At 55.1% G+C, this 57671-nt stretch carries 52 protein-coding genes and 1 tRNA gene (2 of these 53 only partly in view); 24 read left to right on the top strand and 29 right to left on the bottom strand.

All coding sequences use genetic code 11. From position 1 onward, the window contains the following. The 4 genes from OQH67_RS07785 to OQH67_RS07770 form a co-directional block, all read left to right on the top strand. On the top strand, window positions 1–128 hold the final stretch of the coding sequence (locus OQH67_RS07785; protein ID WP_215435248.1) for a hypothetical protein. 169 nt of this gene lie to the left of the window's left edge; the window shows 128 of its 297 coding nt (coding positions 170–297); the start codon falls outside the window, past its left edge; its stop codon occupies window positions 126–128. A 103-nt stretch (window positions 129–231) separates the two neighbouring features. Beyond that, complete coding sequence (locus tag OQH67_RS07780) at window positions 232–600, top strand: hypothetical protein (protein WP_215435247.1); 369 nt, start codon at window positions 232–234, stop codon at window positions 598–600. A 618-nt stretch (window positions 601–1218) separates the two neighbouring features. Continuing rightward, entirely contained in the window at window positions 1219–1533 is a 315-nt protein-coding gene (locus OQH67_RS07775) for a hypothetical protein (protein ID WP_215435246.1), read from the top strand. Between the two features lie 2 nt (window positions 1534–1535). Beyond that, on the top strand, window positions 1536–2405 hold the full coding sequence (locus OQH67_RS07770; RefSeq protein ID WP_215435245.1) for a RecB family exonuclease: 870 nt from the start codon (window positions 1536–1538) through the stop codon (window positions 2403–2405). 103 nt (window positions 2406–2508) lie between these two features. On the opposite strand, the gene OQH67_RS07765 is transcribed toward OQH67_RS07770, so the two are convergent. The 6 genes from OQH67_RS07765 to OQH67_RS07740 form a co-directional block, all read right to left on the bottom strand. After that, window positions 2509–2943, bottom strand: a complete 435-nt coding sequence (locus OQH67_RS07765) for a very short patch repair endonuclease (protein ID WP_215435244.1) — start codon at window positions 2941–2943, stop codon at window positions 2509–2511. Between the two features lie 22 nt (window positions 2944–2965). Continuing rightward, window positions 2966–3547 (bottom strand): hypothetical protein, encoded by a 582-nt coding sequence (locus OQH67_RS07760; RefSeq protein ID WP_215435243.1) that lies wholly within the window; start codon window positions 3545–3547, stop codon window positions 2966–2968. A 1-nt stretch (window position 3548) separates the two neighbouring features. After that, a complete protein-coding gene (locus OQH67_RS07755) occupies window positions 3549–5207 on the bottom strand; it encodes a DEAD/DEAH box helicase family protein (RefSeq protein ID WP_215435242.1) in 1659 nt (552 codons plus the stop codon). Then, complete coding sequence (locus OQH67_RS07750) at window positions 5204–7588, bottom strand: ATP-binding protein (protein ID WP_215435241.1); 2385 nt, start codon at window positions 7586–7588, stop codon at window positions 5204–5206. The genes OQH67_RS07755 and OQH67_RS07750 overlap by 4 nt, the downstream gene beginning before the upstream one ends. A gap of 1 nt (window position 7589) precedes the next feature. Continuing rightward, on the bottom strand, window positions 7590–8579 hold the full coding sequence (locus OQH67_RS07745) for a DNA cytosine methyltransferase (protein WP_215435240.1): 990 nt from the start codon (window positions 8577–8579) through the stop codon (window positions 7590–7592). Between the two features lie 96 nt (window positions 8580–8675). Further along, window positions 8676–9314: a type IV toxin-antitoxin system AbiEi family antitoxin domain-containing protein gene (locus OQH67_RS07740; RefSeq protein ID WP_215435239.1), complete on the bottom strand. Its 639-nt coding sequence runs from the start codon at window positions 9312–9314 to the stop codon at window positions 8676–8678. A gap of 220 nt (window positions 9315–9534) precedes the next feature. On the opposite strand from OQH67_RS07740, the gene OQH67_RS07735 reads away from it, so the two are divergent. From OQH67_RS07735 to OQH67_RS07715, 5 genes are read left to right on the top strand one after another with little or no spacing between them, the layout of a single operon-like run. Beyond that, on the top strand, window positions 9535–10386 hold the full coding sequence (locus tag OQH67_RS07735) for a DUF932 domain-containing protein (RefSeq protein ID WP_215435238.1): 852 nt from the start codon (window positions 9535–9537) through the stop codon (window positions 10384–10386). A 45-nt stretch (window positions 10387–10431) separates the two neighbouring features. Continuing rightward, a complete protein-coding gene (locus tag OQH67_RS07730) occupies window positions 10432–10731 on the top strand; it encodes a hypothetical protein (protein WP_215435237.1) in 300 nt (99 codons plus the stop codon). Between the two features lie 15 nt (window positions 10732–10746). Next, complete coding sequence (locus OQH67_RS07725; RefSeq protein WP_215458930.1) at window positions 10747–10899, top strand: hypothetical protein; 153 nt, start codon at window positions 10747–10749, stop codon at window positions 10897–10899. 28 nt (window positions 10900–10927) lie between these two features. After that, window positions 10928–11410 carry a hypothetical protein gene (locus OQH67_RS07720; RefSeq protein ID WP_215435235.1) on the top strand — a complete coding sequence of 161 codons (483 nt, stop codon included), beginning with the start codon at window positions 10928–10930 and terminating at the stop codon, window positions 11408–11410. After that, window positions 11397–11528 carry a hypothetical protein gene (locus tag OQH67_RS07715; protein ID WP_257226982.1) on the top strand — a complete coding sequence of 44 codons (132 nt, stop codon included), beginning with the start codon at window positions 11397–11399 and terminating at the stop codon, window positions 11526–11528. The genes OQH67_RS07720 and OQH67_RS07715 overlap by 14 nt, the downstream gene beginning before the upstream one ends. Before the next feature lie 191 nt (window positions 11529–11719). Here OQH67_RS07715 and OQH67_RS07710 read toward each other — a convergent pair whose 3' ends face one another. The 3 genes from OQH67_RS07710 to OQH67_RS07700 all read right to left on the bottom strand — a co-directional run bounded on the left by OQH67_RS07710 (window position 11720) and on the right by OQH67_RS07700 (window position 14083). Continuing rightward, window positions 11720–12397, bottom strand: a complete 678-nt coding sequence (locus OQH67_RS07710; protein ID WP_215435234.1) for an HNH endonuclease — start codon at window positions 12395–12397, stop codon at window positions 11720–11722. 134 nt (window positions 12398–12531) lie between these two features. Continuing rightward, on the bottom strand, window positions 12532–13800 hold the full coding sequence (locus OQH67_RS07705) for a type II toxin-antitoxin system HipA family toxin (RefSeq protein ID WP_215435233.1): 1269 nt from the start codon (window positions 13798–13800) through the stop codon (window positions 12532–12534). Continuing rightward, window positions 13793–14083, bottom strand: coding sequence for a helix-turn-helix domain-containing protein (locus tag OQH67_RS07700; protein WP_265145409.1), 291 nt, complete (start codon window positions 14081–14083; stop codon window positions 13793–13795). The genes OQH67_RS07705 and OQH67_RS07700 overlap by 8 nt, the downstream gene beginning before the upstream one ends. A gap of 254 nt (window positions 14084–14337) precedes the next feature. On the opposite strand from OQH67_RS07700, the gene OQH67_RS07695 reads away from it, so the two are divergent. After that, window positions 14338–14817, top strand: coding sequence for a hypothetical protein (locus OQH67_RS07695; RefSeq protein WP_215458931.1), 480 nt, complete (start codon window positions 14338–14340; stop codon window positions 14815–14817). A gap of 252 nt (window positions 14818–15069) precedes the next feature. Here OQH67_RS07695 and OQH67_RS07690 read toward each other — a convergent pair. Continuing rightward, window positions 15070–15156: transfer RNA gene (locus OQH67_RS07690), tRNA-Leu, on the bottom strand. A gap of 202 nt (window positions 15157–15358) precedes the next feature. Between OQH67_RS07690 and OQH67_RS07685 the strand changes: the two genes are divergently transcribed. Both OQH67_RS07685 and OQH67_RS07680 read left to right on the top strand, forming a co-directional pair. Further along, complete coding sequence (locus tag OQH67_RS07685) at window positions 15359–17158, top strand: TrkH family potassium uptake protein (RefSeq protein WP_215435230.1); 1800 nt, start codon at window positions 15359–15361, stop codon at window positions 17156–17158. A gap of 140 nt (window positions 17159–17298) precedes the next feature. Further along, a complete protein-coding gene (locus tag OQH67_RS07680) occupies window positions 17299–18636 on the top strand; it encodes an MATE family efflux transporter (protein ID WP_215435229.1) in 1338 nt (445 codons plus the stop codon). A 1149-nt stretch (window positions 18637–19785) separates the two neighbouring features. Here OQH67_RS07680 and OQH67_RS07675 read toward each other — a convergent pair. From OQH67_RS07675 to rsmA, 4 genes are read right to left on the bottom strand one after another with little or no spacing between them, the layout of a single operon-like run. Continuing rightward, window positions 19786–20622 (bottom strand): hypothetical protein, encoded by an 837-nt coding sequence (locus OQH67_RS07675; RefSeq protein ID WP_215435228.1) that lies wholly within the window; start codon window positions 20620–20622, stop codon window positions 19786–19788. Window positions 20623–20678: 56 nt separating this feature from the next. Next, the gene (locus tag OQH67_RS07670) at window positions 20679–20924 is read right to left on the bottom strand and encodes a hypothetical protein (RefSeq protein ID WP_215711679.1); all 246 of its coding nucleotides are present in this window, start codon (window positions 20922–20924) and stop codon (window positions 20679–20681) included. 40 nt (window positions 20925–20964) lie between these two features. Then, entirely contained in the window at window positions 20965–21420 is a 456-nt protein-coding gene (locus tag OQH67_RS07665) for a hypothetical protein (RefSeq protein WP_067982321.1), read from the bottom strand. A 14-nt stretch (window positions 21421–21434) separates the two neighbouring features. Beyond that, window positions 21435–22787, bottom strand: a complete 1353-nt coding sequence (gene rsmA, locus OQH67_RS07660) for a 16S rRNA (adenine(1518)-N(6)/adenine(1519)-N(6))-dimethyltransferase RsmA (RefSeq protein WP_215435226.1) — start codon at window positions 22785–22787, stop codon at window positions 21435–21437. 124 nt (window positions 22788–22911) lie between these two features. On the opposite strand from rsmA, the gene OQH67_RS07655 reads away from it, so the two are divergent. From OQH67_RS07655 to OQH67_RS07615, 9 genes are all read left to right on the top strand, one after another. Then, window positions 22912–24093, top strand: a complete 1182-nt coding sequence (locus tag OQH67_RS07655; RefSeq protein WP_215458932.1) for a UDP-galactopyranose/dTDP-fucopyranose mutase family protein — start codon at window positions 22912–22914, stop codon at window positions 24091–24093. Between the two features lie 16 nt (window positions 24094–24109). Further along, window positions 24110–25099, top strand: coding sequence for a UDP-glucose 4-epimerase GalE (gene galE, locus OQH67_RS07650; RefSeq protein WP_265145408.1), 990 nt, complete (start codon window positions 24110–24112; stop codon window positions 25097–25099). 138 nt (window positions 25100–25237) lie between these two features. Next, on the top strand, window positions 25238–25393 hold the full coding sequence (locus OQH67_RS07645; RefSeq protein WP_215435224.1) for a hypothetical protein: 156 nt from the start codon (window positions 25238–25240) through the stop codon (window positions 25391–25393). Window positions 25394–25663: 270 nt separating this feature from the next. Next, on the top strand, window positions 25664–27187 hold the full coding sequence (locus OQH67_RS07640) for a prenyltransferase/squalene oxidase repeat-containing protein (RefSeq protein WP_215435223.1): 1524 nt from the start codon (window positions 25664–25666) through the stop codon (window positions 27185–27187). Between the two features lie 148 nt (window positions 27188–27335). Further along, window positions 27336–28289: a prenyltransferase/squalene oxidase repeat-containing protein gene (locus OQH67_RS07635; RefSeq protein ID WP_265145407.1), complete on the top strand. Its 954-nt coding sequence runs from the start codon at window positions 27336–27338 to the stop codon at window positions 28287–28289. Beyond that, the gene (locus tag OQH67_RS07630; RefSeq protein WP_265145406.1) at window positions 28217–28834 is read left to right on the top strand and encodes a hypothetical protein; all 618 of its coding nucleotides are present in this window, start codon (window positions 28217–28219) and stop codon (window positions 28832–28834) included. The genes OQH67_RS07635 and OQH67_RS07630 overlap by 73 nt, the downstream gene beginning before the upstream one ends. A 230-nt stretch (window positions 28835–29064) precedes the next feature. Then, complete coding sequence (locus OQH67_RS07625) at window positions 29065–30603, top strand: prenyltransferase/squalene oxidase repeat-containing protein (RefSeq protein WP_215435222.1); 1539 nt, start codon at window positions 29065–29067, stop codon at window positions 30601–30603. A gap of 121 nt (window positions 30604–30724) precedes the next feature. Next, window positions 30725–31252 carry an STAS domain-containing protein gene (locus OQH67_RS07620; RefSeq protein ID WP_067573801.1) on the top strand — a complete coding sequence of 176 codons (528 nt, stop codon included), beginning with the start codon at window positions 30725–30727 and terminating at the stop codon, window positions 31250–31252. A 22-nt stretch (window positions 31253–31274) separates the two neighbouring features. Continuing rightward, window positions 31275–32630, top strand: coding sequence for a DUF2851 family protein (locus OQH67_RS07615; protein ID WP_215458933.1), 1356 nt, complete (start codon window positions 31275–31277; stop codon window positions 32628–32630). A 288-nt stretch (window positions 32631–32918) separates the two neighbouring features. On the opposite strand, the gene gad is transcribed toward OQH67_RS07615, so the two are convergent. Then, on the bottom strand, window positions 32919–34319 hold the full coding sequence (gene gad, locus OQH67_RS07610) for a glutamate decarboxylase (RefSeq protein WP_215435220.1): 1401 nt from the start codon (window positions 34317–34319) through the stop codon (window positions 32919–32921). 468 nt (window positions 34320–34787) lie between these two features. On the opposite strand from gad, the gene OQH67_RS07605 reads away from it, so the two are divergent. Then, a complete protein-coding gene (locus tag OQH67_RS07605; RefSeq protein ID WP_215435219.1) occupies window positions 34788–38441 on the top strand; it encodes an autotransporter domain-containing protein in 3654 nt (1217 codons plus the stop codon). 314 nt (window positions 38442–38755) lie between these two features. Beyond that, window positions 38756–39184: a GNAT family N-acetyltransferase gene (locus OQH67_RS07600; RefSeq protein ID WP_215435218.1), complete on the top strand. Its 429-nt coding sequence runs from the start codon at window positions 38756–38758 to the stop codon at window positions 39182–39184. Between the two features lie 231 nt (window positions 39185–39415). Here the strand turns inward: OQH67_RS07600 and OQH67_RS07595 are convergent, their stop codons facing one another. Genes OQH67_RS07595 through OQH67_RS07585 form a run of 3 tightly spaced genes read right to left on the bottom strand, consistent with a single transcriptional unit; the run spans window position 39416 to window position 44580 of the window. After that, window positions 39416–39967 carry a GNAT family N-acetyltransferase gene (locus OQH67_RS07595; protein WP_215435217.1) on the bottom strand — a complete coding sequence of 184 codons (552 nt, stop codon included), beginning with the start codon at window positions 39965–39967 and terminating at the stop codon, window positions 39416–39418. A 13-nt stretch (window positions 39968–39980) separates the two neighbouring features. Then, entirely contained in the window at window positions 39981–43505 is a 3525-nt protein-coding gene (dnaE, locus tag OQH67_RS07590; protein ID WP_215435216.1) for a DNA polymerase III subunit alpha, read from the bottom strand. A 28-nt stretch (window positions 43506–43533) separates the two neighbouring features. Beyond that, on the bottom strand, window positions 43534–44580 hold the full coding sequence (locus OQH67_RS07585; RefSeq protein WP_215435215.1) for a quinone-dependent dihydroorotate dehydrogenase: 1047 nt from the start codon (window positions 44578–44580) through the stop codon (window positions 43534–43536). An 87-nt stretch (window positions 44581–44667) separates the two neighbouring features. On the opposite strand from OQH67_RS07585, the gene thiE reads away from it, so the two are divergent. After that, window positions 44668–45312 carry a thiamine phosphate synthase gene (gene thiE / locus OQH67_RS07580; RefSeq protein ID WP_251828210.1) on the top strand — a complete coding sequence of 215 codons (645 nt, stop codon included), beginning with the start codon at window positions 44668–44670 and terminating at the stop codon, window positions 45310–45312. Between the two features lie 8 nt (window positions 45313–45320). Here thiE and OQH67_RS07575 read toward each other — a convergent pair whose 3' ends face one another. The 11 genes from OQH67_RS07575 to OQH67_RS07525 form a co-directional block, all read right to left on the bottom strand. Beyond that, window positions 45321–45992: a TetR/AcrR family transcriptional regulator gene (locus OQH67_RS07575; protein ID WP_215435214.1), complete on the bottom strand. Its 672-nt coding sequence runs from the start codon at window positions 45990–45992 to the stop codon at window positions 45321–45323. Between the two features lie 30 nt (window positions 45993–46022). Then, a complete protein-coding gene (locus tag OQH67_RS07570; protein WP_215435213.1) occupies window positions 46023–46763 on the bottom strand; it encodes a TlpA family protein disulfide reductase in 741 nt (246 codons plus the stop codon). A gap of 19 nt (window positions 46764–46782) precedes the next feature. Further along, window positions 46783–49062 carry a tetratricopeptide repeat protein gene (locus OQH67_RS07565; RefSeq protein ID WP_215435212.1) on the bottom strand — a complete coding sequence of 760 codons (2280 nt, stop codon included), beginning with the start codon at window positions 49060–49062 and terminating at the stop codon, window positions 46783–46785. Between the two features lie 90 nt (window positions 49063–49152). Continuing rightward, window positions 49153–50478 carry a hemolysin family protein gene (locus OQH67_RS07560; protein ID WP_215435211.1) on the bottom strand — a complete coding sequence of 442 codons (1326 nt, stop codon included), beginning with the start codon at window positions 50476–50478 and terminating at the stop codon, window positions 49153–49155. Continuing rightward, window positions 50475–51812: a hemolysin family protein gene (locus tag OQH67_RS07555; protein WP_215435210.1), complete on the bottom strand. Its 1338-nt coding sequence runs from the start codon at window positions 51810–51812 to the stop codon at window positions 50475–50477. Before OQH67_RS07555 ends, OQH67_RS07560 begins: the two co-directional genes overlap by 4 nt. A 189-nt stretch (window positions 51813–52001) precedes the next feature. Next, window positions 52002–52460 (bottom strand): cyclophilin-like fold protein, encoded by a 459-nt coding sequence (locus OQH67_RS07550; protein ID WP_215458934.1) that lies wholly within the window; start codon window positions 52458–52460, stop codon window positions 52002–52004. Between the two features lie 87 nt (window positions 52461–52547). Beyond that, window positions 52548–53780, bottom strand: a complete 1233-nt coding sequence (locus tag OQH67_RS07545; protein ID WP_215435208.1) for a DUF418 domain-containing protein — start codon at window positions 53778–53780, stop codon at window positions 52548–52550. Beyond that, a complete protein-coding gene (locus OQH67_RS07540) occupies window positions 53752–54984 on the bottom strand; it encodes an MFS transporter (RefSeq protein WP_215435207.1) in 1233 nt (410 codons plus the stop codon). Before OQH67_RS07540 ends, OQH67_RS07545 begins: the two co-directional genes overlap by 29 nt. A gap of 32 nt (window positions 54985–55016) precedes the next feature. After that, window positions 55017–55940 (bottom strand): DUF3737 family protein, encoded by a 924-nt coding sequence (locus OQH67_RS07535; RefSeq protein WP_215435206.1) that lies wholly within the window; start codon window positions 55938–55940, stop codon window positions 55017–55019. 285 nt (window positions 55941–56225) lie between these two features. Then, window positions 56226–57182 carry an EamA family transporter gene (locus OQH67_RS07530; RefSeq protein WP_215435205.1) on the bottom strand — a complete coding sequence of 319 codons (957 nt, stop codon included), beginning with the start codon at window positions 57180–57182 and terminating at the stop codon, window positions 56226–56228. Window positions 57183–57332: 150 nt separating this feature from the next. Beyond that, a protein-coding gene (locus tag OQH67_RS07525) for an alpha/beta hydrolase (protein ID WP_343195905.1) crosses the window boundary here: on the bottom strand, window positions 57333–57671 show its 3' portion. The gene runs 657 nt beyond the window's last position; the window shows 339 of its 996 coding nt (coding positions 658–996); its start codon lies off the right edge, out of view; the stop codon is at window positions 57333–57335.

The raw sequence follows: 57671 nt of genomic DNA, 5'->3' as shown, positions 1-57671 counted from the left end.
ATATTGAAGACATTCCCATGGAGACTCCCGCCTTAGTGCCAACGGAGGAGGATGTTCCTATCATTATGCCTGATCTTGAAGATATTGAAAAAAATGATCCTATTTATCAGGAGTTTGAGATCTCTTGATGGGAAGCATCAAGATCACATGGTATAGATACACAACACACTGCTGTATAGTAGGCTACAATAATTGAGTGTTTTCTGAACAACTCAACGAAAGGAAAACATCATGAAAGACAAATCAACCAAACAACCTTGGCCCCGGAGTGCGAAAATCACTGTGTGGGTATTGGGAGTAGTGCTTGCACTTTCCTTCGTATGGCATATGTCATTCCGAATAGTAGCTTATGACTATCTCTGCAACCTTGAGCGAGAACTATCAGGTTATAAAGTAATAGAGGATTATTCCAAGTTTGATGCAGAAAATGACGTGAAGCTTGGTATCAACAGAAAGGAAGGTTATATGCTAGGGGCTAATGGAGAGAAACTGGACATACCGTTCGAGTTCCTGGAAATAAGCCCGGATGTATTCACTGCAGCCCAATGGGAGAGTGAGAGGAAAGCATTTAAGTTTTGCTTCCCTCTTCTATCCGAATAACCTAAAGCAATACCTTGCCGTTCCTGGCACGGAACGGCAAGGTATTGCTTTTTTAGCTGTCAGACACGATAATGTGCGTATCAATGTATTACGAACGTTTACAGCTATCAGCACAGAGGGAAAAAAGCGCCTCCACGATTTATGGAGCCGGGTACGACAAGTTCATGTCCACTTTCCCGGGGCAACGGGATGTGAAGATTCTTCTTTTCTGAAATAACACCTCCCTCACCGTCATATATACCAGACACAGGAACTTACCTGCCTGTCATTATTCACAAAAGCCGCCATGTTCCCATACCGGGCATGGCGGCTTTACCGTATCCACCCATCAACAACGAAAGAACAACCATCATGGCTATCAAGCTCATCGCCAACTACAGCAAACGCCTCGGACTGCCAGGGTATTCTTCCCACCAGTTCGAAGTCTCCATCGAAACCGAAATCCCCCACACATCCGAACTGGCTTCAGAAACCGAACGCCTCTACGGCTCCCTTCAGGCTGCCGTCGATGCTCAAATCCAGCAAGTCGGATTCGTCCCAGACGAACATTACGGCACACAGGCTACACAAAGGCCAGTTCCCGGGGCTTCCTGCTCGCAGACGACACCTGCATCATCTGTGAGACAAACGCCACCTGCAGGAGCTCCCGAGACCTCTGTTGCAACCGTTCCCGCATGGAAGTGCTCGGAAAAGCAACAGTCGCTCATCCTGGAACTGGCCGGGAAAGTCGGGCTGGATGGCACTGCCCTGAACGAACTGGCTACCCGTAGATTCAACAAGGTCGTTGCCATGCTCAACCGCATGGAAGCTTCCGGGCTGATCGACGAGCTGATGAACCGCTCCGGTGCGACATCCAAACGCTCGGCATCAGGCAGGAACAACTACACCCGCCGTCCCGCTACGACCTATGCCGGCAACTCCAACCCGTACTGACCATGATCGCTCCCGTAACCTGTCCCATACGTTCATCCTCCCTGCCCCCAGCTATCGCATTGGTGAAGAAGTTTCCTTCGGAAGCTTCTCCTACTTCTGCCATACGCCCGGACTACCTGTCTCCCTCCTCGGCCAAATCGTACCTGTCGTGTTCCCTTCGTTTCTTCTTCGAGAAAGTGGCACAAATACGGAAGCCGACGACGGTCGCTCTACATGTCGGCAAGGCCATCCACGCCACACTCCAGTCCTTCAACATCGCCCGGTGGCGGGGAGAGGACAGCAGTGAGACGGCCATGGAAGAAGCCTTCTCCGCCCACTTTCTGGAGCTGGAGAAGGCGGAAGGCCCTGTGGACTACGCCGACGAAGAAACGAGACAAAAAGTCCGTTCCTGCGCTTGGAACACGGTCAAGGCCTACATGGCCTCCAACGAGGTTGTTTCACAGATGCCCCTGGGAGTGGAAGTAGGACTGTCGGCTATCATCCCCGGCCTGCCGGTTCCCGTGCGAGGCGTCATCGACCTCGTCCAGCACGACCTGACGGCAGTAGATTACAAATCCGCTGCCGCCAAACCGGACGCCGGGCATGCCGCCTTCGATCACGAACTTCAGCTGGTCACCTACCAGATGATGATCGAAGAAGCCACGGGAGACACGCCTCCGTCACTGGATCTGATCTACCTGGTCAAGACAAAGACTCCCCAGGTGATCCGCGTCAAGACCCCACCAGCCAACGAACAGCGCAAGCAGCGCATCACCGACCTGTACAGGATTGCCTACGAAGGCATCACTACCGAACGTTTCCATCCACAGCCCGGGATGCAATGCTCGTGGTGTCAGTACATGAAGGAATGCTCCGGATGGTACAGGCAGTAAAGGAATGAGATCCATTCAGAAGCCAACCATACGGTAGGCTTCTTTTTAGCCTTCTCGAATGGAGGCAGTACTTGGGAACAGTTTCTTTCTCATTGAGAATTTCTTACTTTGATATGGCCTTTTGATACGCCTCTTCAATAATATCCGCACACTTTGCGACGTCTTTTTTTATATCGCTCTCCCAAATTCTTATCACGTTCCACCCCTCATTTTCCAAATGAACGGTCTGCTCCTTATCTCGTTGGATATTACCGAGAATTTTATCCCGCCAAAACTGCGTATATTTATCCAGTTCTTCCTCTAACGACGATAAGCCTCGGATTGCCCAGTTATGTCCGTGCCAGAAGTCACCGTCACAAAAAACCACAATTTTCGCCCTCGTAAAAACCACATCCGGTTTGCCTTTGAGAGATTTTACGTTTACTCGATAACGCAAACCGCGTGCCCAAAGAGCGTGGCGAAGCGCGAGTTCTGGTCTCGTATTTTTGGACTTCACCGCAGACATAATCTTATGGGTCATTTCTAAAGTCCTAGACATATGCATCTCCTAAGCCACAAAGTCAATCGTTACAGAATACCGCCGCTACTCCAACGGCTCCGAGCGCGGTTTTAATATGTTTCTTATCTGCCACAGTGAGACTGTTATTCGTGGCAACAAGATGAAGGCATATTTCAGGCGTTTTCCCATCTACTGATAGTCCTGCTTCTCTCGCTATTAGTTCTAGAGCTTTCCTCAGCGCAGTTTCCCATTTTAGAACGGTTCCACCACTGATGACAAAAATACGACCGTCATCAGAGCGAGAAACCGATACCCGTGAGTCTTTTCCTGTGCATTGTTGAATAACAAACGATGGTACTCCGTATATTCGCTGAATGGTGTCAGTCGGAGACACCCCATTGAGAGCGCATTTCGTAAACCGTTTCATGTAGGCATTGAGAATTCCATCTTTGATGTATGTGCGAACTTTTTCCTTTGGGTAGTATTCCCGCAACACGCCACCAACAGCGGAATCCTCAACAAGAGAGTCCAAAAATAGAGAACTCTCAGGACGGCTTAAAGTCCTGTAGTTCATCTCATCTGCTCTAGCGTATATGAGTGTCTCGATTTGGTTTCTCTTCTTGTTTGGCAGTTTTTGTGTCATATCAAAATCCCTCTGGAAATTTCAGATTAGTCTCGTCGTCAGAGCCACCCAAATCCGCTATATCTTCAAGCCACATGTTTACGAAACTCTCCATTCTCGCGTCAGAGAAAGATACAAATCCTTCCTGAAGGTAAATGACCTCATTTTCGGCTCCTTTGACTTTTCCCTCTCTGTTCATTTCAATGATATCGGCCATACGACGAATATCCGATACAAAGTCCAATACGATGACTTTCTCTTTGCCGTCCGACAAGCGTAACCCTCGCCCAAGCTGCTGAACGAATATCCGACGTGAGTGCGTAGCCCGCAAGAATAAGAGGATATTGACGTCGGGTATGTCGATCCCCTCGTTCATGACATCTACCGCGCTAACCGCTTGATAAGTTCCCGCTGCGAACGCCAAAAGCCTCCGCCTCCGTTCCGCTTTATCAATCCTCGACAGAGCGGCACAGGGAATTCCCGCCGCTGAAAGCATATCAGCGAAACGATTACTATGTTCAATGGAAGGCGAGAATATAGCTATCTTTGGATTAGGAATATCCTTGACAACTTTCCTAATCTCCGAAATGACGGCCTCGTCACGTTGAGGCAGAAATAGACGTTTATTCAGATCGCGGATTGAGAGATTCTGTTTACTTATCCGCTCCATATTATCCCAGTCTACGTTGTCGCACAAAATTCGGTAATCCACTTTGGAGAGATAACCCATCGCCATACCATCAACAAGCGATACCTTTTCCAAAGCCTCTCCGAAAACAGTTGTAAGGCTTTGCCCGTCACCGCGCCAAGGAGTAGCTGTCATGCCGATCAAGAACTTTGGTTTTAGATGTTCCAGGCAAGTTCTGAAACCGTGCGCGAGTGCGTGATGCGCTTCGTCAACTATCACGACATCAAACTGGTCTGGCTCAATTCCCGGAAGATAACCATACAGGCTTTGATAAAGCCCAAAGGAGATACCTTCCGTGTCGCGTGGCGGCAAACCATCGAAGAATACCGAAGTTGGCACCTCCTTTTTTATTTGTGACCAAAAGCCCTGTTCCAACTGAAGAGCCAAGTCAGTGGCATGGCACAGTACGAGAATGCGCCGACATCCCTTTTCCCAAAGTTCACGGGCAATAGTCGCGGCGATAACCGTTTTGCCAAGTCCCGTGGCGACAATGTAAAACGCTCGCTTGTCTCCTCTTTCAAATGCCGCAAGTACCTTTTGGACAATCTTGTCTTGGTACCGCCTCAATCCTCGCCGACTAGCATGGTCGACGGGCATCTGGTTTATAAGGGCTTGGATAAACGCGCCATTCCAAAGTTTTAGGGTGTATCCGTTCTTCTCAAGCTGCTTCTGACGTTGACGAGCGGTTTTGGTAAACTCCCCGTTAGTGGCAACAGCGGCAATGTTAGCGTCATAGAATGACAAAGCGTCAATAGCCTCTTTCAAAGCTTGAGGTCCTATATAGCGGTCGCCAGAAACAGCCTTAGCCTGAACAACCCAAGACCTAATCTGGTGACCTTCTGGTCGTGTGGCGAGGATGTCACACCCTTTGTCGCCTGCTCCACCGATAACAGTGGTGTCATTCCAACCCAAATGTTCCATTAATCGGGCAATTACCCGTTCAAGGCCTTTCCAGTTATACCCGTTAGATATGTCATCCGTGTAAAAATTCATGCGTTCAGCTCCTTAAGCAAGAAGTCCACGCTCAACGACGCGCGTGCGAGTTCGTTCTTTTGAACACGCTGGCTATAGCCGGAAATTACCCTAAGAGCGTCCTTGATAAATGATAGGGCACGGTCTTTGGACTCATCTCGAGCACGGAGGGTCGCTTTTTCATCTTGCAAATTGATTGTTATATAGGGAGTTTGAAGCACTTTTCCATCAAACACATCCTCTGGGAATCGTTCAATCAGTCTATACAACGTCTTAGGCGGTACATAATCAATAGCATCATATCCTTCTTCTATTCCAGACTGGAAAGCTGTGAGCAAGGCAGTGTTTGACTGAATTAGGTTCGTAACAGTTTCCTCGACCTCTCCCGCCGATTCATGGACACAATTAACCACGTCAGCAGCGCGGTCTCTGAGAGCAACCGCTAGCTTTTCTCTCAGAAGGTCAAACGCGCTACTTGCTCTATCTTGAAGCGATTGACGATCTATTTTGGCTTCTTGCATCGTCGTTTCCACTAGTTCGGCGTATACCGATACCAAATCAGGCAGACTATCACGAGCTTTCAGTTTCTCCGACAGATATTGCAATAGGAGCATCTTCGCGGTTATTGGGTACTGAGCGAGCAACGGATGCGACGGGTCATAGACAAAGTCACAGTCTATGCCGTCAGACTGAAAGAAGCATGGCTTTTTCTCACCGCGATAAAATATTGAGCCACGGCTTAACTCATACACCCTCACATTTAACGAGCCGGTGTTACCAAACTTATAGTTACGCCCACTCAACTGGCTTACGGAAATAGCCCTTTGAATTAACTCATCCAACTTAGACGTTTCCGGCGAGGGAACGGGTTGGGGAGTAGTCACCGGCAGCGAGCTCGGTTGCGAGTCGTCTGTTGGGTTACCACGAACGATTACCTGTGGCGGCGATATTACCGTCCCACTAATGTATGCGCTAATATCGTCAGACGGAGTTTCTCCCGTATTGACTGAGGTAGTCGCCCTCGCACCCCCGGTGCTCTGCTTTTGGTCTTCCTCTTGAGCGGCTTTCCACCACAAAATGTCGTCTAGGTAGTCGCGTATCCCTTTTCTAAACTCGGCGGCATATCTTTTCGCCACATCGTTAGGAGCAAAGAGACACTTTGTGCCTTTGTCAACCCTACGGAAGGCGTTGACTAAAACACAGAGAGGAGAGGGATTCTGTTCGGAAAATCCCAAAGCCTTTCTTGATTTAGGTAAGAAAGGACCCACACCACAAATCGCCTCTACTGTCTGAGCCCAAGAGTTATCAGAACGGTCAAAGTCGTTTTTTTGGTATGTCGGCAACAGGTAGTCAACGTGCAACTCGCCAACAATACGACCACCTACCGAAGTACCCAATTCCAAGGGATACTGAAGTTCTTTTTGACCGGTGATGGGGTTTTCGTATTGGAACAGTGACTTATCGGATATGAGAATTTTTCGCCCATTCCGTATGAAATCGATGCCGAAATCGTTTGGGTCGGCGTACCGTTGAATTCCAAGCCAGCCAGTTAACCTCTTACCTCGCTCTATGATATGGGCCGGTAAGTCACGTCCCTCTTGCTGGTCAACATAGTATTGTTCCGCTTCATCGGCAGTCAAATAGCAGTTCCGGCTCAAGTCGAAGAGAGCGTCGCCAAGATTTCGATCTATCATCATGCGGGCTGATACATTCTGGTCGCTGTAGCGCACATAGCGAGACTCAGACCAAACGCAATGGTTTCGCGGGCGCAACTGTCTGCCTTTGACGTATATAGCGATTTCCTGATTATTTAGAAGTGATGCATAAATCGCCTCTAGTCGTTGTCGAATTTCATTCTCTTTATTCGGCAACTCAGTAAGTATGCCATGACGAAGTCGCGAGATGGTTATCTTTGTACCATGTTCAGCGGGGTTACTTTTCGCCATGTGGATGATAGGAGCATCAAAACGCCTGGTATCGATTAACTTTTGGAAGTCAATCTTGATACCGACCCAATCGGAGTCCCCTCTCCTTGTAGTCATAATGGTTGTGACTTCACCCAAGCGCGCGGTCGAGATGTTGAATCCCATACCGAAAAGCCCCAAATTACCAACGGGATCGTTGCTTGAATATCCCGCGCGAACAGCATTTTGTAGCTGTTCTATCGACATACCGCAAGCGTTGTCTGTGACCTCGATAGCGCGGTCATCCGTAGCGACTGAGTCGGAAGCCCACGTCACGACAATCTTCCGCTCGTCTTCTTCCGGTATTGCGGTTTTATCAGAAAGGAACGCATCGATAGAGTTGTCAATCAGTTCAGCGACACATTGCCACGTCTGAAACGGTATTTCACCCAATGTCCGCAAGATTCTCGGAGTCGGTGTTATATCGAGTGTGTTCATATTACACATTTCTTTCTTCTTTCACAGTTTTCAGATAATTCACTATGGTCTTTGCCACTATATACGCAAGCATTGGTGGTACCGCATTCCCTATTTGAGAGATGCTTGTTGTCTTGGCATGAATAAACTTAAAATTATCGGGGAACGTTTGAATCCTCGCACACTCACGAACGGTCAGCCTTCGGTCCAACGAGTAGTGGAACTGAACTCTCGACTTTGGATTTGCCCGAATTGTATAGGCAGGCAAATCTTTTTTGTTGCTCTCGTCGCCTTGCCCATTGCCCTTTTTCGCGCGGGAAGCACCGAAATATTGGCTCTGGTTTGGTACACTTTCATCTGTTACGTTGACCAAATCACCTATAGCCCACTCAATGCTCCTGTGCTTCCCTTCAAATCTAGGCTTTGGAATTTCAGGAAATCCATTTACTTCGTGAATGTCATTCCTTACACAGATAAAGAATAATCTCGCCCTACGCTGTGGAACTCCATAGTCAGGAGCGAACATCTTCCAAACCTCGACTTTATACCCAGCGTTAGTGAGATCGGTCTTAATGGTCTTCAATACCTCTCCATTTTCCATACGCTCAAGGTTAATGACGTTTTCACCCACAACAACCATGGGCTTATGCTTATTCATATATGTAATAAGCGTCTGATACAGTCTCCCTCGCTCAGACTGTAGACCTCCCAAAGGGCCACAAGAAGAAAACTCCTGACAAGGAAAACCACCAATAAGTACCTCCGCTTTCGGAACAGAATTCACATCAACCGTGGAAAGATCTTTGACGAAAGCATGTCCTTCTCCGAAATAACCGTTATAAGTCTCGACACAAAGCGGCTCATAATCGTATGCCGCTCGGATTACGAATGGTAATCGCTTGTAGTCTTCATCATGGTATCTGAAGTCACCGCGAAAGCCCAAATCGAGACCACCACATCCGCAAAAGTACGAAACCACGGAATATGCCAGCTCCTGTTTATTCTCAGACATTACTGATGACTCCTGGTCCTATTTTGATTTGCTTCCTTGTTGTAAAGGACACGAAACGCAATCTGTTGCATTACCTTATAGGAGGTTAAAATTTCATCAACCACGTTCATAACAAATAGCCTTTTCCAATAGCTTCAGTTCATTTTTTTTCTTGTTTGTTGTTTCAGCACATGCACGGATAATACTGGTGTCCATATTTGAGATGATATTCCAATCTGTCTTTAGATAATTTTCTAAATAGAAGCGCATAGCTTTTACTGATTGGATACGGAGGTTTGGAAAAGAAATAATCAGATCGCACAACGCTTTTTCCGTTGAAGCTGATGTATAACAATATCCCTCATTAGTCGTTTGCTTGATTAGGCCAATGGGGAAATAGGCATCAGACACATGAAGGTATTCGTAGCGTCCAGTAGCATTCTCAAATACCTTGTTTCTCTTCATACATGCGGACTTGGTGGTATGTACCCGTTCAGGAATGACTCCTTTCGCCGACAAGACAGTTTCATATGAAACATAAGAGGGGTGAAGTAGATGGTTGGCGATCAACTCCCGAGAGGGAGAACCTTCTTCAGGAAGGCATATATACAAATCTCTACGTAGATTAAGAAGCTGTCCCTTTTTTTGTAGTCTTGCAATCCTGGCCATAGGAGCCTTGTAGTCCTCGAGAACTGACTTGAGGATATGTGTATGAATGGGAACAGTTCCAAATTGTTTGATAAGCGGAGCAGACATGCGTAATGCGTATGATAGATTTAGCGAAAATTGATCAGTAAATCAACATGAAATAAAATAAAGGATCAATTTCTGCTGAACCGATCACTTTGAAAAATCTCTATCCCTCCACGTCATATATTCATGAGGAAGCAGCTTCTCTGCCTCCTGCCTGTGCCCGCCTCCCGGCCTTGTTCCGGGAGGCGGGCTTGTTGTTGCAACAAACCAACCATCAATGAACATGAATACTCACACATCCACACGCGAACTCTATCGCAACCGAGATAACAGCCCGCTGGATAGAAACCAGGTCCGGCGTGTCGCACCCTCCGTCTTCGCCGACCGCGAAGATGACAGCCGTTCGAAGAAATACCGCTTCGTTTCCTCCGACTCCCTGCTCGACCAGATGGAAGAAGCCGGGTTCCTCGTCGTCGGAGCTCAGGAACAATGTACCCGGAAACCGGACGGTACTCCTACCCGTAAGCACCTGATTCGCTTCGCTCACCGGGATGTGCTGGAACACAACCGTGACCAGCGCATCGAAGTGGTCATGATCAACAGCCACAACGGCAGCTGCTCCTACCAGCTCATGGCCGGGATCTTCCGGCTGGTGTGTACCAACGGTCTGATTGTCGGGGCGCGCATTGCCGCCATCAACATCCGTCACATGGGCCATACCGGAGAAGAGGTGATTGCCGCAAGTCTCCGGCTAGCCGAAGAAACGCCCCGGATCATGGACGACATTCGTCTCATGCAGGGAGTTGAACTCCCTTATAAGCGACAAGTGGACTTCGTTCATGAAGCGGCCCGGCTGCGCCTGGGAAACGACTATGAAGACAGGATACGTCCCGAAGCTCTTCTGTCGCCCCGGCGCTGGAACGACATTGGATTTACGGCGGGAGGTCAGGCTACTGTCTGGCAGTGCTTCAACCGGGTTCAGGAAAACCTGATCCGGGGAGGAGTTCCCTTGAAGCCACAGAAGGACGTCGTCTACCGCCGTCGTTCCCTGCGGGCGCTCAACGGTATTGATGGCAACACACGCTTGAACCGGGAACTCTGGGATCTGGCCGAAAGCTACACCCTGAACAATTGACCTGAGAGGACTATGAGAAGAAAACATCATCCGAGGGTGAAGCCTATGGGGCGGACTCCATCCCTGACGGGTCTGGAACTGTCCATTCTTCTGTACCTTCACGGCGACTTTGAACGCAGTGACGAGGAGATCATGGCGGAATGCCATGGCATCGAGCAGGAGAGCGTCAGGCATGCCGTCCGTGGTCTGGCAGGGCGAGAATTCATCATCCGTACGAAGGAAGAGGAATTCCTGCTCCGTCCCGACTGCTGGCTGATTACCTATGCCGGACGGCAGGCGCTCAGGCAATGGGTGTCCTCTGCCGCTCCGGCTCGTCGATCATCCCGGACAAGGGTTACCGCATGAGGTACGGTCATGAACATGAAAGACCTCCTCATCGCCCTGGTAGTGCTCGTACTGCTGTGTCTGTTGGGGCCTGTCGTAGTCGGAATCCTGTCGGCTCTGGTAGCCGTAGCTCCGTACCTGCTCGCCGTGCTGTTGATCCTGGGCACCATCGCCTTCTTCCGCAAGTAACTCCGACAGGAAAGGAAGAGAACGAGACATGAAGACGATGCCCATCATCGCGCAACTGCGTTCCACGAGCGGATACGATACGGACGCTCCGTACGTGTATCTGGAATTGGATGCGGAGCTACTGGCCCGGATCGAGAAGGCGGTGTCGCTTTACAGCAGTCATCAGAACGATCCTTCGCTGGGGTTGAGCAAGCTGACGATTCACGGGCCGTCCATGACGGCTCTGGCGAATCTCCCGGAACTGACGGAAGAACAGCAGAAGTCTCTGAACGAGGACGAAAGCATCCTGCTGGATTCGCCGATTCCGAAGACGGAACTGGATACACTGGAAAGCTGCATCCGGCTCTGTGGTGAAGGCATCGACATCCTTGATGCCCGGTACCTGTATGTCATAGCCTGCAACAGGCACACACGGGACATGTATGAAGTCAATATCGGAGCCGTACTGAGACATCTGCTCAAGTCCCGCCATCATCCCGGAAAGGAGGTGTTGCCTGATGCTGACGATTGAGAAGTACAAGGGCACCCGCTTCTGGGCTGTCTTCCGCGACGGAGAGCTGTTGGCCGTAACCGTGTACAAGCGTGGAGCAGAGGAGATCGTCAGGACGCTGGAAGCCAGGGACGGATAAGGCCGACATTCAGCAGCTCTTCTTCATCATGAAGTCGAGCTGTTTTTTAGCTGTCGCAGGGAGGTTCCGGTAAAGGGAAAGTCCCTTTGGTGCCTCTCCTCGTAAACTACTTCCGTAGCGCCCCGGAAGCAATCTTACAGATCGGAAAGGCATTCGTGAAAAGGATCCGCATGGGTAAATCGTTCATGAGATTATTCCCGAATTAATCGAGGCACTTTGCTATAAAGTTTTGAAATCAACCTATCTCTATCTATGCCGTAGTGCATTTCTCGATGGCAGTTTGGACATAACGCAACTGCATTCGTTATCGTGTCGGAACCACCATCAGCAAGCTGTCTAATATGATGAACTTCTAGGTATGGGATACCATCCGTGCCATAAAAAGGGGCGACGTTTCCACATCCTTCACAAATTCCGTTAGCTACTTTCAATACCCATGCTTTTACCTTCGCGTCACGTTGGTAAGCCGAGATCTTAGTTTGTATGATTTTTGGAGTTACATTCCCTATTGGTTCATGAAGTAATGGTTTGTCCAATTCTTCACGCACAGCAGTTTCAAAATTCGCAACGGGAATAAAGGATACTCCTTCCGCTTCAGCAAGCATCTTTTCAATTTTCGCCGCATTCTTGGCTCCAATATTTTTAGCTGGCTTTAATCCTGGCAACCAGTTTCGACCCATTAATGACAGGACATAGGATATATTCTGCATCCTATACTCAAAAGATTTCTCCGTGCGTCCATATTTACGATGAAGCTCTTCATAATAATGCTTTTTTGTAAAAGGCTTATTGGAGTGGTGTTTTTGAAGCATCTCAACATAAACGTCTACTGCTGCCCTTAACTCTTCATCCGTCCAGTCGTTATTCATGATTACTATTGTTTACAATATATATCCTAGTCAATCGGCCTTGGCCATCTCCGGGGACTCCTGGATTCTAAATGATCATCACAGGGTTGAACGTTCCGAGGATTGGGCAAACAAGCTTGAGTTCAATCCCTCTCTTATGTCAAGACTGCTGCCATATACCCATCTTTGTGCTCAAAGGCAGATGCCATGCGCTCCTGTTCCTGTTTGCTGATGCCGAATGATTCTGCCGCCTGCCGCCACTGACTGACAGCCCGGGCGATCGGCTTCAACAGATCATTCGTTTCAGAGGTCTTGATCCCGCATTCGGGAGCGATGCTGAGAAGGACATCCAGAGATGCGGATGTATCTTCCCAGTCGATAGCCGTATTGAGGTAACGAGGGCGTATATCTTCAGGAGTCGGGTTTACGTCAAACAGTGGCGATAGAGACCACCCTGTTCCCCCGGTCTGAAGGAATCCGTGATTCCGAAGATGGTCATCCGTGTTGGAAATCATGATGCTGAAGGCGATCCGCTGCCATAATTGGCGCAAGTCTTGCCTGGGCGCAGCGCCGTACTGGCGTATGGCATCCACGATTTCAAGATAACTGTGTTGCTCGTTATCCCTGGCTCCCAACATGCTCATGGCCGACAGGTAGGAGATTCGTCGCTGTTCCCGGGTGCGATCAAAACGCCAGACGATCAGAACATCCTTGTCGGTTATTTTTTCCAGTTCGAAGCGCGGGACTTGGAGCCCGGCTTTGGAGGCGAGAGTCAGGGCGACGGCTTCCCATGCAACGACGTTGTATTCATCATCGTGCCGGGGAAACTTGGCAATGCAGAGGTTCCCCTTCTTATCTTTTACCGATGCCTTCGGACGAGCTCCACCGAGGGAAGAACCGGGAGCGAGGAGCAACCGCAGGTCTTCGGCATTTTCATCGTCCCGGCAGAAATGATCAGCGGCATGCAGCAGACGGGACAGGTTGACCAGAGGCGGAATTGGCGTCGCACCCGGAGGGGCGCAGAACGATTGTCCCCCATCCTGTGAAAAGCGCAGCGCTCCCTGCCTTGCCTCGTCATTCACCCTGAGCAGGTAGTCCAGTTCGGAGAGTGTACGGGGGCTTTCATTGGCTGCTCGTGCCCGAGCCAATTCAGCCCGCCGCATCAGAATGCGCCCCCACCTGTCAGGCGTGGAGTCGCCAATCGCTCCGAATACGCTTTGACCGGGAGTGGTATGAAAGGTACCGTCTGCCAGAGGAAGGAGTGGTTCCAGCGCAAATCTGTACGGATTTGCGAGCCATTCCCTGTTGTACTCGAAAGAGGCTGATTCCCGGCCCTTGCGAAAGTGCGACCACAACCTGCCTGCTTGTACTGGCTCCGGAGAGGGAGGCAGGTCAATGAAGACGTCGATGGGAATATCATTCATGGGATTTGGGACGGTGGATGCGTTTGGGCAGGCGCTCTTCTTCAAGAGCTCGGCCTACGGGATCATTGTTGGCATCGACAAGATTTTTGAGCTGATCGGTCAGCCCCAGGACGAACAGGACGGCGGCATAGTTGCCCAGGGATACGCCGGGGTCGCCCTTTTCGACACGCCCCAGTGTTGAACGAGAAATGAATGCCCGTTCAGCCATCAGTGTCGTAGGGATACGCCGCCTCTTACGGGCATCGCTGATGTCCGCCCCCAATTTCTTGAGTGCCGCTTTCACCGGGCCCGGCAATGGGGATGTGGTTTTCACGAGAGAAATATGTATCATATAGTAAGCAAAATCAAGAAGTATGTATTATATATGAGTCATTATGAGAAATATAGGGTTCATTCCAATCCAAAATAATTTTTCTCCCCTTACCGAGTAGTGCGCTGTATCATACGCGTAGCGTTATGATACAGCGCACTACTCGGGTCACTTCTATAGATAAGGCCAACTCAACCGTAGTCTCCAACTCCAGAAATCTCAACATCTTGCTTGGCCTGCTGGGAGCCGGCGCCCTCGCAACGGGAGCCGTTGCCACCGCCAAATACCTCACCCGCAAAGATCCGAAGTCCGAGATGGGCAAAATCAAGCTCAAGCTGCCCGGCTCCAGGAAAGACCCGAACACGGCCGCAGAGGTCGAACTGCCCATCGACATGCCCGGAATGAGCCCCACCCTCATCGAAGGCCTCAACCGGGGCGTACGCCTCCAGGCCCGGAAGAACGTACGAGCCAATTCGTTCAAGCGCGATCCGCAGACAGGCAAGCTTGTTCCGTACGAGGAATGGAAGGCACAGCAGGTTCAGAAGGAGCAACAACCAGACAATGTTATCGAGTTCTCGAAGGCGGCATCCTCATCGCCCGGTTTTGCGGGTTATTCCTGCATTAAAGCACGGATTGATTTCGTCTTTTGTTCCGGAAATACATGGAACCATGCTTCGCCTTCGGCAGCACGAATGCCTTCCCGGTAGTGCTTTTCCGTCATGTTGGTTCCCGAGTGTCCAAGCCACATGGATACCCGGGGTATGTCATATGTTCGAGAGGGCTACATTAGTGTAGACTTCCATCTAGAAGAAAGAGCATTTTCTTCTTATTTTACAATGCTTTTCGATAACAAGGATGTCCCCTGAATGTCCCCCAGTTCGTCAAAAAATAAGATTTTTGGCTTCTCTCTCCTAAAAACAAGTAACCCCTTCCAAGCTGTTAACTTAAAAGGGGTTATATGGTGCGCCCGAAAGGACTCGAACCTTCACAGAGTTGCCTCCACTAGAACCTGAATCTAGCGCGTCTACCAATTCCGCCACGAGCGCACATGGTTTGGTAAGAACGGGAGTTATTATGCACAGGAGGGGCTCCTTTGCAACCATTTTCGCGTGTATTCGGAAAAATATTTTTACGGACGTCTTTTTCCGTTCCTTTCCATGCCGCCCGGAAAACGATATAAGGGCTTCTCAAATCCTTCCGTATGCAGTAGGCTTCCGACGGCATTCAGAGGACACCATTTTCAGATTTGTGAATGAGAACAGGGAAAAACCGGTTTTAAACCGTTTCGAGATCATGGAACTGGCGTTCGGCATGTGCACGCTGGGCGCCCTGATGTGGCTTCTGTGGCTGAACGGGTTTGACGCGATTCACGAAGACCAGGTTTCCCTGCGCTATTTCCGGGAGATTCTTTCCCTGCTGGTCCTCGGACAGCTGGCGGGAGCGATCGGGATTCTCCGTGAAAAATGGCTCGCCAAGGCCATCCGGAACCCGCGCTGGGTGGAACTTGGCATGGGGCTTCTCATTCTCGTCATGCTGATCGGGAATTATTCGAATTCCGCCTTTTTTTCCAGGATAGAGCTTCAGAATATTTTCCGTGCGCTGTGCCTTTGCTACGGAGCGGCTCCGCTGCTGAACCTGAAGGAGTATTTTTTCCGCATTGCCCGCAGAAAGAGGGGATTCCGCATGCCGCGCATCCGCCCTGCCCTGCTTTTTCTGATTACGCTGATCGCTTTCATTACGCTGGGGGGGACCCTGCTGATGTCTCCGGGCGCCACGAAGGAGGGCATTTCCCTGTCCCCTACGGACGCCTATTTCATCAGCACCAGCGCCGTGTGCGTGACCGGCCTGGTTCCTCTGAACGTTCACGAGCATTTTACCAATTACGGCCAGACTATTCTTCTGGCCTTGTTCCAGATCGGCGCGTTCGGGATCATGACATTCACCTATTTCGTCTCCCTGATGGTGGGCCAGGGGTTGACCCTCCGTTCCAAGGTGACCATCAGCAATCTTCTGGACGAGGAGGGCATCACCCAGGTGGACCGGTTTATCAAGAATATTATTGCCGTCACATTCGGTGTGGAAGCACTGGGGGCCGTGGCTCTTTATTTTTCCTGGCGCGGCATTCCCGGGCTGGAAGGAGATACGCTGTGGTGGTATGCCGTGTTCCATTCCGTTTCCGGCTTTTGCAACGCAGGGTTCAGCCTGTTTGCCGACAATCTGGCTACGCCGAACGTGGCCTACAACATGGGCGGCCAGATCACCATCATGGTGATGGTGCTGTGCGGCAGCCTGGGCTTTGCCATGTATCTGGAGATTGTCCGCAGGGCCAGGGTGGCCCTGGGCTGGGACCGCCGGGATACGGTCAGCCGCCACTGGTCCACGTACAGCTGGCTGGTGGTGCGCATGACGACGGCGCTGGTGCTGGGCGGCGGCCTCGTCCTGTTTCTGATCAAGATGATCGACGGGAGCCTGTTTAATTCGTCCGACCCCTGGTACTGGATTCTCTGGGAAAGCCTGTTCAACGCCACGGCGCGCACCGCCGGGTTCAACATTTCCGACATGGCGCTCAACAGCGTGCCTTATGCCCTGTTTCTTTCCGCCCTTATGTTCATCGGCGGAAATCCCGGTTCCACAACGGGAGGTGTGCACACGACCGCCTTTGCCGTTTCCTGCGGAGAGGTGGCGCGCATCCTGCAAGGGAAACAGGACGTCGTGATGCACAGGCGGCGCATTGCCCGCAGCGTGGTGGAACGCGCCGTCATCACCGTTATCCTGGCCGGGGCGTGGGTGGGCATGATGACGATGGTCATGTGCTTCGCGGAGCCGGGCCTGTCCCTGGAACGCCTGTTTTTCGAGGTGGTCAGCTCCTTCGCCACGGTCGGCTTTTCCTGGAATGTCACTCCGGAACTCAGTGATTTGGGCAAGTGGATTATCGTGTTCAACATGATCGTGGGACGCGTAGGCATGGTCGCCTTCGTGCTGGCTTTCATGAAGCAGCCCTCCAAGTCGCCCATCCGCTATCCGGAAACCAGGCTTCCCCTGAGTTGACGCGCCGTCAAACATCCGTTTACCGTGTCATACACGGATGACAAACGCAGTTCCCTCTTGAAAACACCCAGTTTGCATCAACAATGCCGGACTCTCTGCGCCTGGCCCGGCAAACAGCAATAACGGCAGGCCTTCTTGTTATGAATAATCCTTCCACCGTCTCCTACCGCAAAATCTGGCTCATGTCCTATCCTCTCATGATCAGCCTGATTATTGAACACATGATCGGATTGACGGACGCCGTCTTCCTGGGACGCGTGGGGGACGTGGCCCTGGGGGCCTGCGCCCTCGGCGGGGTTTATTACATGGCCATGTTCATGCTGGCGTTCGGATTCGGATTCGGGGCTCAAATCATCATTGCGCGTCGCAACGGGGAGCGCAGGTACAACCGCATCGCACCCACAATGATCCAGGGCTGTTATTTCATGCTTGCCCTGGCGCTCCTGCTTTTCTTCACCTCCCGGTACCTTTCCCCGTCCATCCTGCGCCATGCCATTGAATCCCCGCAGGTGTTCGGAGCTACCATGGAGTACCTGCACTGGCGTACTTACGGCGTTTTCTTCTCCTTCCTGTGCGTGATGTTCCGCTCCTACTACGTGGGGATTACCCAGACGAAGATCCTGACGGTCAATTCCATCGTGATGCTGTTAAGCAACGTCGTGCTGAATTACTGCCTCATTTTCGGCAAGGGCGGCTTTCCGGCGATGGGCGTGGCGGGAGCGGCCATAGCCTCCAGCGTGGCGGAAGCCGTTTCCCTGGCCTTTTTCATCATTTACACGGGTATCACGGCGGACAAGAGGAAGTACGGCTTCCGCAAGGCGTTCACGTTCCGCCCCCAGTTGCTGAAGGGCATGCTGTCCATTTCCGGGTGGACGATGGTGCAGTCCTTCATTTCCGTTTCCGTCTGGTTCATTTTTTTCCTGGCTATTGAGCACCTGGGGGAACGCCCCCTGGCTGTCACCAATATCGTGCGCAACATGGCAGCCATGCTTATCATGGTCATGAGTGCATTCGCCACCACGGCGGGGGCTTTGATCAGCAACCAGATCGGCGCCGGAGAACAGCGCTTCCTGTTCAAGACCTGCGGGATGACGCTGAATCTTACCTATGCACTGCTGATTCCGCTTCTGATTATCCTGTGCCTGTTCCCGGAACCCATTCTCAGGATTTTCACCGACAATCCCTCCCTCATTGCGGCCAGCATTCCTTCCGTTTACGTCATGGCTACTTCCACCTTGATTTCGGCACCCGCCTTCATCCTGTTCAATGCCGTTTCCGGCACGGGAAACACCAGGGCGGGATTCGTGATGGAGATGATCACGCTCGCCGTTTATACGGTCGCCGTTTACTACGGCGTCATCGTGCTCAAGCCGGACGTGGCTCTCTGCTGGTTTTCCGAACATATTTACGGGCTCGTCCTCATTTCCCTGACATGGTGGTACCTCAAGAGCGGCAGATGGCGCGGCAAGAAGGTTTGATGGCAACGGCATCCCTCCGCTTCCCGGAAAACGATGAAAGGGATACCCCATGTTCAAACGGCTGCAACAAGGCGTCGGGCCCCTGTTTGCTGTCCTTGTGCTTTTGAGCAGCATTTACTTGCCGTACCGGCAGGCTCATGACCCGGATTACGATGGTCCCGGAGCGGCATGCACCGAGTCACATCCGGATTTAACGTAGCACGAACCGCCGGACGGCCATGGGAATTCCTGGGCCTCCCTGTGTTCCGGAAACCAGGAGTCATACGCATTTCGGGCAACAGATAATTCTACCTGTTTATGACGCATCAATGTGTTCATTGATGATTTGGCGGCCGAATGCAAGGAGTGGAGTTTGCCGACGGAGGCGGTCATTCGGCTGTCCTATGATGGTTTTCTGGCCCCTTTAAGGAAGGAGGCGCTACGTGAATGTTTACACGTTTGGGAAAATTGTATTGCAGGCATTTCTGGCATGCACAGGAGTACTGTTTGTCGGACTCGTGTACATGAGCCTGGCAAGAAAGCCGAGCTGGAAGGGTGCATTTTCCCAGGTTTTGTTCTATCTAGCGTACATTCCTTGTGGCATTTAGGTGAAGGCGTATGCTGCCGCCGATCTTATCCGGAACCATTACGAATATTCCTGGGAGCCGCCGTTCCCGGTGGGGAGGACGTTTTTCCGGCAGAGGAAGAACTGCGGACTTACGGATTCAAATACAAAAGCTCTTGTGAGGGAGTCCGTTATTATGTGCGGCACGAACAGCTGCGTTGATGCGGATATGTGCTCGGAACGAAAAACATCGTGGCCTCCGTCAATGAGGATGGAGGAAAATATTTGTTTCTGCTCCAAATGCGTTTTTATGACCAGCATCATGATGAATCATCCCGCTTTATCCCTGTTGCGCCCAGGAGATTTTGGCAGATCTTCCCGCCATTTTTCCCGCCTGAATGATCGTGAATCCCTCAACGGACTTTTCCCTTCTACGTAAAACAGAGGCCTTCTTTTTATGAATGGCCTTACGGCAGGAGCTTCCGGAAAAGACGCAGCCGAGAATAGCCCTATCCGGCCATTGCAAAATCCCGCCCTATTGCGGATTTTCGCACAAAAAAGCCCCGCGGCCGCAGCCGCAGGGCGAAAACATAAGCAGGAGATTTTTATTCCTCCCCGGTTGCCTCTTCGGCGTCCCGGTCTTCTTCCTGGGAAGCGTTTCTTCCCTGCTGGGAAACGGCTTTCAGGCTCTGCTTGCGGCGGGATTCCTCCATCATGAAGAATTCGGCGCAGCGGAAGGCGCGGCGGGCGGCTTCGCGGGCAGTCTGGTCGTCCATCAGGGCAAGGCCTTCTTCGGAGACTTCAGCCAGGAACATTTTCCACGCACGGGCGGCGACTTTCTTGCCGTCCAGGTTTTTCAGGGACGCCGTATCCTGCATGGCGGGCTGGCGGTCGTCGGCACCGCCATTGCCTTTTTTGTTGCGGCGGCGGCGCTTGCGCTTGTTGAAAGGAGTATCGGAGCCTCCTCCCACGGTTTCCGGCTGGGCGAAGGGTTCGTTTCCGTGCTGTTCATGGCGTTCCTGCTGGTCCTGATTGCGGTTCGGGCGGTAGGATTCGCGCTTGACCTTGACCGGAGAACCGGATTCGGGCTGTTTTACCGGTTCGGAAACTGCATTTTTCTCAATCTGGGGAGAAGAGGGGGAGGCGGATTCCTGGGTTTTGGCGGGAGCGGGGGCCGCTTCAGCAGCCGGGGACTCCTTGACAGCCGTCTTTTTGGCGGCTTTCACGGTTTTCGTCCTGGCTGCGGTTTTCGCAGCGGATTTGACCGTTTTGATTTTGGTTTTGGGTGCTTCTACGGAAGCGGCGTCAGCTGGCTTTTCTTCAGCCTTGGCGGCAGTCTTTTTAGCCGGAGCCGCCGCCTTTCTGGCGGCAGTTTTCCGGGTAGCCGGCTTTTGGGCGGCGGACGCTTCCGGAGCACTTGTTTCTGATGGTTTTTTAGCCATAAAATTTCAAGTGAAAGGACGGATTATGAATTAATCCCGGAGATTGTCGAGATTTATCACGGAGACTCATCCGGAAGAAGCGGCAAATCTTTCAGAAGGCTCCTGTATTTCTCCGAGTCAAAAGGACGGCCGCCCACCACCATCTCATTGATGACGACTGCCAGTGCCTGCGCTATCAGTTCCAGCGCTTCCTGTTCCTCCAGCTTTTCCTTTCCCGTAAGCCGTTCCAGGCAGCCTTTAACATACGCCGTTTCCGGTGCAGAGAGCTGCTCCTGTACGGCGGGCAGCAGGTCTTCAATCATTTCATCCGGTATTTCCATCGTTCCCGCTTCCGGTGCGTTGTTACATGGCGCCCATGCGGCTGCGGATGACGGACTGGAGTTCCGTTTCAAATTCGCGCAGGTCATCCGCCGTGGGTTCTCCCAGCGTGGCGTCCCAGTTGATGCGGCCCGTCCGGTCAATGTCCCATACGCCCTGGGCGCCGCTCTTGAACAGTACCTTGCCCGCTATCAGGGCATGGGGCGGCGTCACCTCATCCACGCTCACCTGGGTTTTGCCCAGCAGGGGAGAAGGAGCCGGGGCGGCTTCCATTCCGGATTGTTCCGGCTGGGGGGCGGGTTCCGGCTGCCTGAGGTGGATGTCCAGGTCCTGAAGCAGGAAACGGGTATCCATGAATGTAAGCTTCAGCCCCAGTTTTTCATGCAGATTTTTCTGAATGGCGTTCAGGTCAAGGCCTTCTTCCGCCCAGTCCCTGATGGACTGGACCTGTTCCGGAGATAATTGATCAGGGTTAATCATGATATGTGTTTGAGTCAGGATAATGCTTTTTTGTTCGCGGCCAGCCATGCATTCCAGCATGGAATGAATGCGGGTGAAAAGTCCTGCGGGCGGCGTTCCACCCATGCTTGGATTTGCTCCGGGGTGAACCATTGCACGCTGTCCACTTCCGCGGCGGGGAAGCGCACCCTGCCCGTATAGCGGCCTTCATAGAGGGCGACGAATTCCCAGCCGTTGTTTTCTCCGGCGTCAAAGTCCGCAATTCGCCGTAATTCGCAGCCAGTCACGCCCAGTTCCTCTTCCAGTTCCCGGACGGCCGCTTGATCATAATCTTCTCCGGCGTCCAGATGACCGGCGGCGGAAGAGTCCCACCTGCCCGGCTGCCTGTCCTTCCGCATGGACCTTTTCTGGAGCAGCACGGCTCCATGCTTGTTTACCAGGAACATGTGCACGGCACGGTGGCGCAGGTCCATTTCATGAATTTCCCGGCGCGTTCCCGTTCCGGTCATCTGGTTGAGTTCGTCCACCACGTCGAACAGTTCGTCTCCGCTCTGCGCCACGTCCTTGAGAGGGTTGGAGTCATAAGCCCGCGCCAGGTCCACCCATTGCGCCAGATTCAGTTCCTCCGGCCTGGCGGACGGAGAGATTCCCAGAGAAGCGGCTACTTCGTCCCACGGAGGGGAAGGCGGAAGCTGCTTTTTCAATTGTTTGCGCCTCTGGGAAAAGGCTTTTCTCATCAGCTCGTCCATCAGGCGGTCGTCATACGGCGGCAATTCGCGCACCGGACGGGGCGTCAGGAGCATGACGGTGGAGTCAATCCGGGGGCGGGGATGGAACGCTTCCGGCGGAATGGTCTTGAGAGCGCGGGGAATCCAGTTTTTCTGGATGCGCAGGGAAAGGAGACCGAAGGCGTCGTCCTCCGGAGTTGCCAGAATGCGGTCGATGAATTCCTTCTGGAGCATCACGACGGCCCGTTCCACGGGACTGGGCCGGGAGAGAAAGTTTTGCAGAATGGCCCCTCCGGCGGAATACGGCAGGTTGCCCAGGAATTTGACAGGAGCTTCCGCAAAGAGTCCGCGGGGGTCCCAGGAAGCGCCGTCCGCATGGTACACCTCCACATGGGGATCTCCGGCCCAGCGGTTTTTCTGGTATTCCGCCAGGCGGGCGTCAAATTCCACCAGGACCATCCTGCGGCAGAGCGGTGCAGCATGTTCGGTCAAGGCCCCGGTTCCCGGCCCCACTTCCACCACACAGTCTTCCGGCTGGATTTCCAGCTGGTCCACAATCCAGCGGGCCACGTTTTCGTCCGTCAGGAAGTTCTGCCCGAGCGATTTGCTGGGCCGCACGTCGTGTTCTTCCAGAACATTCCTGATCTCAACCGGCTTCATGCGGCAATGTTCTCAAAAACATACATCCGGGACCAGTAAAAAGCGGGGCAGTTTCCGGCATGAAAAGGGGCCTTCCGGAAAACAGCGGAATATCAGGGAAAAAGACTGGTCCGCATTTTGGCATATGGGTTATACTGCCTCCATGCATGCATCCTTTCTAGTCGTGGGAGCCGGGCTGGCCGGATTGACCGCCGCAGAGCAGATCGCCGCCCGGCTGGGGAAGGACTGCCTGGTCATCGACCGCCGGGACCACATCGGCGGCAACTGCCACGATATGCAGGACGAACACGGAGTGCTGGTTCACCCCTACGGCCCCCATTATTTCAGGACGGACAGCGAACGTGTTGTCAACTACCTGAGCCGTTTCACGGACTGGCATCCCGTCCGCTACAGAGTGCAAAGCTGCACGAAGGGCCGTTACTGGTCCTTCCCCGTCAATTTGCGCACTTTTGAACAACTGATGGGCCGCGAATGCACGGAGGAGGAGTTCCGCGCATGGCTGGACCGGGAGCGGGCGCCGGAAGACGGACCGCCCGCCAATTCGGAGGAACTCATGCTCCGTACCGCGGGAAAGACCCTGTACCGCCTGTTTTTTGCTCCCTATACGCTCAAGCAGTGGGGCGTTCCCGCCACGGAGCTGGCCCCTTCCGTCTGCGGACGCATTCCAATCCGCACCAACAGGGATGATTCCTACCTGAAAGAGTCTTTCCAGGCCCTGCCCCAGGACGGGTATGCCGCCATGTTCCGGCGCATGTCCTCTTCCCCCCTGATCAGGATTCTCACTTCCACCTCCTTTGAAGAAGTGAAGAAGCGCATCACCTGGGACCATCTCATCTATACCGGCCCGCTGGACGCCTATTTCAATTATTCCCTGGGCCGCCTTCCCTACCGCAGCCTCCGGTTCGAGAGGGAGCATTTCTCCGCAGACCAGTTGGAGGAACGTCTTCCCGTCTCCGGCAAGGAAGGGTTCTGGCAGCCGGAAATGCAGGTGAATTACCCGGACCCGGCCGTTCCTTGGACCAGAATCGTGGAACTCAAGCACGCCACGGGCCAGCAGGTGGAAGGGAGTACCGTCATCCGGGAATATCCGGATGCCTGGACAACTGAAAAAGAACCTTATTATCCGATCCCTTCCGGGGTTTCGGAACAATTGGCGGAGGCATATCGCAAATTGACAAAACGGGAGAAACATGTCACTTTTATCGGGCGTCTGGCACAATACCGTTACCTGAATATGGACCAGGTGGTCCTTCAGGCCCTGGAATGTGCGGACGCCCTGGCCGGAGGCAGGGACAACCCGGCTTAACAGCATTGATAAGATCATGAAAGTACTTGTAACCGGCGGCGCCGGATATATTGGCTCCCACACGGTACGCCAGCTCGTGAAGACGGGCGCTGACGTAACCGTCCTAGACAACATGGTATATGGACATATCGGAGCCATCGTGGATCCGGAAGTGAAGCTGGTCAAAGGGGACCTGGGCGATGCTTCCGTGGTGTATCCGCTCCTGATGACAGGCAATTTTGATGCCGTGATCCACTTCGCCGCCTACATCAACGTGGGAGAATCCGTCCAGAATCCGCTCAAGTACTATATGAACAATATCGCGCGCCCGCTCGTCCTTCTGGGCGCCATGCAGGCGGCTGGCGTCAAGCGCTTCGTCTTTTCCTCCACCTGCGCCACGTACGGGGTTCCCACCCAGATTCCGATTCCGGAAACGGAAAAGCAGGATCCCATCAATCCCTACGGAAGCTCCAAGTACATGCTGGAAAAGGTATGCAAGGACTGCGACCGCGCCTGGGGCCTCAAGAGTGTTTTCCTGCGCTATTTCAACGCCTCCGGATGCAGTGTGGACGGTCTCATCGGGGAAGACCATGAACCGGAAACCCACCTCATTCCCAACATTCTGCTGACGCTGACCGGGGAGAAGGAATACATTGAAGTTTTCGGGACGGATTATGATACTCCGGACGGCACCTGCATCCGGGACTACATCCACGTGGACGACTTGGCGGACGCCCACCTGAAAGCCGTGGACTACCTGATGAAGGGGGGCTCTACGGAGTGTTTCAACCTGGGCACCGGCCTGGGGCTTTCCGTCCGGGAAATTCTGGAAACCGCTGAAAAAGTCACCGGGAAGAAGATTCCCGTCCGCTACGGCCCCCGCCGGGAAGGAGATCCACCCCGCCTGATCGCCAATCCTGCAAAAGCCAAGGAAATCCTCGGCTGGGAAGCCCAGTGCAAGGACGCGAACAAAATCGTGGAAACGGCCTGGAAGTGGATGACCGGTCCGCACGGCGGCCATTATTGATTTAATTCTCCGTGGATATCATTCTTTTCCCTCCCCGCCCTGGACTTCATGGCGGGGATTTTTTGTTTGCCGCCACCGGGAAAAAACCATTATCCTTACGGAAAATGCCCAAAGAAGGGATTTCATATGAGCCTGCACATGGGAAGCACTGAAAACGCGCTGAAGGAACTGGAAAGACAACGCAGCAGGGAGATGTGGAAGGCAGCGCTGGGCGCTTTCCTCATCATGGCGTTCATCTATGTCGTCATTCCCGTGATACTCATCATTTATTTCGGCGACCTCAAAAACCCGTGAATAACGGCGCCTGCAGATATTCCGGATGAAAAACGCCCGATGATTCATACGCAGGCCCGTTCTGCGAAACGCAGCCATTCGGAACAACCGCAGCACCGGAAAGGCGGAAAAGCTTTCTCCGGGAAGAAGCCGGGAAGCGCAATGCATTTATTACAAGGACGCTTTTCATGCACATCTGGTCATCATGCGAACCATGACAAAACCAGGCTTTTTAAGCTCGGCCCCGGCGGGGGATATTCGTTATACTTCGGGCGAATAGTTTTCCACTGAATGAGCCTCCACATTGAAAGTACCGACGAAGCCCTTGAGGAACTGAAAAAGCAGCGCACCAAGACCCTGGCCGCCGCCATTTCCGTTTCCTTCCTCGGCGTCGCCCTGATGTGCCTTCTGCTCTACCTGGTGCACATCATCGCCGCCATTCCGGAAGATCCTCCCATGGTCGCCTACGCCACCCAGGAAGGCGACAATCCGGACATCGACACTCCGGAGGTTACCCAGACCACCCAGCGGCCCAGCAGTTCCTCCGCCGCGGCCCAGGTGAAGGTTATTGCCGCCGTGGCTTCCGCGGACGTAGCCGTGGTGAATCCGGACATTGACGTAGAAATCCCCACCGAGGAACTTTCCACGGGCATCGACATCGGCGACGGTTTCGGCATCGGGACCGGAGACGGGGACGGCGGAGGCATTCCCGGCATCGTGTCCAAGCGCTGCGACCTGAACGACCGCATGAAGCGCATCACGGAGAACGGGGGCACCCCGCAGTGCGAGGAAGCCGTCGTCAAATCCCTCCGCTGGCTCCAGAAGCAGCAGAACAAGGACGGTTCCTGGGGCGGCACTCCCCATAATTACAAGTGTTCCATGACGGGGCTCGCCCTGCTGGCCTATCTGGCCCACTGTGAAACACCGCTTTCCGAGGAGTTCGGAGAAAGCGTGCTCAAGGGCATTTCCTTCCTTGTGGACCAAGGCATGAAGGCTCCCGTTCTTTCTCTCGTCCCGCAGAGAAACGAGGTCAGCTACGACCATGCCGTGGCCACCTACGCGCTCTGTGAAGCGTACACCTTCTGCAAGCAGATGGACATTCCCTCCATCTCCAATCTGGAAAAGGTCGTCGTGAAGGCCGTGGACAAGATTCTGGATAACCAGAATGTGGACGGCGGCTGGGCCTACAATTACAATACCAGGGCCGGAGCCCACACGGACCTTTCCGTCACCGGATGGAACGTACAGGCTCTGAAAGCCGCAGAACACGGCGGCATCAAGCCCACCAAGGGCGAAATCCGCACCGCCCTGCGCAAGGCCGCCATGTACTGCCGCAAGTGCAGCAAGCCGGACGGCCTGTTCACCTACATGCAGGAAGGCAGGGAAGACGCGACTGCCCGTCCGTCCCTGGTGGGTGTAGGGGTGCTGTCCCTCCAAATGTGCGGCAGCGGCTCCGACAGCGCCGCACGCAAGGGACTGGACTGGATGCTCAAGAATACCAACAAGCCTTTCAACTGGAGGGCGAACAACACCTCTTCCAATCTCTACCAGCATTACTACGGCGTGCAGGCGGCCATGAACCGCGGCGGGGACGTGTGGACGGCTTACAACAGGGCTTTCCGCGACGCCACCCTGGGAGCGCAGGCTTCCGACGGCAGCTTTGCCCCCAACGGGTTCCCCGGTCCCGGCGGCCTGGTGAACAGCAACGGGGGCACCATCAACGACAAGATTTACCGCCAGTGCCTGGCCACGCTGATGCTGGAGGTTTATTACAGGTTCCTGCCGGGTACGGGAGAAGGGACCAGAAATTCCTAATCTGATTGACAGACCGCCGTGTCTGGTTTTAGTATGTTGCCAGCCTTGTGAACAGCAAGGCTTGCAGCACACTTTTGCATGTCGGCAACTCTCCGTTTTTCAAGGATGAAAAGGAGTTTGCCGTAGCATCAACCAGACACGTCTCTCCATGAGCCTTCATATTGAAAGTACCGACGAAGCCCTTGAGGAACTGAAAAAGCAGCGCACCAAAACCCTGGCCGCCGCTATTTCCGTTTCCTTCCTCGGCGTCGCCCTGATGGGCCTTCTGCTCTACCTGGTGCACATCATCGCCGCCATTCCGGAAGATCCCCCCATGGTCGCCTACGCCACCCAGGAGGGCGACAATCCGGACATCGACACTCCGGAGGTTACCCAGACCACCCAGCGGCCCAGCAGTTCCTCCGCCGCGGCCCAGGTGAAGGTCATTGCCGCCGTAGCTTCCGCGGACGTGGCCGTGGTCAACCCGGATATTGAAGTGGAAGTCCCCTCTGAAGAACTTTCCACGGGCATCGACATCGGCGACGGTTTCGGCATCGGGACCGGAGACGGGGACGGCGGAGGCATTCCCGGCATCCTTTCCAAGCGCTGCGACCTGAACGACCGCATGAAGCGCATCACGGAGAACGGGGGCACCCCGCAGTGCGAGGAAGCCGTCGTCAAGTCCCTCCGCTGGCTCAAAAAGCAGCAGAACGGCAACGGTTCCTGGGGCGACGGACAGTTCAAGGCGTCCATGACCGGAATTACCCTGCTGGCCTATCTGGCGCACTGTGAAACCCCGCTTTCCGAGGAGTTCGGAGAGAACGTGCTCAAGGGCATTTCCTTCCTTGTCGATCTGGGGATGAAAAACCCGGTTATTTCCGAACAGCCCGGCCTGAAGGAAGTCTGCTATGACCATGCCGTGGCCACTTACGCGCTCTGTGAAGCGTACACCTTCTGCAAGCAGATGGACATTCCCTCCATTTCCAATCTGGAACGAGTCGTCGTGAAGGCCGTGGACAGGATTCTGGACGCCCAGTGCCCCAACGGAGGATGGGCCTACAGCTATACAGAATCAATCCGAACATCGACCTTTCCGTCACCGGATGGAACGTGCAGGCCTTGAAGGCCGCGGAACACGGCGGCATCAAGCCCACCAAGGGCGAGATCCGCACCGCCCTGCGCAAGGCCGCCATGTACTGCCGCAAGAACGTCATGCCCGACGGGAAATTCTCCTACAAGGAAAACGGAGAAAATCCCCGTTCCTCCCTGGTGGGCGTGGGCGTGCTCTCCCTGCAAATGACCGGCAACGGTTCCGACAGCGCTGCGCGCAAGGGACTGGACTGGATTAAGAACAACGTCAAGACCCTGGAATGGGGCAAGGGTTCCGGTACGGAGAACGTCAAGAGCAACCTTTACATGCACTATTACTGCGTGCAGGCGGCCATGAACCGCGGCGGGGATGTATGGGCCTCCTACAACAAGGCTTTCCGCGATGCCGTTCTCGGCGGCCAGAAGCCGGACGGCAGCTTCAGCAACAACGATACGGGCTATGCCGAATGCCTGAGCGGAAAGTCCAAGAATATCTACCGCCAGTGCCTGGCCACATTGATGCTGGAAACCTACTACCGCTTCCTTCCCGGGACGGGTGAAGGAACCAAGAATTCCTGACGGGATTCATCAGTTTTCCCACAGCCGCCTTTCCTCCGGGAAAGGCGGCTTTTTCTTTGCCTCCGGCCTCTTCCGGAAGCCGTCCCCGGAGCCATGCAGGCGTGGAACATATCCTCCGCATAAGTAACAATTTAGTAACAACACTCTTATTACAAGCTAATTATAAATTTTAATCTTGCTCATGAAATATTTTGGAGAGATGGTGGGATCAATAACCAACCCATCTATTCATGAGCCTGCATATTGAAAGTACAGAAGAAGTCCTGGCAGAATTAAAAAGGCAGCGCGCCAAATCCCTGGCTGCCGCCATCTCCGTCTCCTTTCTCGGCGTTGCCCTGATGGGGCTCCTGCTCTATCTGGTGAATATCATCACCGCCATTCCGGAAGAACCTGCCGTCACCGTGTACCCGATGGAGGAAAGAAGAGGCGAGGACCCCATCAAACCGGAAATAACCCGGCCACAGCGTCCCAGCAGCCCCCACCAGAAATCGGAAGTAAGAATCGTCGTCTCCACCGCCACTACGGACGTCCCGATCAACAATCCGGAAATTGACGTGGAAATTCCCTCCGATACCTTTTCCGAAGGCCTGGAATTCGGGGACAATATCGGCTTTAACAACGGAAAGGGCCCCGGCGGATACGAGCCGGACGACATTACTCTTTCCAAACGCTGCGATTTGAACGACCGCATGAAGCGCATCACGGAGAACGGAGGCACCCCGCAGTGCGAGGAAGCCGTCGTCAAGTCCCTCCGCTGGCTCCAGAAGCAGCAGAACAAGGACGGTTCCTGGGGCGGAGGAGGACAGAATTACAAGTGTTCCATGACGGGGCTCGCCCTGCTGGCCTACCTGGCCCACTGTGAAACCCCGCTTTCCGAAGAGTTTGGAGACAGCGTGCTCAAGGGCATTTCCTTCCTCGTGGACCAGGGCATGAAGGCTCCCGTCCTTTCCCTGGTTCCCCAGATGAACGAGGTCAGCTACGACCATGCCATCGCCACTTATGCCCTTTGCGAGGCGTATGCTTTCTGCAAGCAGATGGACATTCCCTCCATCTCCAATCTGGAACGGGTCACCGTGAAGGCCGTGGACAGAATTCTGGACGGACAGAACAATAACGGCGGCTGGGCCTACAATTACAACACCAGAGCCGGAGCGCACACGGACCTTTCCGTCACCGGATGGAACGTGCAGGCCCTGAAGGCCGCGCAACACGGCGGCATCAAGCCCACCAAGGGCGAGATCCGCACCGCCTTGCGCAAGGCCGCCATGTACTGCCGCAAGACTGCGATGCCAGACGGCCTGTTTTCCTACCAGGAAAACGGCAAGGAACCCCGTCCGTCCCTGGTGGGTGTGGGGGTGCTGTCCCTCCAGATGTGCGGCAGCGGCTCCGACAGCGCCGCGCGCAAGGGACTGGACTGGATGCTCAAGAGCACCAACAAGCCTTTCAACTGGAAGGCGAACAACACCACCTCCAACCTCTACCAGCATTACTACGGCGTACAGGCGGCCATGAACCGCGGCGGGGACGTGTGGACGGCTTACAACAGGGCTTTCCGCGACGCCACCCTGGGAGCGCAGGCTTCCGACGGCAGCTTTGCCCCCAACGGGTTCGGAGGCCCCGGCGGCAACGTTCAAACAAGCCAGAACCGCCATGCCAACGACAGGATTTACCGCCAATGCCTGGCCACGCTGATGCTGGAGGTTTATTACAGGTTCCTGCCGGGTACTGGAGAAGGGGCCGGAATGGCCTTCAACCGTCCGGTTTTGTGACGGTCCGTCAATTATCGCCCCTTCCTGCGGACAGGCCCGCCTATACCCCCATGCATCTTAAATCCTGACTTGACCGGCGCTGCTTCTCTTGTTATTCATACGGTTTCCATTATCCAATAACGTGAATAACAATTCTTCCATCCTTTTCGGCCGTTTTGACGAGTTCCTGTGGATTCGGTGCTCCGGCCGCGGCAGTTTTTCCAACAGCCCCACGGTGAAGTCGCTGGGGGACGAATACATCGCCTCCGGAGGACGCCTGATTGTGATTGATCTGGAAACATGTTCCGGCATTGATTCCACCTTCATGGGAACCCTGGCGGGGCTGGCCCGCAGGCTGATGCCCATTGACGGAGCCGTGCAAATAGCCTCCCCAAGCGAACGCTGCCTTTCCGCTTTGGAAAGTCTGGGACTGGACGCCCTGCTGAGCATTGAACCGCCCACCGCCCCCTGGCGGGGCAAAGTGGAGCAAATACGCGCCAACCTCGGTACGGAGACAACCCCCGCCGTTCATCTGGACGCCAGGGACCAAACCCTCCACGTTCTCGACTCCCACCTGACTCTGAGCGAGCTGAGCGAAGAGAACGAAGAAAAATTCCGCAATGTGACCGACTGCCTCAAGGACGAGCTGAAGAGGCAGAAAGACCAGTAAATCCTCCTCTCCGGATATGGATATGAGTTCCCTGGCCTCCCTGTACAGGAGCGCCCTGTCCGCCAGTGAAACAGATTCCGTCCGGGAACGGGCCGGTTCGCGGCATTCCGCATTGCCGGATGAACGCACGCTTCAGCTCCTGCTGCTGGAAGGCAGGTTCGGTTTTTCCTTCACGGACGATCTCGGAAGATCCGTCCGTATTCTGGACTGCGGGGACTGGAACAAGTCCGCCGGACCGGATTTTCTGAATGCCCGCATTCAACTGGACGGTGTTCCGTACACGGGAGACATGGAACTGGATTCCGCTCCGGAAGACTGGGAACGCCACAACCACGGCTCCAACTCCGCATTCGACGGCGTCATCCTGCACCTTGCCTGCACCCCGAGCCGCAAGGAATGGTTCACCCGCAATTCCCGGCATGAACGCATCCCTCTGGCCGTCATTCCGGCATCCATGCTGAATGGCACGGAAGCCTTACCAGCCGCCGCTCCGGACCGTTCCTGCCGCCATGCGGAGGTTCTGGAAACGATGCCTGCCGAACAGTTGGAAATCCTGCTGCAATCCGCGGCGGCCTACCGCTTCCAGCTCAAGCACCGCCGGCACACGCAACGGGGCGGACTGGCAGCGCCCTCGCAGCTTTTATACGAAAACCTGGCGGAGACGCTGGGCTACCACGCCAATAAAAACGCCATGCGTCACCTGGCGCAGCGGGCGCCCCTGCATGCGCTCCGGGATTGTCCCGAAGCCCTGCTCTTCGGCACCGCGGGCTTCCTGGTTCCCGTTCTTTCCGATTCCTGCACGCCGGAAGCCATAGCCCATCATAAAAGGCTGTGGGAGCAATGGTGGCCCCTGCGCGAGCATTTTGAACTGGCGCCGGAACGCATGTTCCCCTGGACGCTGTCGGGCAGCAGGCCAGCCAATCATCCCCAGCGGCGCATCGGCGCCCTGGCAACTATCGCCGCCGATTTTTCCGCCTTCCAGCGGCTTTGCACTCCCGACCATCTGGATGACCTGGCGGATTATCTCTCCTCCCTGAAACATCCGTACTGGAGCAGCCATGTCACGCTGCCTTCCGCTCCTTCCAAAAGTCCCATGGCCCTGATGGGCCGCGACCGCATTCAGGAATTCATTATCAACCATATTCTGCCGGGGGAAGGCTCCGAACGAGCGTGGAAACTGTATCTGACGCGCCCAGGTCCCCAGGCGGGGGCCAGAGTTCTTTCCATCCACCAGCGCCTTCTGGGAAAGAGAAAAGATGCGGCCGCATTCCTGAAGAGGGCATGGCATCACCAGGCTCTTCTCCAAATTCATGAAGACCTGTGTTTCCGGCATTCCTGCTGCGTCTGCTCCCTGCTGGAGCATATGAAGGGGGCCTGAACGGGCCGCATCCTTTTTTTCTGCTGTGCCCGGTCTCCGGAGAAGGCGGCTCAGCGAAAAACCGGAACGGCCATCCAGCGCGGAACAGACCGGATTCCGCAGGTTCAAGTGCAGCTCATCAACGGAACGGCCTCTGAAAAAACGGCGGGTACTTCCGCAGAATACCCGCGCCGTCCGGGTATAAAAAGGCTCCGCAGCCGCCAGGTCCACGCACAAACCTTGACAACTGCGGAGCCGTGCTTACACACACTTATTCATCCAACAAAAAGCCTTATGAGGCCTCCTCCATCAGGAATGGTGGAAGGAGGTGCCTTCTTCCGCAGTCATCGGCGAGGTGACCGGGTGTTTCTCGAAGAAATCGATCATGCGCTTGTAGTCTTCCAGGAAGAGGTCTGCCAAGTCCTTGGAGAAGCCCTGGCGAACCATCACGCGCATCACGACCGTATTCTGGCAATCCGCAGGCAGCGTGAAGGCAGGCACCTGCCAGCCACGCGTCCTGAGCTTGTCGGAAAGGTCGAAGAGGGTGTAATTCGTCTTTTGCCCGTCCTTGATGAAGAAACAGGCGGCGGGGATGCCTTCCTTGGGATCGCCCGTGCAAATGAATTCGTACGGTCCCAGCTTGGCTATTTCCGATGAAATGTACTGCGCCACGTCATATGCCTGGGTATGGATATTGGTATATCCTTCCTTGCCTAGGCGAATGAAGTCGTAATACTGGCAGATGATCTGGCCGGCAGGGCGGGAGAAGTTGATGGCGAAGTTGGGGATTTCCCCGCCAAGATAGTTCACGTTGAAGATCAATCCTTCCGGCAGTTCGGAAGTGTCTCTCCACACCACCCAGCCGCAGCCGAGGGGGGCCAAGCCGTATTTGTGGCCGGACGTGCTGATGGATTTCACGCGGGGGACGCGGAAGTCAAAGGCAATGTCCGGAGCGCAGAAGGGAGCCAGGAACGCGCCGCTGGCGCCGTCCACATGGATGTCAATGTTAATGCCGGTCTTGGCTTCATAGTCATCCAGGGCCTTGGCGATGTCCGCCGGGAATTCATAAGCGCCCGTGTAGGTCACGCCAAAGGTGGGCACCACCACGATGGTGTTTTCGTCTACCTGTTCCAGCATACGTTCAACGTCCATTTTCCATTTGCCGGGGGCCATGGGGATTTCACGCATTTCAATGTCCCAGTAGCGGCAGAATTTGTGCCAGCAGATCTGCACGGGGCCGCATACGAGGTTGGGCTTGTCGATCGGCTTGCCGGCAGCCTTGCGGCGGGCGCGCCATCTCCACAGGGCAGCCATGCCGCCGAGCATGCACGCTTCACTGGAACCGATGGTGGAGCAGCCGATGGGCTTTTCATCCTGATTTACATTCCACAGATTGGCAAGAATGGCGGCGCAGCGCATTTCAATGGCCGCCGTCTGCGGATATTCATCCTTGTCAATCATGTTTTTGTTGATGCTGATGTTCATCAGCATCCTCACCTGCTTTTCATCCCAGGTCTGGCAGAAGGTTGCCAGGTTCTGGCGGGCGTTGCCGTCCAGCATCAATTCATCGGACACGAGCTGGTAGGCATCCTCTGGACGCATGGCATAGTCGGGAAATTGAGTCTTGGGCAAAATATTGTCCGCCTCCGGAGAACCGAAAATGGAGTTCTCGGCACGAGCGGTATCGGGTTTCTGATTTGGAGCAAACATGACGGTATGTATTTTTTCATTTACGGGAAAGCCCGGTCAGGCTTCCCACATACATGGATAGAAGCCCGCAAGCCGGGAAGCGTTCATATTTCCATTGTCATTCCCCTTGTCATAACTTTTCAATCAGAATACATGAACAAGAATTCATTTATTTATCATTTATTATTAAAAATCATATAATTACAATTTTATTATTATTTATTATATAAATTCTAATTGCACTCTATGTATGACACAAACTTTTATCTAACAAAAAATGTGTCGCGACATTTTCAATTTCAACGGCCAACCGGAAATGGATGGCGGTTTTCCTTCCGGAATCACGCGTCATTGCGTGAGAAAATTCATGGTGTAAAGACTCCTACCATTCCAGACGCCGGATCTATCACGCAAAAAGCCCACCCACCCGGGCGCACGTGATCCCGTGCCAATCTGGACATCAAACAAAGAACCTTATACCGCATATTCATGAAACCAAAATTAGCAGTATCCGCCATCCTGTTCCTCATGGCCTCTTCCCTGATGCAAACGGGGACGGCCCAGCAGAGTGAAGACCTTTACCAGGGCACCGTCACTGCCCGGCAGGAAACAGACGGAAATATTACCTACAATTTGAAGGAAAACCTGTCTTTTGAAAACTTCCAGACAAACGACGGCGTTTACGCAGGCAGCGTTTTCTTCAACCAAACCACGGATCCTGCTACGGCCCCCAATACGTCCGTCATGACGTTTGGCGGCACGGGAATGTCCATGAGTTTTGAAAATTGTTCCTCCGTCCACAGCGACCGCTGGACCAACGATAATGAAGGAGGGGGCGCGATCCGCGCGGAAATGCTCGTCTTCACGGACATGGGGGATCTTTCCTTCAACGGCAGCAAGTCCATCGTGAATGCCGACACCAACGCCGGTGGAGCCGTGAACGTGCGCGGAGATGCCACCTTTTCCAACATGGGCAACATCTCCTTCACCAACAATGAGCTGGGAGACAGCGCCGCACAGGGGCAGGCCCTGGGGGGTGCCCTGTTTGTGAAGGGTACAATCACTTTCGAGAATACCAAGTCCATTCTGTTCAGCGGGAATACCACCGGGCATTCTCCGACAAGCGCACACGCCAACATAGGAGGGGCTATCTATGCCGGAGCCAATGATTCCTCCTCCTCCAACATGAAGACTTACATTCCCGAAGGTGAAGATGCCATTACCTTCCGGGGTATTGGCGGAGACATTATCTTTGAAGACAATTCCGCGTGGATGGCCGGAGCCATTTATGCCTATGCGGGCACCGTGGACGGCCAGGAAGGGACCGGAGGCGGCATGACGATAAACGGCGTCACAGGAGACGTTATTTTCAGGAACAACCGGGCGGACGCCGGTGACAAGGCCTCCGATTACAACGGCAATTTCGGAGCCATTTACAGCGGCCAGGACATGGACATCTTCAACGTGCAAGGAGACCTGCGCTTTGAAGGCAATCACGCCAGCAACAGCGCCGGAGCATTCCGCGTCAGCGGAAGCTTCAACCTCGACAATGTAGGCTCCATCACCTTCATCGGCAACCACGCGGAAAAGAGCTATGCCGTTGGCATGATTGACGAAAACTGGAACGTCACCAATACGGGAGATATCACTATTTCCGGAAATAGTTCAGGCGTGCAAATGGGCGGCGTGGCCGTCTTCGGCAACACCACGTTTTCCAACAACGGCGACATCACCGTGGAAAACAACACCACCGCCGGCTCCAACGGAGCGCTCCGCCTTTACGGAACGTTCAGCGTTACGGATGCAGGAAATATTTCCATTTCCGGAAACAGCGCGGGCAACTACAATGGAGCCATCGAGGTGAATGGCGATGCGTCCTTCACCCGAACCGGAAACATTAACCTGGATCATAATACGGCAGGTTATCATTACGGCGTGGGGCAGTTCCACGGAAACCTTGTCTTTTCCAATACGGGAGACATCTCCATTTCCGGAAACAAGTCCACGGATTACGGCTACGGAGCCCTGCTAGTGGACGGACGAACGTCCTTCGTCAATACAGGAAAGGTCACCATCTCGGGAAACTCGGCCAAGTGGGACGTAGGCGCGCTTCAGACAGCCAACGGGCTGGAATTCATCAACAACCGCGGCGGCGTACTCATTGAGAACAACTCCGTTGACGGTGCTGCAGGGGCCATGCTCCTTTATTACAAGGATGCCGTCTTCTCCGCAGACCAGGGAGATATCATCGTGAAAGGCAACACGGAAAAACGCGGAGGGAACAACCCTATTCTGAACTCTCTTGTATTCGGAACCAACGGAAGCATTTCCATGGACAGCGTGGTACTCCGTGCCCAGGAAGGAAGGACAGTCACTTTTTATGACCCCTTCCGCAATAAAGGCGACGGAGCGGAATATGACAACATCGTCTATGACTTCAACAAGTCCGAAGACGTGGATACCGCTCCCTATGAGGGAACGGCTCCTGAATTCAGCGGAACCATCCGCTTTTCGGGGGAGGAGGCGGACAAGCTGATCACCCAGGCCGCAGGAGAATCTGAGGAAGAGTGGCAGAATCGCCTGGCGGAATCTAAGTACTTCAATGTTTCCGGAAAAACGACGCTGTACGACGGCACCCTGATCCTGGAAAACGGCGTCACATACGGCAACAGCGATTTGGCCAAGAATTCCTCCTTCACCATCAACAAGGGCGTTCTGGAAATCACGGGCAACAGCTCCGTGAACAGCAAAGCCATCGCCTTTGCAAAGGGAGCTACCCTGAGGGCTGGCCGCGGTGCGGTCTTCCGCGGTGACACAATCGATTTCAGCAAGGGCGTCATCTTCGACCTGCGCCCCTTCATGGACGATTACAGCTCCGGTCTGAGCATTGAACAGGCCAATTCCCACACGCTCGGCGGCTTGATGGGCGTGGCCGACACTCTGGACGACTACGCTCACGAGCGCTGGGCAACCAAGCAGAGATTCCTGGCACTTTCCTACACCGATGGCACGGAAGGCAACAGAACGAACGATTTCGACGACATTTATTCTACCACTACAGGAACGAATGTAGTCGAATCCTCCTACACGTATGAAGGCTACTGGACCAAGGAATGGGAAGACACGGACGGCGATGGCATTGGCGACCAACTGTACGCGGTCTGGAACCCCACCGGCGGCATTGAAGATATTCTGCCGGAGCTGGCCGGCGCGGACATAGGCAATTCCATGTGGAGCTCCGCTTCCAACATGAAGTCCGTTTCCAACGCCGCCCTGGGCAAAGTGGGGATCACCCGCTTCCTGCTGGGACCCAAGAATAATTTCTGGGTCAACGGTCTGGGCGATTTCACCTATCATGCCACCAGAAACGGCATTGACGGCTACGATTACAACGGCGGTGGCTACGCCGTGGGCGCCGACCGCAGGTTCACGCCGAACACTATCCTGGGCGCCGCCTTCGGCAACCTGTACGGCAAGAACAAGAGCCGCACGTGGATCAGCGAAGTGGACCAGACGTCCTACGTGGCCCTGCTCTACGGAGCATGGAGAAGGCAGATATCTCCCGGCAACATGCTGAATATCCAAGGAACCCTGGGCTACGGCTGGACCCGCAACAAACTGGATTCCTACTATTCCGGCGGCTCGTCCAACGGCAAATGGGAAAACAGGATGGGCTTCGCCACCCTGCAGGCCACCTGGGACCACAAGCTGAACAAGGGATGGACGCTGTCCCCGTTCCTGGGAATCGAGTACACCCAGGTGAATCAGAATTCCTTCACGGAAACGGGATATGATCCCCGCCATTTCGACAGGGGAGACCTGAAGAACCTGAGCCTCCCCGTGGGTGTGGGAATCAGCAAGTCCCTGCAATTCAGCAACGGAGTCCTGTGGGTGAACAGCCTGGCCGTGAGCTACGTTCCCGACGTGGTCCGCGACAATCCGGAAACCCGCGCCAGACGCCTGATGAACGATTTTTCCTGGACTGCCAGGGGGTCCCGCCCGGACCGCAACGCCGTGCGCGTCAATTACAACAGCACTGTGGTCATCAATCCGCGGTGGACGGCCTACGGCGGTTATGAATTTGAAGGCAGAAGCAAGTCAACCTACCACCGGGTCAACGCCGGGGTAAGCTACGCCTTCTAAGTCGCAAACAACGGGGCTGGGAGAGTGCTTCCTCCCAGGCCCACAGCCCCAACCCCGAATCACCGGGATGCAGCTCCTATGGAACTGCATCCCGTTTGATTTTCCATGCGCCCCCGCAAGCAAAACCGCCAGTTCCACAAATACTGTCAGAACGTTTATGAATAGCGGCATGAAACCATGGCGCGGCAGGGTCCGTTTGACATGGTTATATGCGGAAATTAGAATGGTGGAAAATTCAGCAGTTGCGCCTTTGGCAAATGAGGAGTACTTAATTAATCAAAATTGGACGCGGTATGAATATAAGGATAGCCGACATGGAAGACAGGGATTCCCTGTTGCTGGAACAGCTCCTGAACGTCTGGGAAAACTCGGTCAGGGCAACGCATTTTTTTCTGGCAGAAGCGGATATGGAAGATATCAAAAAATATGTTCCTCAAGCATTGAGAGATATTTCTCATTTGATTGTCGCAGAGAATGGCCAGGGCGTTCCCGCAGCGTTCATGGGGATAGAGGGGCAAAAGCTGGAAATGCTGTTTATTTCTCCGGAAGAAACGGGGCGGGGATTGGGAAGGAAGCTGCTTCAGTACGGTATGCAGAATTTCGCTATCAATACACTGGGAGTCAACGAACAAAATCCGCAGGCCAAGGGATTTTACGAACACATGGGATTCCAGGTTTACAAAAGAACGGATCACGACGAACAAGGTAATCCGTACCCTGTTTTATACATGAGATTGGTTTAACAGGTTTGCTCTGAAAAACGGTGGAGTTTTCATTCCTCCGGAGGGAATGGCCGGAAGAAACGCGAAAAGGGAATCCGTCTTTTTCACATGGAGGAATGCTCCGTTCACGCCCGGCAGACTGGGAAGTCAAAGCCACCGGAGGTCCTCTTGCACTCGGATGGCCGCCATGCCCCCACGGCTGCCTTTTTTATTTCCGAAGGGTCTTCCCCGGGAATAAACCGTCTTTCCCCATTATTTGCATGGAGCTTCCAGCATGTATAAAACGTGCGGATGGAGAGGAGAGGACGCAGACACTTTCGGATGGTTGAATTCCGCCGTTTTTTTCATTCCGGCGCGCCGCATCACGGCTTGTGAAGGATGGTTCACACAGGCGGCGAAGGAGTACACCCGGTCAAATCCCAGGCGGGAAAATCCGTATTCCAGGCACGCCACGGCTCCTTCCGTGGCATAACCATACCCCCAGGCTTCCGGCACCAGCCGCCAGCCTATTTCCACGCAGGGGGTGAATTCCGCCTCAAATTCCACCCAATGGAAGCCCAGAAGGCCGATGAGGGCGCCGGAGGATTTAAGCTCCACGGCATACAGGCCATAGCCCTTTTCATCCAGCTCTGCCCGCATGCGGTCCCACATGGAGCGGGATTCCTCCTCCGTCAACACGGAAGGGAAGAAGCGCATCACCAGGGGGCTGGCGTTCATGGCCGCAAAAAAGGGCCAGTCCGCTTCCTCCCACGCCCGGAATTTCAAACGGGCCGATTCCGGAAATACATGCGGTTCCTTTTTCACGAATTCAGGTTTTTCAGTTGTACATGGAGAGTTCCGTTTCCAGCGCGGCACAGCGGTTGACGCGGAATTGCTCGTCCAGCTCCAGAATCCGGCTGTGCCCCAGGCTGTCCTTGATGGTGAGGTTGACCTTGCCGCGGCCAGGATATTTTTTCAGGATGTTCCGGATATGTTCCAAGTTTTCCCTGGTGTGGCGCAGGGGACTGACAATGATGTTCAGCGGCCCCTGGTCTCCGGATTTGGTTCTGCGCTTTTTCCCGCCCAGCGGGTCAATGCCCTGGGCGGCCACGCTCTTGGAGGAGGTGCGGTCGTCCTCCCGGATGTTGGCGCGCACGGCCACGAAGACGCCGGGTTCCAGGCCGCCTTCCATTTCCAGGGCTTTTTCATAGACGTCCGACCACAGAAGCACTTCCACGCTTCCGGTAAAGTCTTCCAGGGTCAGGATGGCGAATTTCCTTCCCGCCTTGCTGATTTTGGGAATGACAGAGCGCACCATGCCGGCAATCTGGTGCTTCTGCTTGAGTTCGTGGGATTCCAGGGAGTCTATGAGGCCGATGCGCGTGTATTTTTCCGCATCAATGACACCGCGCATGGAATCCAAGGGGTGCCCGCAGAAGTAGGCGCCCAGCAAGTCTTTTTCATCAGTCATGCGCTGTTCCTTGGGCCATTCCGGAACGGGAGGCTCATCTTTTACCCTGGGGGCCTCAAAGGTCATGTCAAATAGGGAGCCCTGCCCCAGCGCCTTGTCCTTGTGCACCTGGGAGGCGCCGCTGAGGGCCAGGTCCACGCGCTCGAACATGACGGAACGCGGTTCCAGCGTCCAGTCCAGCGCACCAGCGCGAATCAGGGATTCCAGAATTTTCTTGTTGACGGATTTGGAGTCCAGCCTGTTACAGATGTCCTCCATGCTGGTGAATTCCCCGTTCCTGTTCCGCTCTTCCAGAAGAATCTGCATGGCGCCTTCACCCACGTTCTTGATGGCGGCCAGGCCGTAGCGCACGGCCAGCTTGCCGGAAGGCGTTTCTTCAGGAGTGAATTTGAGCATGGATTTGTTCACGTTGGGCGGCAGGATTTCAATGCCCATGCGGTTGGCCTCCTGGATGAACACGCCGATTTTGTCGTTATTCACTTCATTGGACATCAGGCCGCAGAGGAATTCCACGGGGAAGTGGGCCTTGAGATAGGCCGTCCAGTAGGAGATGTGGCCGTAGCAGGCGGAGTGGGATTTGTTGAACCCGTACCCGGCGAATTTTTCAATTTTGTCAAAGATGGCCGTGGCCGTTTTTTCGTCAATCTGGTTGGTTTTCCAGCATCCTTCCACAAAGTGGGCCTTTTCCTTGGCCATTTTCGCGGGGTCTTTCTTACCCATGGCGCGCCGCAGAAGGTCGGCGCCGCCGAGCGTGTAGCCCGCCAGCAGCTTGGCCGCGGCCTGCACCTGTTCCTGGTAGATCATCACGCCGTAAGTTTCTCCGCTGACCTGCTCCAGCAGGGGGTGTTCATATTCCACCTTCCGGATGCCCTTCTTGACCTCGATCATTTCATCCATGAACTGCATGGCTCCCGGACGGTACAGGGCCAGCAAGTCAATGATGTCTTCAATTTTCTGGATGCCATACCTCCGGCAGGTATCCACCATGCCGCCGGATTCCAACTGGAACACACCCATCGTGTCCCCCCTGTTGAGCAGGTCCAGTGTTTCACGGTCGTCCAGGGGCACGTCGTCCAGTCTGAATTCCGGAACGCGCCAGCGGGCGTATTCCTCCGCGTCGTGCATGACGGTGAGGGTTTTCAGCCCCAGAAAGTCCATTTTCAACAGCCCCACTTCATAAATGGCGCTCATGTCGCACTGGGCGACGACGGCGGCGTGGGGATCGGAAAGGTCGTCACGGGTCAGGGCCACGTGTTCGTCCAGGGGACGGTCACCGATAACGACGCCTGCGGCGTGCACGCCCACGTTGCGTATCAGGCCCTCCAGGCGGGTCGCGTACCCCCAGAGTTCCGTGTACGCTTCATCGGACGCAATAAGGTCGCGCAGTTCCTCATTGCTTTTATAGCTGGATTGCAGCGTCACCTTGGGCCCCGTTTCAATCAGCTTGGAGATGCGGTCGCCGTCGGCATAAGACATGTCCATCACGCGCGCCACGTCCCTGAGAACGGATTTGGCGCCCATGGTGCCGTACGTGATGATATGGGACACGGCGCGCTCCCCGTATTTCTGCCGTACGTAGTCAATCACCTCCGGACGGCGCGTCTGGCAGAAGTCAATGTCGATATCCGGCGGGCTCACGCGCTCCGGATTCAAGAAGCGTTCAAAGATGAGGCCGAAGCGCAACGGGTCGATGTTCGTGATTTTCATGGCGTACGCCACCAGAGAGCCGGCGGCGGAACCGCGGCCGGGCCCCACGGGAATATCGTGGTCCTTCGCCCAGTTGATGAAGTCCGCCGTAATCAGGAAGTAGGAAGCGAACTTCAACTGGTTGATGATACCCAGTTCATAGTCCAGGCGGGCGCACAGTTCCTTGTCCGCGGCCACGCGCTCCTTGCCGTACCGTTCTTCCAGTCCCTTGTAGCACACCTTGCGCAGGTATTCCTCGCGTGTGGAGCCGTCCGGCGTGCCGAATTCGGGGTATTTTTCCGTGCTGGTGGAGTCCAGCTTGATCGTGACATTGCAGCGCTCCGCGATTTTCAGCGTGTTTTCCAGCGCGTCCGGATAGTCCTTGAATACTTCCCTCATTTCCTCCGGGGATTTGAGGTAAACTTCCGTGGAGTAGCGCATGCGCTTGGGGGAGGCCAGTTTTTCGTTGGTGCCTATGCAGATGAGCGCATCGTGCATGTCATGGTCCTCCCTTTTCAGGAAATGAACGTCATTGGTGGCCAGGATGGGCGTTCCGGTTTTGCGGGCGATGCGCACCAGTTCCGGAAGGCACTTTTTCTGTTCCTCCATGCCGTGGTCCTGCAATTCCACAAAGATGTTGTTCTCCCCGAAGACATCTTTCAGGGCCAGCAGGGCTTCTTCCGCCTTTTCCGGCTGGTCGTTGAGCAGCCATTCATTGAGGGGCCCGGCAAGGCACGCCGTGCAGCAGATGAGGCCCTCATGGAATTCCCGCAGGGTTTCCATGTCCACGCGCGGCTTGTAGTAGAAGCCTTCCAGATGGGAGCGGGAGACCATCTTGACCAGGTTCTGCCAGCCCGTTTCATTTTCCGCCAGAAGAAGAAGGTGTGTGTATTTGCGCCGGCCGGGAAGCTGCTTTTTCACGCCGATGGGCGTGGGGGAGAGGTACACTTCACAGCCGAAGATAGGCTTCACGGGCTGTTTCCATGGGCCTTCCGGGTGTTCCTTGTTCCAGGCTTCCGCGGATTTGTTGAGGCTGTTGGTCTCCATGACCAGCTCAATGGCTCCAAAGAGGTTGCCGTGATCCGTGACGGCGACGGCGGGCATTCCCATGCGGGAGCATTCCGCAATGAGGTCCTTGATGTGGACGGCGCCGTCCAGAAGGGAGTATTCCGTGTGGTTGTGGAGGTGTACGAAGGTGTCCGCCATGAATCAGGGTCTGTGCAGGGTGAGGGGTTCAGGAGTTTACGGGGCATTCCGCCTTCATGGCTTCCACACATTCCCGGATCAGGTTGGGGCCCCGGTAGATGAAGCCCGTATACAGTTGGACCAGACTGGCGCCGGCCTTGATTTTGGCGACGGCATCCGCCCCGCTCATGATGCCGCCTACGCCGATGATCGGGATGCGGCCTTTCAATTCCGAGGCAAAGGCCCCGATTACTTCCGTGGAACGTGCCGTGAGGGGTGCACCGGAGAGGCCGCCCGCTTCCTCCCTGCGCGGACTGTTTTCCGCGCCGGTGCGGGAAAGCGTAGTGTTCGTGGCGATCAGGCCGTCCAGCCCTTCATCCAGAAAGACCCGGCTGAGTTCCGTGATTTGTTCGTCCGTGACGTCCGGAGCCACTTTCATGAAGATGGGAACCTGCCGCCCGGTTTCCGCCGCCATGTTCGCCTGTTCCGATTTCAGGGAAGCCAGCAGGCGCGCGGCGGGCTCAGCCGCCTGGAGGTCGCGCAGACCCGGCGTATTGGGGGAGGAGAAGTTAATGGCAATGTAGTCCGCCACGGGCCACGCCGCTCTCAGGCAGGCCAGGTAGTCCTGGGCGGCATCTTCGTTCGGCGTCACCTTGTTTTTGCCGATGTTGACACCAAGCACCCCGTTGAAGCGGGTGGCCTCCCGGATGTTTTCCACGCCGGCGGCAATGCCGTGATTGTTGAAGCCCATTCTATTGATGATGGCACGCTGGGGAATGAGGCGGAACAGGCGGGGCTTGTCGTTGCCGGGCTGGGGGCGCGGCGTCAGCGTTCCCACCTCCACAAAGCCGAATCCCACCTGGCCGAAGGCGCTGACCGTATCCGCCTCCTTGTCCATCCCGGCGGCAAGGCCCACCCTGTTGGGGAATTTCATGCCCAGGATTTCCACCGGATCGGAAGGTACGCCACCCATCAGGAGGGGGAGAACGCGCATCCTTTCAGCCATGCGCAACCCGAACAGCGTCAGGTTGTGGGCAGTTTCCGGATTCAACTGGAACAACAAACTTTTGGCAGCAGAATATAATGCGGGGGACACGATGGGGGGAGTGTACCACACAGCCCTTTACGGTCAAGATTGGGAAGCGTCTTGCCCGGATGATTTTATCCGGTACAATTCCCGTGCATGAACCGGATGGAACGCCTCACCGCCTGCCGCCTGTACGGCATTGTGGATTTGGGATACATACCTGAAGATCAACTGATACCTGTCTCAAAAAAACTGCTGGCGGGAGGGCTGGGCATTCTTCAGCTCAGGGCGAAGAACCACGCCCCGGAGCATATAGAGCGCATGGGCCGCCAACTTGCCCCCCTGTGCCGGGAATACGGCTGTCTTTTCATCATCAACGACTACCCGGAAGTCGCCCGGAGCATCGGCGCAGACGGGGTGCATCTGGGGCAGGAAGACGGGAAGCTGGAGGCCGCGCGGAGCCTGCTGGGGCCGGACGCCCTCATAGGCCGCTCCACCCACAGCCCGGAACAGGCGCTGGGCGGCTTCCGGGAGGGGGCGGACTACATAGGATTCGGCCCCCTGTTTCCCACAGGCACCAAGCCGGGAAGGCAGGCGATCGGCCTGGAGCACATTGCGGGCGTGCAGGCGCAGCTTCCGGAGGATTTCCCCGTCTTCTGCATCGGCGGCATCAATAAGGCCACCCTTCCCGCCGTTCTGGATGCCGGGGCGACAAGGGCCGTGATCGTTTCCTGGCTGCTCACGCATCCCGACATCACGGGAACCGTTGAGGCGGTAAGGAGGCGGCTCGGAGAGGCCTAGAAAGGGTTTTATGCGTTCCCTTCTTTATCCGGAGAAAGAGCCGGACGGGAAATGAGCAGCACGGCCGTGTCCACGATCATTTTCAGGATGCGGTCCTGGTCCTTCATCCAGGGTTCCTTGTCGTGAAGGTCGGGGCGCGTGGCGTATTTACCCAGCGTGGCATGAAAGATGGAGCTCATGATATGAACATGCCAGGACAGGGAAAGTTCATCTCCCCACGGACAGATCTGGCGAACCCTTTCCGTCATTTCCCGGATGACAGGGGCGTAGAATTCGTCATAGATTTTCTCAACGAGGCATTCCGGTTCCTGCGGCAGGCGCCACAGCAGGCGCATATGGTCCGGGCCGCCCAGGCTTTCGTCCAGAAGTATGCGGAAGGCAGGCTCAATGAATGCGCGGGCGTACGCCCTGAGGGACGGTTCCCTGTCCGCCTCCTTCAGCAGTTTCATGCGTTCTTCCATCAGAGGTTCCGCATAATGGCGGAAGACGGAGAGATAAAGCCCTTCCTTGTTTTCAAAGTAATAAACGATGGAAGCCAGGTTCACCCCGGCCTCCGAGGCGATGGCGCGCATGGTCACGCCGTCAAAGCCGCTGCGGGCAAAAAGCTTTTGTGCGGCGCGGAGAATTTTGCCGCTGGTTTCCGCGGAACGGTCGGCCTGGGATTTACGGACTGCGGGCATCGTTTCAAAAAGGCGGGAAAGTTTTTGCGCCTAGCGTGATGGTCGGGAGGAACCGGCCGCCTTCACCAACTGTTCCATATTCTGGGAGGACTGGAGTGCTTTTCCGTCCTTGTCCATCAAAACCATCGTAGGAATACCGCGCGGAGCGACCTTTTTAGCCATTTCCGTCAGGTCCTTCCGCAGCAGGACAGGCCAGGGCATGTTGTTGGCCGCGGCCCATTTCTGGGCAGCTTCCAGATTCTGGTCCAGATTGCACATGATGACTTCCACATCCGGGTTTTCCTTCACCACCTTGTTGTAGGATTCCACGCTGTGCGGGGCATTACGGCAGCACGGGCCGCACCAGCTTGCACTGAAATAGAGAATGAAATATTTGGCGTTCAGCTTGCCGTCCTTTTTCTTGAGCTTGCCGTCCTCCAGCATGTAGGTCTGCCCCTTCATTTCCTCGGCCAGCGGTCCGGACGGTGTGGAAGACCATTCGGAAAGGGGCTTGCCGATAACGTCCTTGTGCTCCTCCAGCCATGTGCGGTCTTCATCAGAAAGTTTTTCCAACGGCATAGTGATGGGCTTTTTGGCCGTGGTCACCAGTTTGACGGTTTTCATGTTCAGGGCTATGGGACGCGCTTCCACCGTGGTGCCCGTAGTCTTGTTCGTCCAGGTGCGGAGGGAGGGGTCCGCCGCAGAGTCCTGAGATTCCGCAAAGCCGAGGGAAGTGCCCAGCAGGAACGCTCCCGCCAACAGAGTCCGAATAGAAGGAAAATTCAAACACATGACATTGATATACTACATCTTATTTTCCGTGTCGAGAAGCTGATTCCAGAATTTGTCTGGCCTGTGCGTGCCTCGGCTCCCGGCGCAGGGTTTCCGCGGCGGCGGCGGCGGCATCCCGGTAATGGCCGTTGCGGTACAGCATGACCGCCAGGGTGAAGGGAATATCCGGGTTTTCCTTGTCCAGGGAGGAACAGTTTTCCAGATCCTGAATCGCCTGTTCCAGACGTCCCACCTTTTCATTGAGGAGGGCGCGGTTGAACAGGGCGCGGATGAAGGCGGGTTCTATTTTGAGCGCCTCGTCAAAGGATTGGAGCGCCCCCGGCTCGTCATTGTTTTCAATCTGGCCCAGGCCCAGCAGGTACCACAGGTTGGCGTCCCGGGGAGCCAGCCGCACCGCCTCCCTCATCTGTTCCACGGCTTCCCCGCTGCGGCCCTGGGATGCCAGGAATACGGCGTAGTCCCGGTGCACGACAGAGGAGGTGGCATCCCACTTCAATGCCTTGGCAAACCATTGTTCCGCCGCTCTGGCGTCTTTCCGGCTGATGGCGATCTGCGCCAGCTTCATGGCCCCGGAGGGCTGGTCCGCCTGGTGCAGTGCGGCCGCCGTCAGTTCCTTCATGCCGGGGCTGTCCGGCGGCAGGGAATCCCGCAGGGCCCATTCCGCCTGCAGGCGCACGACCTTGAGAGGGTCATTGAGAAGTTTTCCGGCGGAAGGATTGTTCGCGCGGCCCATTACCTTGGCGGCGGCGGCACGGGTCAGGGCATCCGGATCATTCACCGCTCCGGCAGCCAGTTCCTGCACGGCGGGTTCATGAGCCCAGGAGTCCATCAGGTCCAGCAGCGTGGCGCGCCATGCCCCCACTTCCTCCTTCCTGAAGCATTCCATCAACAGGGGCAGAACATCCTCCTTGCCTTCATACGCATGCTGCACGGCCCTGGTACGATCCCTGTATTTCGCCATTTTGGGGTCCGGCCCGTAATATTTTTTCACCGCTTCCGCGGCCCATTCATTGCTCTTGTCCCGGTGGCACATGGTGCAGGCGTTCGGGATGCCCAGTTCCACGCTCAGCAGCGGATCCGGGGAATTGAACGAATGGTCGCGGCGCGGGTCGCGCGCCATGTACAGGCTTTCCGGCATGTGGCACTCCACGCACCGCGCGCCCATGCTGGACTGCGGGCACGGAGTATGTTTGGAGATGTCAATGACGGGGGCTTTCACTCCGTTGACAGCCTCTCCCGTACCGTGGCACCTCATGCAGAGCGTGTTGTCCTCCTGGGGAAGCTTGAGCGTGCCGGTATGCGGATCATGGCAGTCCAGGCAGGTGACGCCCGCCTTGCCCATGCGGCTCAGGCGCAGCCCCGTTTCACAGTAGTCCTCGTCCCTCTGCATGCCGTTGGGCCAGAATACGCCGGGCTGAACGGGAAGCACCAGCTGGAAATGGTCGTCAAAGCGGTCCCCCACGGCAAAATCATGGTCGAATTCATCGCGCCGGGCATGGCAGGAAGCGCAGTTGTCGTGAATCTGCTGAGGCGTCAGCTTGTTCTTGGTGGAGATCATGCATCCCGTTCCCGCCTCCGGCTTGTCCAGCAGGGGGCCGTGACACTGGATGCAGGTGACGCCGGGTTCCTTCCAGGTGGAGGCGTAGCGGTCCTTGACGGGATCATAGTTTTTATGGAACAGGGACATGTGGCACCAGGCGCACTGGGTGTTCCAGTTCATGCCGCGGCCCGTCCAGTGGCCCCAGTCGCCGGGCTGGCGGACTTCCTTGCCGAAGATATCGAACCATTCCTTGCGGTTCACGTCCCATGCGGCGCTGAGGGTATGGTAGCCGCCATCCTTCGCGGGGACTAGGTACTGCACCAGAGGGATGCGTCCCGTGGCCCATTCCGCCCGCCACGAGGTATTGGCCTGTCCGTCGTGAACGGTACGTCCCTGCCCGTCCGTGGAAAATTGGAGAACGCTGCCGTGGGCGCTCAGCTTCATGTTGTGGAAAGCCTCGGATTCCCACTGGTCCCCCAGCTTGCGGAACGCCCAGGCGTGGTCGGAACCGGCCCACTGCCTGAATTCCTTTTCATGGCAGGCGCCGCACTGCATGGAAACGGGAACTTCATTCTGGTCCCAGTGCTCGCTGCCGCCCGTAAATACGGCCGGCTGGACGCCTGTTCCCGCCCGTCTTTCCATCCATGCCTTCATCATGGTTCCCAGTCCCACGAGCGCCCCCAGCACGACAATAAGAACCACCCATTTTTTCACGGATGGCTTTTTGCTGGAAACGCGGGAAGGTTCAGTTTCAGACATGGCGGGGAATATCTTGCCACATTATAGACGCTCCACCAAGGAACTTTTACGCAAATCCCCCGGAAACGCAGAGAAAGTGGCGAAGAACAGTTATTCCTCGCCTTCCAGCGCCTCTTCCCGCATCAGCGGGGTAATCCGGGTGACGACGCACCGCTCCACCCCTCCGTTGTCCGTCCGGGTCACCTTGAATTCCAAACCGAGGTAGCCGACAATATCGCCTTCCCGCGCCGGAGCCTGGAGCAGGTTGAGGACCAGACCGCCCACGGTGTCTATTTCCTCATTCTGCAAGTCCATGTCCAAGGCTTCCCCCAGTTCGCCGATGCGGGCCAGGCCGGACACGTCGCAGGAAAATCCCACGGCGTCCGGCGGCAGGTCCGTCAGAACGCGGATGCGGCCGCGGTCCCAGCCCATTACCTCGGAAAATACGTCCGTCAGGGTGAGCAGGCCGGAAGTGCCGCCGTGTTCGTCCAGGATAATGGCCAGCCGCACGTTGTCCCTCCGCATGATTTCCACCACATTGTCAAATTTGACGGTTTTGGGGACCTTCGGAATGGAATGAATGTATTGGGTCCCCAGAGATTCCCCCCGGAGCATGATCCGGAACAGGTCGCGGGCATGAACCATCCCGACCACATGGTCCAGGTCCCCGCGGTAAACGGGGTAGCGCGTGCGGCGGGTGCGGCGCACGATTTCCCGGATTTGCTCATGGTCCGCCCCTTCCGGAATGGCATCTATCCGGACACGCGGCGTCATTACCTGGTGAACATACAAGTCATCCAGGTCAAACAGGCAGTCCATGATGCGGCCCGATTCTTCCGGCAGAGCGCCGTTTTCATGACTTTCCTCAATGATGTACTGGAGTTCCTCCGCGGAATGGTAGTGAGATTTGGATTCATTCCTGTCCACCCCCAAAAGTCCCAGGAAGAAGTTGCCCAGCGTGTTCATGCCCACCACGAGAGGATACAGGCAGAGCTGGATGACGTACATGGGCATGGTGATGATGAGGCAGAGCTTCGTGGCGTATTGAAGAGCCAGGGCCTTGGGCACCATTTCCCCCAGAACGATGTGGAGATACGTCAGCAAGCCCACGGACAGGACGCTGGCCGCACCGTGCGCCACCAGCCAGGAAGCCCACCCGTACCGGCCCAGCCATTCCTGAATCCATACGGCCATGGTATGCTCCCCGTACATGCCCAGCCCCAGGCTGGCAAACGTGATGCCGAGCTGGGCCGTGGCAATGTAGCGGTCCTGGAGCCTGGGAGTTTTCAGCACCTGGGTGATGTGGCGCGCCACCATGTTTCCGGAGGCCGCCATCTGCTCCAGGGCCGCGCGGGGAGCGCCGAGCAGAGCGAATTCCGCAGCCACAAACAGCCCGTTGAGAACGATCAGCAGCAGAATAATGAGAACCGTCATCATATATCCACCCCGCTTTCCACGGCAGGTTTACCTTCCGCCTTTTTTTCAGGAGGAAGCAGCAGGACGGAGGATACACGGTTGTGATCCATTTTTTCCACCACCAGCACGCGCCCAGCGATGATCAGCCGGTCCCCCTCCTTCGGAATGCAGGACATGTGCTTGATCACGCAGCCGCCCACCGTCGTGGCTCCGTTCATCAGGAAGGGAACCAGGCATTCCGCCTTGTGGGCGCGCATCATTCCGGGAATTCTGACGGAGCCGTCAGGCAGGTATTCCACCTTTTCTCCGGAGCGGATGAATTCATCGTCGATGTCCCCCACCATTTCACCCAGCAGGCGTTCCAGCGTCACCAGCCCCACGAATTTTCCGTATTCATTCAGTACGAAGGCTTCCTTGGCCTTTTCCTCGCGCAACTGGGACATGAGCATTTCCACCGTCTGCATTTCCATCACGCACGGCACCTGGCGCAGCATGGAGCGCAAAGGGGGAAGAACGCCTTTTTCCGTGTAAGCGGCCACCATGTCCTTGATGTGCAGCATGCCGATCACGGATTCGCGGTTGCCCTCATAAATGGGGATATGGGTGTGGGGCCTGCCGGAGATCATGTCCAGAATATCCTCCTGCGTGGCGTCCACATCCAGGCAGACCAGCTGGAAGCGGGGAATCATGATTTGTTCCACGGTGCGTTCCGCCAGAGAGAGCGCGCTGTGCAGCCGCTCGTGCTCGTCCTCTTCCAGCAGGCCGCCCTCATGGCTTTCATCCAGCAGCATGTTGATTTCCTGCTGGGAGTGGATGTGCTGGTGGCCGCCCGGCGGCAATCTGAAGAGCTTGAGCAGCAGCAGGCCGCTCCCGTTCAGGAAGTCAATGAACCACGCGAAGAAAGTGAGCGTCCAGCGCATGGGGTAATACGTGTACAGGGCCGCCTGCCGCGGAAATTGGAGAGCCAGCGACTTGGGCATCAGTTCCCCCAGAATCACCTGGAAGACCGTCAACCCCACCAGAACAACCAGGGCGGAAACGGAGGCGGCCATCACGGAGTCCATCCCGCCGAACCGTTCAAACAGCGGAAGCAGGTAGGAAGACAACTGCACCTGCCCGTACGCACCCAGAATCAGGCTGGAAATGGTAATTCCGAACTGGCAGGCCGCAATGTAGCGGTCAAGCTCGCGGGTGTTCTCCAGGATTTTCAGCAAATGAACGGCCACCTTGCTGCCGCCCTCCGCCATTTCACGGATCATGTTGCGGCGCACGCTCACGGCGGCGAACTCTGCGGCAACGTAAAAGGCGTTGACCAGAATCAAAAGGAGAATAACGAAAATGATGAAAAGAATCATGAATTCCTGGGGTGTCCGTAAAACGCAACGGGCATCCGCATCATAGAAACCGCAAAAGCCCTGTCAAGATTTCCCTGCATAATTTTATGCCATGGAAAAACCTCCCCTTCCCTGCCGTTCAAGGTTCCGCCATTTGCTGCGGATAGTCACATCTCCACTGCAATGTTTCCCGTTTTCCGCGTTATTCCGTTATTCCTGGTTCAGTTCAAAAGTGACTTCCACGTCCCCGGAGCCAAGGGTCTTCGCAAGCCCGGCGGCATTGTCAACGCGCCCCAGCCGCGTATAGCTGTAGGATGTGGAAAAAGTCTTGTAGAAGAGAACCAGTCCCCCGGTGCCCCACAACATCAAATCCCCTTCACGCACGGTTCCCGGGTTGGCAGCGGCAACGGGCAAGTGCCTGGAGAGGCGATAAAATTTTTCATTCCCGTTGACGTCCTCCATCTTGAGCGTCAAAGGCAGCAGTGCCCGGAATGCAGCCGCAGCCGCGTTATTTGAAAGGGTGGCCGTGAATGTTGAGGAGCCGACGGTTATTTTGATCATGTTGTTCATGGCGTTGTTTTTTTGCGGGTGATGACCGGCAGCCATATCTCCGTGGGAAGCATCGGCCCCGGAATGTCCGGCGGTTCCGTCCGCATCGCATGAAGTCATGCAGAGCAGGAGCGCCAAAGCAGGAGAGAAGATTATTGTTCCTGACGCTTTGCGGGAGAAGTGCATTTTTTTCATCTTCGTCATGATTTATTTAAAGAGTGGAAGCCATTTTCCGTAAGTCAGCATGCGCCATATCCATTCCAGGGGGCCGAACAGGCAATAATGCAACCAGATGCGGCTGAATGCCGCCTCAACGAGATAGACACCGGCCGCCACCAGCATGACGGCAACAAGACCAGTATCCGCACCAAAGCCGAAGCCGATGCCATAAAAAATAATCATGCCCAGCACGGACTGCCCGATGTAATTGGTCAGAGCCATTTGCCCCGGAGCCGCCAGTATTTTGAATATCCGGCATTCCCTGCGGTGAAGGTACCACAGGCTGACGGACGCCATATACGCCAGCCCCACAGGGAAAACGCCAAACGCGTACAGGGCCGAATGGGCCGTCATCCCCCACGGATGGCCGTTCATGGAGCTCCACGCATAGAATACGGAGACGGGAAGTCCGATCGCGAAGCCGTACATGGATACTTTTTTCAAGAGCTTTTTGTTGCCTTCCAGATTGGCATACAGGCGGTTTCTGCCAATGTAGAATCCCAGCAGGAACAATCCCATCACCTTAAAGAAACGGTTGCCGTCAATGAATTCCTGCATTCTGACAAAGGCCCCCTGCACCAGGAATTTGAAAACGTCCGTGTAGCTGGCGGCATCCCTCAGCCAGAAGGCGAAGTTGTCTTCCGTAATGCCGTATTTTGCACAAAAGTACTGCTGCATGCGGACGACCGGGGCGGACGGGTCCATGCCGGAAACGGCTCTCGCGGCATCCGCCGCTATGGGAACCAGCAGCAGGAAGGCGGAAGCAAGGAGCAGCCCCTTGTTGGATACATTCCGGAAGAGGGGCAGAAGCAGGCCCAGCAGGGCATAAAGCATCAGGATGTCACCGCTCCAAAGGGACATCAGGTGCAGGAAGCCAATGACCAGCAGGATTCCCATCCTCCGGTAGAAGATGCGGAAGCCGTCCGCATGCTTCCGCATGGCGTTAGAGATGATGATAGAAAATCCTATCCCGAAGAGGAGTGAAAACATGGTGTAGAATTTTCCGTCTATCAGGATGTACTGGATGTATTTGATGATCCTGTCGATTCCAGCCGTAGGCATTGCCGACACGGCGTCGCTTTTCAGAAAGGTATAGAGGGAGAATTCCGGGAAGTTGGCCAGACAGATTCCGAAGAGCGCCAGTCCCCTTAAGGCATCAAGGATGATATGGCGTTCTTTCGAACGGACCGGGTCAATGTGTTCTGAAGGATGGTTTTTCATGGTTGTTTTTCAAGATTTGAGAAGATGAGAGAGGATTTGAGGAACGATTCCTGAGGAAGATGAAGACGATGCCCGCCACGAGAAACAGGAGCGCCCCCAATACGGAATAACGCGTATTGAAGAAGGTGATGAACAATCCGCAAACGGCCGTCCCCACTGTCGTTCCAAGGTTGGCGGACGCCAGAAACAGGCCATTGGCAAAATCGGGAGCTTCCGGCGCGGCATCCGTGATGATGTATTGCATGTTGTTGCTGGCAATGCCCGCCAGAATTCCCAGAACAAAGATGATGGCTATTACCGGGACAAGCCAGCCACCCAGCAGGAACAAGGACGCGTAAACCGCAAAGAGGACAAACGGGATAAGGGTTACACACCGTGCGGCATTCATGGAAAGCAGCCTGCCCGCCAGGACGTTGCCGACGATATTGGCCAGTCCGTACACTAGCAATACCGTGCCAATGAGCGTGTAGGATATTTCCGTTATCGTTTTCAGATAGTCCGACATGTAGCTGAAAAAGCCGAACATGGCCGCGTTGATCATTGTAACGGCCAGAATGGCCTGCCAGGTAACTGCCTTTTTCAGTACGCCCAGCTGAGTTCCATAGGAAAGTCGCTCCCGGACGGGCAGAGAGGGAACAAAGAGCAGCGTAGCCACAAGCACCACGGCATTCACGGCGGCAAAGAACAGCATGGCCATGGAGAACGACGCCATACTTGCGATGAAGCTGGTGACCGGAACACCCAGAACCATTCCGGCCGATACACCGATGAAGACCCTGGCAACCGCCCTGGGGGCTCCCGCCTTTCCTGCCGACGCCGCAGCCACCGTGAAGGCCATGGAAACGTAAACCGGGTGAAGGAAGGCGGGAATGGCCCGGGCTATCAACACGACTGTAAAACTGTCGGTAAATGCTGAAACAAGATTGCTCAGCGTGAAGGTTCCCAGGGCCAGCAGCATGACCGTCCTGCGGTTGACCCTGGAAAACAACATCGGCATGACGGGAGCGGACAAGGCCACAATCAGCGCAAACAGGCCGACCGTCCAGCCCGCATCCGGCACGCTGATCCGAAATGTCTCCGCTATCTGGGGAAGAATCCCCACGACTCCCATTTCCGTATTAATGATCCCGAATACGCCGGCAGTAAGGATAAAGACAAGCAGACCGCCCGCATTTCCCGCATGCTGGTTGTTTTCCCGTTTCATTGTTTAATCGTGTTCGGTCCCCTTTTCCGTTTTTATTCCGTGTACTGCCTTTCAGAGATTCTCTTGCCGGCAGATGCCGGGTGCCATGCAGCCTGTCCGGATTCCGCCCCACGGGTTTCCACGGAACAGTCACCCGGCGCCTTGCAGTGGCTGTCCAGAATAATTTCCCCGTACCCGTCCGCCACCATGCGGCCACTGCGCGGATTTTTGACGCTACGGACCGTTCCGCTGATTTCCGCCTGCACGCTGGCGTACTCAAAGGCCAGATCGGCATCCTCCGCCATGGAGCAGTTTTCCATGACCAGATCCGTGGCGTAGCACAGGGGCTGGGTACCTGAAATCCGGCAATTGACCAGGCGCAGGTTCTTCGAGTGCCAGCCCAGATATTCGCCGTCCAGCACGGAATCATATACCGTTACGTTTTCCGTGTTCCAGAAGGCATCCTTGGAATGGATTTCCGCATTGCGTATTTCCACGTTTTTACAGTACTGGAAGGAATAGTTCCCCTGAAGCCGGAATTGATTGATCCGTATATCGGAACCGTGCATGAATATGTAGTCGCCCTTGCCCGCCGCCACTTGGTCCAGTTCCGCATGGCGGCAATGCCAGAGGGTTTCCTGGGCATTGGGCAGCCGGACGCGCTCCAGCTTCAGCCCGTCCATGTCGCGGAACATTTTCGGGGCTTCAACAAGGGTGTCCACCATGCGCAAATTCCTGCAATACCAGATGGCGGCCCGGGCCCCTTCCCGGAAGATGCAGTTCCTGACGAGAAGGTCTTCATTGTGCCAGAAGGGGTATTTCCCCGTGAATTCACATTGAACGGCTTCAATTCCGAAGCATTCCTTCAAGGCCGATTCTCCGGGGAGGATCGTTACGTTGCGGAGTCTCAGGTTGCGGATGGCAAAGAGGGGGCGTTCGCCTCCGTACGATGCGTTGCTGATGTATTCTTTTTTCATGATGATGTGTGTTGTTGAAAGTATTGTAAATGTCTGCCGGAGCAGGAGATTTTTTGAAAGGACGCTTGTGATGCGCCTGTTCTTCAGGGTTTGTAATTTTTGCTGTTTGTATTCAGGGTTAAAGTTAGAATAACTGTAATAAGAACGGATCGTTTTTCCGCAGCGGTATGAAGGATTGTTTCCGGCGGCAGGCTGATTGGTGTTGGCTCAAGGAAGCTCCGACAGAAAACATCTATTAAACGTTGTTAATACAATAAGGTAGGAAAAGATTAGGGGAAGGGGTAGTCATGGAATTCCTTTCCGGATGTGGCTGCCGGAAGGTTTTCTGATCAGGGAGATGCTGAAAAGGATGATGCAGAGACCCATTATTTGAATCCAGCTTATCGCCTCACCGCCCAGCATCGTACCCAGAACCACCGCCACAAGCGGGTTTGCGTAGGCATGGGTGCCTACTTCCGTTGCCGGGCGCACCTTGAGGAGCCAGATGTAGCTGGTGTAAGCAAGGATGGAACCGAATAGGATCAAATAGACCAGGGAAAGCCACGCGGCGGACGGAATCGCTTCCCAACTGACGGCATCCGTTTCACGGCCCAGGAACGAACAGACCCAGAACATGCCGCCGGCAAAAAGCATTTGCCACGCCGCACCGGCAAAATCGTTCACTTCCTCTTCGGAAGACGATTTGTATTTTGCATACAGTGTTCCGAGAGCCCAGGAGATGCAGCCTACGACCAGGAGAACCACGCCATATTCGTGATGGACGTTTTTCCCGCCGTGGAAGAGCTGTTCCAGAAACAGAAGCCCCACCCCCAGGAATCCCGTGACAATGCCTATGGAAACGGCAGGAAGCCTGAAATTTGTTTTCCACATGGGGATGTCCAGAGCCATGATCCAGATGACGGTTGACGATGCAAGGATGGCCACCAGGCTGCTGCTCAAGTATTGCTGGGCGAGCATGATGACCGCCATGTCAATGAAAAGCAGGATAATTCCACTGACGGCGGATTTCCGGATCAGGCCGCCCCGGAAGATGCCCTCCCTCCGGATGCGGCTAAAGGTCAGCAGCAGTATTCCCGCCGCACTGAAACGCAGGCCTCCCAGTAGGAAGGGTGGAAATCCCCTGAGGGCCACGCCAATGAAATAGTAAGTGGACCCCCAAACGACGTAGATCAGAAAATACGCAAGAATAACGGCCAGGCGTCCCGGTTCTTTTTTTGTCGTGCTTTCCGTCATTGTCGTCATGTTCCGGTGTCGATTTCCGCGGAGGACTTATCAGGAGAAAGCCATGCAGGTTTTCCTGTTTGTCCCTGTTTTGTTCGTGAACCGCCGGGAGCATCGCCGCGGGAAGGTCCGTGACCAATGCTCCCGGCCCGTTCTTTTAACGCGGGAGGATTATTTCAGGTTTTTAGTGAAGAAGTCCGTCAGCTTGTCAAACGGAATCAGGTTTACCCGGTCATAGAGGTCCACATGTCCGGCCTTGGGCACCCAGTACAGTTCCTTGGGTTCGGCCGCCCTCCGGTACGCGTCTTCGCTGAATTCCCGTGAATGTGCCTCCTCGCCCGCGATGAACAGCAGGGCGCGGGGGGAGATGGTTTCAATGTCCGCAAAGGGATGGAAGTTCATGAATTTTACGTTGCTGGTCAGTGTGGGATGCGTGGTCAGTTCCGGCGACTGGCCTCTGGGGGTGAATTCGCCTCTCGGAGTGCGGTAGAATTCATAGAATTCCCTTTC

Source organism: Akkermansia biwaensis (assembly GCF_026072915.1).
In the GTDB taxonomy this organism is placed as follows: Bacteria; Verrucomicrobiota; Verrucomicrobiia; order Verrucomicrobiales; family Akkermansiaceae; genus Akkermansia; species Akkermansia biwaensis.
This window is presented reverse-complemented; position numbering and strand designations above follow the sequence as displayed.

Coding starts and splice junctions, on each gene's coding strand:
- OQH67_RS07780 (WP_215435247.1), top strand. CDS start 232: ATGAAAGACAAATCAACCAAACAACCTTGGCCCCGGAGTGCGAAAATC.
- OQH67_RS07770 (WP_215435245.1), top strand. CDS start 1,536: ATGATCGCTCCCGTAACCTGTCCCATACGTTCATCCTCCCTGCCCCCA.
- OQH67_RS07765 (WP_215435244.1), bottom strand. CDS start 2,943: ATGTCTAGGACTTTAGAAATGACCCATAAGATTATGTCTGCGGTGAAG.
- OQH67_RS07760 (WP_215435243.1), bottom strand. CDS start 3,547: ATGACACAAAAACTGCCAAACAAGAAGAGAAACCAAATCGAGACACTC.
- OQH67_RS07755 (WP_215435242.1), bottom strand. CDS start 5,207: ATGAATTTTTACACGGATGACATATCTAACGGGTATAACTGGAAAGGC.
- OQH67_RS07750 (WP_215435241.1), bottom strand. CDS start 7,588: ATGAACACACTCGATATAACACCGACTCCGAGAATCTTGCGGACATTG.
- OQH67_RS07745 (WP_215435240.1), bottom strand. CDS start 8,579: ATGTCTGAGAATAAACAGGAGCTGGCATATTCCGTGGTTTCGTACTTT.
- OQH67_RS07740 (WP_215435239.1), bottom strand. CDS start 9,314: ATGTCTGCTCCGCTTATCAAACAATTTGGAACTGTTCCCATTCATACA.
- OQH67_RS07735 (WP_215435238.1), top strand. CDS start 9,535: ATGAATACTCACACATCCACACGCGAACTCTATCGCAACCGAGATAAC.
- OQH67_RS07730 (WP_215435237.1), top strand. CDS start 10,432: ATGGGGCGGACTCCATCCCTGACGGGTCTGGAACTGTCCATTCTTCTG.
- OQH67_RS07725 (WP_215458930.1), top strand. CDS start 10,747: ATGAAAGACCTCCTCATCGCCCTGGTAGTGCTCGTACTGCTGTGTCTG.
- OQH67_RS07720 (WP_215435235.1), top strand. CDS start 10,928: ATGAAGACGATGCCCATCATCGCGCAACTGCGTTCCACGAGCGGATAC.
- OQH67_RS07715 (WP_257226982.1), top strand. CDS start 11,397: ATGCTGACGATTGAGAAGTACAAGGGCACCCGCTTCTGGGCTGTCTTC.
- OQH67_RS07710 (WP_215435234.1), bottom strand. CDS start 12,397: ATGAATAACGACTGGACGGATGAAGAGTTAAGGGCAGCAGTAGACGTT.
- OQH67_RS07705 (WP_215435233.1), bottom strand. CDS start 13,800: ATGAATGATATTCCCATCGACGTCTTCATTGACCTGCCTCCCTCTCCG.
- OQH67_RS07680 (WP_215435229.1), top strand. CDS start 17,299: ATGAATAATCCTTCCACCGTCTCCTACCGCAAAATCTGGCTCATGTCC.
- OQH67_RS07675 (WP_215435228.1), bottom strand. CDS start 20,622: ATGGCTAAAAAACCATCAGAAACAAGTGCTCCGGAAGCGTCCGCCGCC.
- OQH67_RS07670 (WP_215711679.1), bottom strand. CDS start 20,924: ATGATTGAAGACCTGCTGCCCGCCGTACAGGAGCAGCTCTCTGCACCG.
- OQH67_RS07665 (WP_067982321.1), bottom strand. CDS start 21,420: ATGATTAACCCTGATCAATTATCTCCGGAACAGGTCCAGTCCATCAGG.
- rsmA (WP_215435226.1), bottom strand. CDS start 22,787: ATGAAGCCGGTTGAGATCAGGAATGTTCTGGAAGAACACGACGTGCGG.
- OQH67_RS07655 (WP_215458932.1), top strand. CDS start 22,912: ATGGGTTATACTGCCTCCATGCATGCATCCTTTCTAGTCGTGGGAGCC.
- galE (WP_265145408.1), top strand. CDS start 24,110: ATGAAAGTACTTGTAACCGGCGGCGCCGGATATATTGGCTCCCACACG.
- OQH67_RS07645 (WP_215435224.1), top strand. CDS start 25,238: ATGGGAAGCACTGAAAACGCGCTGAAGGAACTGGAAAGACAACGCAGC.
- OQH67_RS07640 (WP_215435223.1), top strand. CDS start 25,664: ATGAGCCTCCACATTGAAAGTACCGACGAAGCCCTTGAGGAACTGAAA.
- OQH67_RS07635 (WP_265145407.1), top strand. CDS start 27,336: ATGAGCCTTCATATTGAAAGTACCGACGAAGCCCTTGAGGAACTGAAA.
- OQH67_RS07630 (WP_265145406.1), top strand. CDS start 28,217: ATGGGCCTACAGCTATACAGAATCAATCCGAACATCGACCTTTCCGTC.
- OQH67_RS07625 (WP_215435222.1), top strand. CDS start 29,065: ATGAGCCTGCATATTGAAAGTACAGAAGAAGTCCTGGCAGAATTAAAA.
- OQH67_RS07615 (WP_215458933.1), top strand. CDS start 31,275: ATGAGTTCCCTGGCCTCCCTGTACAGGAGCGCCCTGTCCGCCAGTGAA.
- gad (WP_215435220.1), bottom strand. CDS start 34,319: ATGTTTGCTCCAAATCAGAAACCCGATACCGCTCGTGCCGAGAACTCC.
- OQH67_RS07605 (WP_215435219.1), top strand. CDS start 34,788: ATGAAACCAAAATTAGCAGTATCCGCCATCCTGTTCCTCATGGCCTCT.
- OQH67_RS07600 (WP_215435218.1), top strand. CDS start 38,756: ATGGAAGACAGGGATTCCCTGTTGCTGGAACAGCTCCTGAACGTCTGG.
- dnaE (WP_215435216.1), bottom strand. CDS start 43,505: ATGGCGGACACCTTCGTACACCTCCACAACCACACGGAATACTCCCTT.
- thiE (WP_251828210.1), top strand. CDS start 44,668: ATGAACCGGATGGAACGCCTCACCGCCTGCCGCCTGTACGGCATTGTG.
- OQH67_RS07575 (WP_215435214.1), bottom strand. CDS start 45,992: ATGCCCGCAGTCCGTAAATCCCAGGCCGACCGTTCCGCGGAAACCAGC.
- OQH67_RS07570 (WP_215435213.1), bottom strand. CDS start 46,763: ATGTGTTTGAATTTTCCTTCTATTCGGACTCTGTTGGCGGGAGCGTTC.
- OQH67_RS07565 (WP_215435212.1), bottom strand. CDS start 49,062: ATGTCTGAAACTGAACCTTCCCGCGTTTCCAGCAAAAAGCCATCCGTG.
- OQH67_RS07560 (WP_215435211.1), bottom strand. CDS start 50,478: ATGATGACGGTTCTCATTATTCTGCTGCTGATCGTTCTCAACGGGCTG.
- OQH67_RS07555 (WP_215435210.1), bottom strand. CDS start 51,812: ATGATTCTTTTCATCATTTTCGTTATTCTCCTTTTGATTCTGGTCAAC.
- OQH67_RS07550 (WP_215458934.1), bottom strand. CDS start 52,460: ATGACTTCATGCGATGCGGACGGAACCGCCGGACATTCCGGGGCCGAT.
- OQH67_RS07545 (WP_215435208.1), bottom strand. CDS start 53,780: ATGAAAAACCATCCTTCAGAACACATTGACCCGGTCCGTTCGAAAGAA.
- OQH67_RS07540 (WP_215435207.1), bottom strand. CDS start 54,984: ATGAAACGGGAAAACAACCAGCATGCGGGAAATGCGGGCGGTCTGCTT.
- OQH67_RS07535 (WP_215435206.1), bottom strand. CDS start 55,940: ATGAAAAAAGAATACATCAGCAACGCATCGTACGGAGGCGAACGCCCC.
- OQH67_RS07530 (WP_215435205.1), bottom strand. CDS start 57,182: ATGACGACAATGACGGAAAGCACGACAAAAAAAGAACCGGGACGCCTG.